At 69.2% G+C, this 56,914-nt stretch carries 49 protein-coding genes and 1 riboswitch (2 of these 50 running past the window's edge); of the genes, 27 read left to right on the top strand and 22 right to left on the bottom strand.

Translation table 11 applies throughout. From position 1 onward, the window contains the following. Positions 1-415 carry the beginning of an ABC-F family ATP-binding cassette domain-containing protein gene (locus AC1DTW_RS08560; protein ID WP_477980612.1) on the bottom strand. The gene continues 1,514 nt to the left of window position 1, outside the view, so 415 of the gene's 1,929 nt are visible here — the first part of the coding sequence; its start codon is at positions 413-415; the stop codon falls past the left edge of the window. On the opposite strand from AC1DTW_RS08560, the gene AC1DTW_RS08565 reads away from it, so the two are divergent. Continuing rightward, on the top strand, positions 414-809 hold the full coding sequence (locus AC1DTW_RS08565) for a hypothetical protein (RefSeq protein WP_477980613.1): 396 nt from the start codon (positions 414-416) through the stop codon (positions 807-809). The genes AC1DTW_RS08560 and AC1DTW_RS08565 overlap by 2 nt on opposite strands. 16 nt (positions 810-825) lie before the next feature. On the opposite strand, the gene gshB is transcribed toward AC1DTW_RS08565, so the two are convergent. The 9 genes from gshB to AC1DTW_RS08610 all read right to left on the bottom strand — a co-directional run bounded on the left by gshB (position 826) and on the right by AC1DTW_RS08610 (position 13,185). Then, positions 826-1,788, bottom strand: a complete 963-nt coding sequence (gene gshB / locus AC1DTW_RS08570) for a glutathione synthase (RefSeq protein WP_477980614.1) — start codon at positions 1,786-1,788, stop codon at positions 826-828. Positions 1,789-1,817: 29 nt separating this feature from the next. Next, complete coding sequence (locus AC1DTW_RS08575; protein WP_477980615.1) at positions 1,818-3,002, bottom strand: benzoate/H(+) symporter BenE family transporter; 1,185 nt, start codon at positions 3,000-3,002, stop codon at positions 1,818-1,820. A gap of 48 nt (positions 3,003-3,050) precedes the next feature. Beyond that, positions 3,051-5,012 carry an alpha/beta hydrolase family protein gene (locus AC1DTW_RS08580; protein ID WP_477980616.1) on the bottom strand — a complete coding sequence of 654 codons (1,962 nt, stop codon included), beginning with the start codon at positions 5,010-5,012 and terminating at the stop codon, positions 3,051-3,053. Positions 5,013-5,033: 21 nt separating this feature from the next. Next, positions 5,034-6,914 carry a potassium transporter Kup gene (locus AC1DTW_RS08585; RefSeq protein ID WP_477980617.1) on the bottom strand — a complete coding sequence of 627 codons (1,881 nt, stop codon included), beginning with the start codon at positions 6,912-6,914 and terminating at the stop codon, positions 5,034-5,036. 55 nt (positions 6,915-6,969) lie between these two features. Then, positions 6,970-8,844 (bottom strand): potassium transporter Kup, encoded by a 1,875-nt coding sequence (locus tag AC1DTW_RS08590; RefSeq protein WP_477980618.1) that lies wholly within the window; start codon positions 8,842-8,844, stop codon positions 6,970-6,972. Between the two features lie 150 nt (positions 8,845-8,994). Continuing rightward, positions 8,995-10,290: a glutamate--cysteine ligase gene (gene gshA / locus AC1DTW_RS08595; RefSeq protein ID WP_477980619.1), complete on the bottom strand. Its 1,296-nt coding sequence runs from the start codon at positions 10,288-10,290 to the stop codon at positions 8,995-8,997. A gap of 186 nt (positions 10,291-10,476) precedes the next feature. Beyond that, on the bottom strand, positions 10,477-12,009 hold the full coding sequence (locus AC1DTW_RS08600) for an ammonium transporter (protein ID WP_477980620.1): 1,533 nt from the start codon (positions 12,007-12,009) through the stop codon (positions 10,477-10,479). Positions 12,010-12,029: 20 nt separating this feature from the next. Beyond that, a complete protein-coding gene (locus tag AC1DTW_RS08605) occupies positions 12,030-12,368 on the bottom strand; it encodes a P-II family nitrogen regulator (RefSeq protein WP_293433183.1) in 339 nt (112 codons plus the stop codon). A 76-nt stretch (positions 12,369-12,444) separates the two neighbouring features. Continuing rightward, positions 12,445-13,185, bottom strand: coding sequence for a TorF family putative porin (locus AC1DTW_RS08610; protein ID WP_477980621.1), 741 nt, complete (start codon positions 13,183-13,185; stop codon positions 12,445-12,447). Positions 13,186-13,455: 270 nt separating this feature from the next. Here AC1DTW_RS08610 and AC1DTW_RS08615 point away from each other — a divergent pair, with 270 nt between their 5' ends. After that, positions 13,456-15,000 carry a YifB family Mg chelatase-like AAA ATPase gene (locus tag AC1DTW_RS08615; protein ID WP_477980622.1) on the top strand — a complete coding sequence of 515 codons (1,545 nt, stop codon included), beginning with the start codon at positions 13,456-13,458 and terminating at the stop codon, positions 14,998-15,000. A 15-nt stretch (positions 15,001-15,015) separates the two neighbouring features. Here the strand turns inward: AC1DTW_RS08615 and AC1DTW_RS08620 are convergent, their stop codons facing one another. From AC1DTW_RS08620 to AC1DTW_RS08650, 7 genes are all read right to left on the bottom strand, one after another. Further along, positions 15,016-16,509, bottom strand: a complete 1,494-nt coding sequence (locus tag AC1DTW_RS08620; protein WP_477980623.1) for a DUF1501 domain-containing protein — start codon at positions 16,507-16,509, stop codon at positions 15,016-15,018. A gap of 13 nt (positions 16,510-16,522) precedes the next feature. Then, the gene (locus tag AC1DTW_RS08625; RefSeq protein WP_477980624.1) at positions 16,523-18,361 is read right to left on the bottom strand and encodes a DUF1800 domain-containing protein; all 1,839 of its coding nucleotides are present in this window, start codon (positions 18,359-18,361) and stop codon (positions 16,523-16,525) included. Between the two features lie 227 nt (positions 18,362-18,588). Beyond that, a complete protein-coding gene (gene metH / locus AC1DTW_RS08630) occupies positions 18,589-21,291 on the bottom strand; it encodes a methionine synthase (protein WP_477980625.1) in 2,703 nt (900 codons plus the stop codon). Positions 21,292-21,373: 82 nt separating this feature from the next. Continuing rightward, a riboswitch (S-adenosyl-L-homocysteine riboswitch) is annotated at positions 21,374-21,476 on the bottom strand. A 13-nt stretch (positions 21,477-21,489) separates the two neighbouring features. Beyond that, positions 21,490-22,548, bottom strand: a complete 1,059-nt coding sequence (locus AC1DTW_RS08635; RefSeq protein WP_477980626.1) for a homocysteine S-methyltransferase family protein — start codon at positions 22,546-22,548, stop codon at positions 21,490-21,492. Between the two features lie 38 nt (positions 22,549-22,586). Beyond that, positions 22,587-24,893 carry an ATP-binding protein gene (locus AC1DTW_RS08640; RefSeq protein WP_477980627.1) on the bottom strand — a complete coding sequence of 769 codons (2,307 nt, stop codon included), beginning with the start codon at positions 24,891-24,893 and terminating at the stop codon, positions 22,587-22,589. A 157-nt stretch (positions 24,894-25,050) separates the two neighbouring features. After that, positions 25,051-25,344, bottom strand: coding sequence for a BTH_I0359 family protein (locus AC1DTW_RS08645; protein ID WP_477980628.1), 294 nt, complete (start codon positions 25,342-25,344; stop codon positions 25,051-25,053). A gap of 113 nt (positions 25,345-25,457) precedes the next feature. After that, on the bottom strand, positions 25,458-26,552 hold the full coding sequence (locus tag AC1DTW_RS08650; RefSeq protein ID WP_477980629.1) for a DUF3108 domain-containing protein: 1,095 nt from the start codon (positions 26,550-26,552) through the stop codon (positions 25,458-25,460). A 44-nt stretch (positions 26,553-26,596) separates the two neighbouring features. Here AC1DTW_RS08650 and AC1DTW_RS08655 point away from each other — a divergent pair, with 44 nt between their 5' ends. The 8 genes from AC1DTW_RS08655 (at position 26,597) to glcF (ending at position 35,099) form a co-directional block, all read left to right on the top strand. Next, a complete protein-coding gene (locus tag AC1DTW_RS08655; RefSeq protein ID WP_477980630.1) occupies positions 26,597-27,580 on the top strand; it encodes a fumarylacetoacetate hydrolase family protein in 984 nt (327 codons plus the stop codon). A 17-nt stretch (positions 27,581-27,597) separates the two neighbouring features. Continuing rightward, on the top strand, positions 27,598-28,089 hold the full coding sequence (locus tag AC1DTW_RS08660; protein WP_477980631.1) for a retropepsin-like aspartic protease family protein: 492 nt from the start codon (positions 27,598-27,600) through the stop codon (positions 28,087-28,089). Positions 28,090-28,122: 33 nt separating this feature from the next. Next, complete coding sequence (locus AC1DTW_RS08665; protein ID WP_477980632.1) at positions 28,123-29,124, top strand: TraB/GumN family protein; 1,002 nt, start codon at positions 28,123-28,125, stop codon at positions 29,122-29,124. Then, positions 29,121-29,762: a PhaM family polyhydroxyalkanoate granule multifunctional regulatory protein gene (locus AC1DTW_RS08670; protein ID WP_477980634.1), complete on the top strand. Its 642-nt coding sequence runs from the start codon at positions 29,121-29,123 to the stop codon at positions 29,760-29,762. The genes AC1DTW_RS08665 and AC1DTW_RS08670 overlap by 4 nt, the downstream gene beginning before the upstream one ends. 74 nt (positions 29,763-29,836) lie before the next feature. Next, positions 29,837-31,126, top strand: coding sequence for an FIST signal transduction protein (locus AC1DTW_RS08675; protein WP_477980635.1), 1,290 nt, complete (start codon positions 29,837-29,839; stop codon positions 31,124-31,126). 64 nt (positions 31,127-31,190) lie between these two features. After that, positions 31,191-32,696 (top strand): FAD-linked oxidase C-terminal domain-containing protein, encoded by a 1,506-nt coding sequence (locus AC1DTW_RS08680; protein ID WP_477980636.1) that lies wholly within the window; start codon positions 31,191-31,193, stop codon positions 32,694-32,696. A 13-nt stretch (positions 32,697-32,709) separates the two neighbouring features. Beyond that, positions 32,710-33,828: a glycolate oxidase subunit GlcE gene (gene glcE / locus AC1DTW_RS08685; protein WP_477980637.1), complete on the top strand. Its 1,119-nt coding sequence runs from the start codon at positions 32,710-32,712 to the stop codon at positions 33,826-33,828. 20 nt (positions 33,829-33,848) lie between these two features. Next, a complete protein-coding gene (glcF, locus tag AC1DTW_RS08690) occupies positions 33,849-35,099 on the top strand; it encodes a glycolate oxidase subunit GlcF (RefSeq protein ID WP_477980638.1) in 1,251 nt (416 codons plus the stop codon). Between the two features lie 14 nt (positions 35,100-35,113). Here glcF and AC1DTW_RS08695 read toward each other — a convergent pair whose 3' ends face one another. Then, positions 35,114-35,821, bottom strand: coding sequence for a hypothetical protein (locus AC1DTW_RS08695; protein WP_477980639.1), 708 nt, complete (start codon positions 35,819-35,821; stop codon positions 35,114-35,116). Positions 35,822-35,874: 53 nt separating this feature from the next. Between AC1DTW_RS08695 and AC1DTW_RS08700 the strand changes: the two genes are divergently transcribed. The 9 genes from AC1DTW_RS08700 (at position 35,875) to AC1DTW_RS08740 (ending at position 44,884) form a co-directional block, all read left to right on the top strand. Continuing rightward, positions 35,875-36,825: an ABC transporter permease gene (locus AC1DTW_RS08700; RefSeq protein WP_477980640.1), complete on the top strand. Its 951-nt coding sequence runs from the start codon at positions 35,875-35,877 to the stop codon at positions 36,823-36,825. Further along, positions 36,822-37,655 (top strand): ABC transporter permease, encoded by an 834-nt coding sequence (locus tag AC1DTW_RS08705; protein WP_477980641.1) that lies wholly within the window; start codon positions 36,822-36,824, stop codon positions 37,653-37,655. The genes AC1DTW_RS08700 and AC1DTW_RS08705 overlap by 4 nt, the downstream gene beginning before the upstream one ends. Positions 37,656-37,660: 5 nt before the next feature. Beyond that, positions 37,661-38,686 (top strand): ABC transporter ATP-binding protein, encoded by a 1,026-nt coding sequence (locus AC1DTW_RS08710; RefSeq protein ID WP_477980642.1) that lies wholly within the window; start codon positions 37,661-37,663, stop codon positions 38,684-38,686. Next, complete coding sequence (locus AC1DTW_RS08715; RefSeq protein WP_477980643.1) at positions 38,683-39,474, top strand: ATP-binding cassette domain-containing protein; 792 nt, start codon at positions 38,683-38,685, stop codon at positions 39,472-39,474. The genes AC1DTW_RS08710 and AC1DTW_RS08715 overlap by 4 nt, the downstream gene beginning before the upstream one ends. Before the next feature lie 49 nt (positions 39,475-39,523). After that, positions 39,524-41,041, top strand: a complete 1,518-nt coding sequence (locus tag AC1DTW_RS08720; protein ID WP_477980644.1) for an ABC transporter substrate-binding protein — start codon at positions 39,524-39,526, stop codon at positions 41,039-41,041. Between the two features lie 22 nt (positions 41,042-41,063). After that, positions 41,064-42,464: an amidase gene (locus AC1DTW_RS08725; protein WP_477980645.1), complete on the top strand. Its 1,401-nt coding sequence runs from the start codon at positions 41,064-41,066 to the stop codon at positions 42,462-42,464. A gap of 2 nt (positions 42,465-42,466) precedes the next feature. Then, positions 42,467-43,807 (top strand): tetratricopeptide repeat protein, encoded by a 1,341-nt coding sequence (locus AC1DTW_RS08730; protein ID WP_477980646.1) that lies wholly within the window; start codon positions 42,467-42,469, stop codon positions 43,805-43,807. 16 nt (positions 43,808-43,823) lie between these two features. After that, positions 43,824-44,156, top strand: coding sequence for a DnaJ family domain-containing protein (locus tag AC1DTW_RS08735; RefSeq protein WP_477980647.1), 333 nt, complete (start codon positions 43,824-43,826; stop codon positions 44,154-44,156). Positions 44,157-44,299: 143 nt separating this feature from the next. Next, the gene (locus tag AC1DTW_RS08740) at positions 44,300-44,884 is read left to right on the top strand and encodes a hypothetical protein (RefSeq protein ID WP_477980648.1); all 585 of its coding nucleotides are present in this window, start codon (positions 44,300-44,302) and stop codon (positions 44,882-44,884) included. A gap of 4 nt (positions 44,885-44,888) precedes the next feature. On the opposite strand, the gene AC1DTW_RS08745 is transcribed toward AC1DTW_RS08740, so the two are convergent. The 4 genes from AC1DTW_RS08745 to AC1DTW_RS08760 all read right to left on the bottom strand — a co-directional run bounded on the left by AC1DTW_RS08745 (position 44,889) and on the right by AC1DTW_RS08760 (position 48,460). Beyond that, positions 44,889-45,602, bottom strand: a complete 714-nt coding sequence (locus AC1DTW_RS08745) for a helix-turn-helix transcriptional regulator (RefSeq protein WP_477980649.1) — start codon at positions 45,600-45,602, stop codon at positions 44,889-44,891. Positions 45,603-45,607: 5 nt separating this feature from the next. Continuing rightward, the gene (locus AC1DTW_RS08750; RefSeq protein ID WP_477980650.1) at positions 45,608-45,985 is read right to left on the bottom strand and encodes a VOC family protein; all 378 of its coding nucleotides are present in this window, start codon (positions 45,983-45,985) and stop codon (positions 45,608-45,610) included. A 73-nt stretch (positions 45,986-46,058) separates the two neighbouring features. After that, on the bottom strand, positions 46,059-47,687 hold the full coding sequence (gene glpK / locus AC1DTW_RS08755) for a glycerol kinase GlpK (RefSeq protein WP_477980651.1): 1,629 nt from the start codon (positions 47,685-47,687) through the stop codon (positions 46,059-46,061). Then, positions 47,684-48,460 carry a DeoR/GlpR family DNA-binding transcription regulator gene (locus tag AC1DTW_RS08760; protein ID WP_477980652.1) on the bottom strand — a complete coding sequence of 259 codons (777 nt, stop codon included), beginning with the start codon at positions 48,458-48,460 and terminating at the stop codon, positions 47,684-47,686. Before AC1DTW_RS08760 ends, glpK begins: the two co-directional genes overlap by 4 nt. Before the next feature lie 185 nt (positions 48,461-48,645). Here AC1DTW_RS08760 and glpD point away from each other — a divergent pair, with 185 nt between their 5' ends. From glpD to AC1DTW_RS08800, 8 genes are all read left to right on the top strand, one after another. Then, a complete protein-coding gene (gene glpD, locus AC1DTW_RS08765; protein WP_477980653.1) occupies positions 48,646-50,277 on the top strand; it encodes a glycerol-3-phosphate dehydrogenase in 1,632 nt (543 codons plus the stop codon). Then, positions 50,268-51,356 (top strand): ABC transporter ATP-binding protein, encoded by a 1,089-nt coding sequence (locus tag AC1DTW_RS08770; protein WP_477980654.1) that lies wholly within the window; start codon positions 50,268-50,270, stop codon positions 51,354-51,356. Before glpD ends, AC1DTW_RS08770 begins: the two co-directional genes overlap by 10 nt. Before the next feature lies 1 nt (position 51,357). Then, positions 51,358-52,440, top strand: a complete 1,083-nt coding sequence (locus AC1DTW_RS08775) for an ABC transporter ATP-binding protein (RefSeq protein WP_477980655.1) — start codon at positions 51,358-51,360, stop codon at positions 52,438-52,440. Further along, positions 52,437-53,321 carry a carbohydrate ABC transporter permease gene (locus tag AC1DTW_RS08780; protein ID WP_477980656.1) on the top strand — a complete coding sequence of 295 codons (885 nt, stop codon included), beginning with the start codon at positions 52,437-52,439 and terminating at the stop codon, positions 53,319-53,321. The genes AC1DTW_RS08775 and AC1DTW_RS08780 overlap by 4 nt, the downstream gene beginning before the upstream one ends. Continuing rightward, positions 53,314-54,126, top strand: coding sequence for a carbohydrate ABC transporter permease (locus tag AC1DTW_RS08785; protein WP_477980657.1), 813 nt, complete (start codon positions 53,314-53,316; stop codon positions 54,124-54,126). The genes AC1DTW_RS08780 and AC1DTW_RS08785 overlap by 8 nt, the downstream gene beginning before the upstream one ends. A 2-nt stretch (positions 54,127-54,128) precedes the next feature. Next, on the top strand, positions 54,129-54,437 hold the full coding sequence (locus AC1DTW_RS08790; protein WP_477980658.1) for a DUF2160 domain-containing protein: 309 nt from the start codon (positions 54,129-54,131) through the stop codon (positions 54,435-54,437). 81 nt (positions 54,438-54,518) lie between these two features. Then, the gene (locus AC1DTW_RS08795; RefSeq protein WP_477980659.1) at positions 54,519-56,252 is read left to right on the top strand and encodes an ABC transporter substrate-binding protein; all 1,734 of its coding nucleotides are present in this window, start codon (positions 54,519-54,521) and stop codon (positions 56,250-56,252) included. 71 nt (positions 56,253-56,323) lie between these two features. Continuing rightward, positions 56,324-56,914 carry the 5' portion of a hypothetical protein gene (locus tag AC1DTW_RS08800; protein ID WP_477980660.1) on the top strand. Its footprint extends 117 nt past the window's final position, so only the first 591 of its 708 coding nucleotides appear in the window; it begins with the start codon at positions 56,324-56,326; its stop codon lies off the right edge, out of view.

Below are 56,914 nucleotides of genomic sequence, written 5' to 3' on the forward strand. Positions count from 1 at the left end.
CCAGGTGCAGCTGGTGCAGCGTGGTCTCGACGCGCTGCTCCCAGTTCCATGCGTCGAGCGCCTCGATGCGCGTCTGCAGCGCGTCCAGGTCGACGCCGGCGGCGTGCTCCTCGTAGGCCTGGCGCACCGCGCGCGCCTCGGCGACGCCCTCGCTGACCGCCTCGAACACACTGTGCCCGGGCTCGAACACCGGCTCCTGCGGCACATAGCAGATGCGCACGCCCTGCGTCATCTGCAGCAGCCCGTCGTCGAGCCTTTCGAGGCCGGCGATGATCTTCAGCAGCGACGACTTGCCGGCGCCGTTGCGCCCGATCAGCCCGAGGCGCTCGCCGGCCTCGAGCGAGAACGCGGCACCATCGAGGAGGGCCACGTGGCCGAAGGCCAGGTGGGCATTGGAGAGGGAGAGGACAGCCATGGCGCAATTGTCGCCGCTGCGCCATGGCCGCAATGCCTCGTGCCCTGTGGCGACACCGCGGTCCGTGGGAGACAATGCGCCGATGGACAAGGTGATTCGCGTCGGCACCCGCAGGGACCTTGCGACGCAAGGCGCTGCGGACCTGCGCTACTGGCTCTCGCGCCCCGTGCATGAGCGACTTGCGGCTGTCGAACAGCTGCGCCAGCAATACATTGCCGAGCATTTCGATGCTGAGCCGAGACTTCAAAGAGTTTATCGAGTCACTCAACGCGCACGCGCAGGCGTCGATCTGCCGATCATTCACGTCGACGACTTCAAGACGAACAAGCGCGCGACGGGCCGATTCAAGGATCTTGCCGACCTCGAGGCGCTCGAAGGCGATCCCGAAGGCTGACCGTCGGCCGGGGCGACTACCTCGACAGCGCCGCCTCCAGCGCATCGACGAACATCTTCGCGACGTCGAAGCCGCTCTGCTGCGCGATCTCCTGGAAGCCGGTCGGGCTCGTCACGTTGATCTCGGTCAGGCAGTCACCGATCACGTCGAGGCCGATCAGCAGCAGGCCGCGCGCCGCGAGCACCGGGCCGATCGCTTCGGCGATCTCGCGATCGCGCGCGCTCAGCGGCTGCGCGACGCCCTTGCCGCCGACCGCGAGGTTGCCGCGGATCTCGCTGCCCTGCGGGATGCGCGCGAGCGCGTGCGGCACCGGCACGCCGTCGATCACGAGGATGCGCTTGTCGCCCTGCGTGATCTCGGTCAGGTAGCGCTGCGCCATCACGGTCTCGGCGCCGTGCTTGTTCAGCGTCTCGACGATGCTGCCCAGGTTCAGCCCGTCGGGTCCGACGCGGAAGATGCCCATGCCGCCCATGCCGTCGAGCGGCTTCAGCACGATGTCGCGGTGCTCGGCGTGAAAGCGCTTGACGTCGGCCTCGCTGCGCGTCACGAGCGTCGGCCCGATGAACTGCGGGAACTCGAGGATCGCGAGCTTCTCGGGGTGGTCACGCAACGCGCGCGGGCTGTTGAACACGCGCGCGCCTTCGCGCTCGGCCTGTTCGAGCAGGTGGGTCGCGTAGAAGTACTCGCTGTCGAACGGCGGGTCCTTGCGCATGATCACCGCGTCGACATCGGCCAGCGCGGTGAGCTGCGGTTCGCCGGCGGGCGCGTACCAGGCTTGCTTCTCGCGCGAGTCAGCGCCGGTCAGCGTGAACGATCGCAGCGGTGCGCCGACGCGGCCGCCGCGTTGCCACATCAGGTCTTCGGGCTCGCAGGCCAGCAACTCGTGGCCGCGCGATGCGGCCTCGCGCATCATCGCGAAGGTCGAATCCTTGTAGGTCTTGAAGCTGTCCAGCGGGTCGGCGACGAAGAGCAGTTTCATGGGCGTCTGGTGGGTAATGATCGATCGCGTCAGGCGAGAGCGCAGGGCCGCCACTGTTGCACAAAAAGCGCCAACGCGCCGACGACGACGCCCCAGAAGGCCGAGCCGATCCCGGCCAGACTCAGCCCGCTCAGCGTGACCAGGAACGTGATCAGCGCGGCCTCGCGGTGCGCGTCTTCCTTGAGCGCGACCGCGAGCCCGCCGCCGATGCTGCCGAGCAGTGCCAGCCCCGCGATCGCGACGACGAGCTCGCGCGGGAACGCCGTCAGCACGCCGGTGACCGCGGCGCCGAACAGGCCGACGACGCAGTAGATCAGCCCGGACGAGACCGCGGCGATGTAGCGCTTGTCGGGGTCGGGATGCGCCTCGCGGCCCATGCAGATCGCCGCGGTGATCGCCGACAGGTTCAGCGCGAACGCGCCGAACGGCGCGAGCAGCAGCGTCGCGACGCCGGTCAGCGTGATGATCTTCGAGATCGGCATGGCGTAGCCGGCGGCGCGGATCGCCGCGACACCGGGCAGGTTCTGCGAGGCCATCGTCACGACGAACAGCGGCAGCGCGAGGCTGACCATCGCGCGCCAGGTGAAGGTCGGGGCCGTGAACACCGGCGTTGTCAGCCCCCATTGCACGCCGCCGAGGTGCAGTTGCCCGGCGAACGCCGCATACGCGACGCCGGCCAGCAGCACGCCTGGCACCGCGTAGCGCGCCCACAGGCGCCGGCCGACGAGGTAGGCGAGCAGCATCAGCAGCACGAGCTCGAATGCGGACTTCAACGCGACGAATGCATCGAGCCCGAAGCGCGTCAGCACGCCGGCGAGCAGCGCGCTGGCGATCGGCATCGGGATGCGGTCGAGCAGCTTCTCGAACCAGCCGGTGACGCCGAACAGCGTGATCAGCGCCGCGCACGCTATGAACGCGCCGGTCGCCTCGGCCATCCCGAAGCCGCCGGCAACGCCCGCGGTCGCGAGCACCGCGGCGCCCGGCGTGCTCCAGGCGACCATCACCGGCTGGCGCAGCCACAGCGACGGCAGCAGCGTGCACAGCCCCATGCCGAGGCCCAGCGCCCACATCCACGAGCTGATCTGCGCCGGCGTCGCGCCGAGCGCGGTCGCGGCCGAGAACACGATCGCGACCGAGCTGGTGAAGCCGACCAGCACCGCGACGAAGCCGGCGGTTGCGGCGGAGAGCGAGAGGTCTTGGACGGGGGAGCGCATCGGGTCGGGGATAGCGGGGCAACAAACGCGATCCGCACGGGCGCCCGGTCAGGGCTGCGGACTCAGGTGCTTGACGAGAAACGTCTCGAGGCGCCGCAGGCGGTCGGCGCGATTGCGTCGATCCCACAAGCCGTGGCCCTCACCAGAATAGAGTACCCATTCGACGCTGCCGCCGGCGGATCGCAACGCATCGCGCATCGATGTGCCCTGTGCGAATGGAATCCGAACGTCCGAGCTCCCGTACAGCAGAAGCACCGACGCCTTGATGCGCGCCGCCTGACGCCGAGGCGAAGCGGCCTCGAGAAGGCTGCGCTCCTGCGGGTCGTCGGGATCACCGATCTGCTCCTTCAACGAGTCCCGCATCTCGCCGTCACGGAAGGTCATGGTGCGGCGGTTGAAGTCAGTCACCGGGGACGTGATCCATTCCAGCAGATCGGTCGGCCCGGCTTCGTCGACCGCGCAGCGAAACAGTTCCGGTTCCCGGATCACACCCATCAGGGCGGCGTACCCGCCGTAGCTGACTCCGCCAATGCACACGCGTCGTTCATCCGCACGCCCTGCGGCAATCAGGGCGCGCACACCGTCGGTGATGTCGTCCTGCATGAGGCGGCCCCACTGCTTGAACCCGGCTCGCTCGAAATGCTCTCCGAGCCCGGTCGAACCACGGTAGGTCGGCTGAAACACCGCGAAGCCTCGGCTGGCGAAGAATTGGACATCCGCGTCAAAGCCCCAACGATCGCGATCGCCCGGCCCGCCGTGCACCCAGACCAGCAGGGGCGCAGGCCCGGGCACGGCGCGCGCCGGCGAGGTGAAGTAGCCGAAGAGCTCCTGACCGTCGCGCGCGCGGTAGCGCACGATCTCGGTCCTCGACATGCGCTGTGGCTGGATCCAGGGTCGAGCGCGTATCCATTCGGTCAAGGTCTTCGCCTGCGGGTCGAAGAAGTAGTAGGTGCCGGGCTCGATATCGCTGTATGAATGCACGAGCACCTTGCCGCTTTGCAGAAAGCGCAGCGCGTTGACTCGCCCCGCGGGCAGGCTGGCATCGATCGCGCGTTGCATCTCGGCTCGGGCGTCGTCGAACCAAAAAGTTTGCGGCCTCTCTGTGTCGATCGCCACGCCGACCGGTGCCATTGAATTCTCGCCGTAGATCAGATCTTGCGGATTGATGTCGAAGCCTGCATGCCCCGCCAGCAGCTCGCCGGGGCGACCGGCCGACCGATCGAAGCGATGCAATGCATAGCGCCCAGTCTCGAGGTTGGACAGCACCAGCAGGTTGCCGTTGTCGTCCACCGCCACCGGGAAGTAACCGCGCTCAATGCGAGGGTCGTAGCTGAAGAGCTTCGCCCAAGGCGCGTCCGCCGTGTCTCGCCACCAGATATCGACCTTGCGGGTGTCGATGTCGTAGCCAGTGGCCGCCCGCGGCGCCAGGCTGTTGTCGAGAACCCAGTCGCGGACCCGTGTCCCCGGGGGATCGCCGGTAAGCCTGCGCCTGACCACGCCGCTCGCCGAATCGACAACCTCCAGACGAAACGTGCCCACCGAATTGACACGACGTATGACGACGTCGGTATCGGACCCGGGGACGCGCCGGCGCACCTGGCCATCAGTCAGGCTCCACCGGTCAGGGTGCGACTTGTCGTCGACGCTGATGTAGCTGCGCTGCACATCGCTCCAATTCAGATCGAACTGTCGAACGCCCAACTTGACGCTGCGCACCTCGATCAGATCATTGGAAAGCCAGCGGAATGCCACCGCGTCGAGACCACTCTCGTGAGCAAACGTGCGCGCCCGTCGGGTCTCGGCGTCCACCACCGCGATGATCATCTGCCCCTGACGCTCGACTGCTGCGGCAAATCGAGAGGCGTCAGGGGAGAACTCGATCAGGCCGAACGTGTCCAATTTGACGAAGTCCTCCAGAGCGGGTGGGGTCACCGGCTCCGCCGCTCTCGCCAGCGGCGACGCGGCCACAAGAATGCACAGCCCCAGGCTGGCCCAGACACCGACGCTCATGTCGCTCCCTTTCGCCTCAAGTCAGATCTCCAGCTTCGAGCCGAGCTCCACGACCCGATTCGTCGGCAGGCTCAGGAAGTCGGCGGCCGCCGCGGCGTTGCGGTGCATGCTTGCGAACAGCTTCTCGCGCCAGTCGGCCATGCCGCCGCCGATCGTCGGCATCACGATGTCGCGCGACAGGAAGTAGGACGTGTCCATCGCGTCGATCACGCAGCCGCGGCGCTCGAGCAGCGCGAGCGCCTCGGGCACGTCGGGCTCGTTCTTGAAGCCGAAGTGCAGCGTCACCTGCCAGCAGTCGTGGCCGAGCGGCTCCATCTCGCAGCGCTTGTCGAAGCCGATCCACGGCACCTCGTGTTGCTTGACCGTGACGAACAGGTTCGTCTCGTGCAGCACCTTGTTGTGCTTCAGGTTGTGCAGCAGCGCGTTCGGCGTGATGCCCTGGTCGGAGACGAGAAACACCGCAGTACCCTGCACGCGCGTCGGCGGGTTCACGAACACCGCCTCGAGAAAACTCTTCAGGTCGATCGCGTCTTCGCGCAGCCGCGCCGACATCAGCCGGCGCCCCTGCTTCCAGGTCATCATCAGCGTGAACATCACCATGCCGATCGCGACCGGGAACCAGCCGCCGTCGAACACCTTGACGACGTTCGCGCTGAAGTAGACGAAGTCGACGACGAAGAAGAATCCGGTCGCCGCGAAGCACAGCGACCATGGGTACTTCCAGCCGTAGCGGATCACGAAGAACGTCATCGTCGTCGTGATCGTCATGTCGATCGTCACCGCGATGCCGTAGGCCGACGCGAGCCTGTCGGTCGAGCCGAACACGACGACCGCGATCACGATGCAGGCGTACAGGCCCCAGTTGACGAACGGCACGTAGATCTGGCCGGTCTCGCGCACGGAGGTGTGCGTGATGCGCAGGCGCGGCAGGTAGCCGAGCTGGATCGCCTGCTTCGTGACCGAGAACGCCGCGGTGATCAGCGCCTGCGAGGCGATCACCGCGGCGCAGGTCGCCAGCGCGATCAGCGGGTACAGCGCCCACTCGGGCGCCATCTCGTAGAACGGGTTGCGCACGCGGCCCGGATGCTCGAGCAGCATCGCGCCCTGGCCGAAATAGTTCAGCACCAGCGCCGGCATCGCGAGGCCGAACCACGCGAGGCGGATCGGCCGCTTGCCGAAGTGGCCGAGGTCGGCGTACAGCGCCTCGGCGCCGGTCACGCACAGCACGACCGAGCCGAGCGCGATGAACGCGACGCCGGGGTTGCCGAGCAGGAACGCCAGCGCGTAGTGCGGGCTCAGCGCCCACAGGATCGCCGGGTTCTCGATGATGTGCTGCAGGCCGAGCACCGCGAGCACGACGAACCACAGCGCCGTCACCGGGCCGAACATCTTGCCGACGCTCGCGGTGCCGTGGCGCTGCACCATGAACAGCAGCGTCAGCACGATCAGCGTGATCGGCACGATGTAGTGCTCGAGCCCGGGCGCGGCGACCTTCAGGCCCTCGATCGCGCCGAGCACCGAGATCGCCGGCGTGATCACGCCGTCGCCGAAGAAGATCGCGGTGCCGAAGATGCCCAGCAGCAGCAGGCGCCGGCGCAGCGTGGGCTTGCCGCGCACCGCCGTCGAGGCGAGCGCGAGCATCGCGATCAGGCCGCCCTCGCCGTTGTTGTCGGCGCGCAGGATCAGCAGCACGTACTTGATCGAGACGACAACGGTCAGGGTCCAGAACACCAGCGACAGCACGCCGTAGATGTTCTGCGCGGTCAGCGTCACGTGGCCGTGCGCGAAGACTTCTTTCAGCGCGTACAGCGGGCTCGTGCCGATATCGCCATACACGACGCCGATGGCGCCCAGCGTGAGCCCGGCAAGCCCGGACCTGGAGGACGAGGAGGAAGTGCTCAAGCCGGCTTTGAATTGCTGATCGCGCGCCATTGTGCCCCGCACAAGACGCCGCGGATCAGATCTGAACTTTCGTGCCGAGCTCGACCACCCGGTTCGGGGGCAGGTTCAGGAAGTCGGCCGCCGAGGCCGCGTTGCGGTGCATGCTCGCGAACAGCTTCTCGCGCCACGGCGCCATGCCGGCGCCCAGCGTGGGCACGACGGTGTTGCGCGACAGGAAGTACGAGGTCGTCATCGGCTCGAGCTCGATGCCGCGGCCCTGCAGCAGTTCGAGCGCGCCGGGCACGTCGAGGTCGTTCTTGAAGCCGAACTGCAGGTCCACCGCCCAGCAGCCCTTGCACAGCAGCTCGGCCCGCGCGCGCTCGTTGAACGGCACCCATGGCACCTCGAGCGTCGTCACGGTGACGAACAGGTTGGTCTCGTGCAGCACGTTGTTGTGCTTCAGGTTGTGCAGCAGCGCAGTCGGCGTCAGGTCGGCCTCGCCGTTCATGAAGACGGCGGTGCCGGGTGCGCGCATCGGCGGGTCGGCGAGCACGCTCTTCAGAAACGGCTTCAGCTCGATCGCATCGGCGCGCAGGCTCAGCGAGAGCAGCTCGCGGCCGCGCGCCCAGGTCATCATCACGGTGAATACGAGGGCCGCGATCAGCAGCGTGAACCAGCCGCCCGAGAACACCTTCAGGATGTTCGACGCGAAGAACACCAGCTCGATCGCGAGGAAGAACCCGGTCGCGCCGATGCAGATCCACAGCGGGTAGCTCCAGCGGTAGCGCAGCACGAAAAAGGTCATCACGGTCGTCAGAACCATCGTCGCGGTCACGGCGATGCCGTAGGCCGTGGCCAGCGCGCTCGACGAACCGAAATGCAGCACCGCGGCGACGATCGCGGCGTACTGCAGCCAGTTGACGCCGGGGATGTAGATCTGCCCGGTGTCGCGCACGGAGGTGTGCAGCACGCGCAGGCGCGGCAGGTAGCCGAGCTGGATCGCCTGCTTCGTGACCGAGAACGTGCCAGAGATCGTCGCCTGCGACGCGATCACGGTGGCGAGCGTCGCCAGCCCGACCATCGGGATCAGGAACCACGACGGCACCATGTTGAAGAACGGGTTGTCGGCCTTGGCCGGCTCGATCAGCATCAGCGCGCCCTGGCCGAAGTAGTTCAGCACCAGCGCCGGGAACACCAGCGCGAACCACGCGAGCTGGATCGGCCGCTTGCCGAAGTGGCCCATGTCGGCGTACAGCGCCTCGGCGCCGGTCACCGCGAGGAACACCGCGCCGAGTACCAGCAGCGTGACATGGCCGTGCGTGAAGCCGAAGCTCAGCGCGTGCCACGGGTTCAGTGCGAAGAGCACCTGCGGCGCGCGCACGATCCAGACGACGCCCCAGAAGCCGATGACCAGGAACCACACGACCGTGAACGGCCCGAACCAGCGCCCCATCGCGCCGGTGCCGTGGCGCTGCACCATGTACAGCAGCGTGATCACGACGAGCGTGAGCGGGACGACGTACGGCTTGAGCGCCGGCGTCGCGACCTCCAGGCCTTCGACCGCCGACAGCACCGAGATCGCCGGCGTGATCACGCCGTCGCCGTAGAACAGCGCCGCGCCGAGAATGCCCATCACGACCAGCGCGATGCGCAGCCGCGGCCGGTCGCGCGTGGCCTGCGTCGACAAGGCCATCAGCGCCATCGTGCCGCCCTCGCCGTTGTTGTTGGCGCGCATGATCAGCGTCACGTACTTCAGCGAGACGATCACCGTCAGCGTCCAGAAGACGAGCGACAGCACGCCGAGGATGTCGGGCTCCGACAGCGTCGCATGCTTGGTCGCGAAGACTTCGCGCAGTGCGTACAGCGGGCTGGTGCCGATGTCGCCGTAGACGACCCCCAGTGCGCCCAGGGTCAGGGCCGCGAGACTGGAGGTGCCGGATTTGCTGCTCACAAGAACTGACCTCGCGGCAAGGCGCGGGGCATCGGTCGACAGGGGAGGAATTCTGCGCCCGATCGCGGCCCAGCCCGCGCGCCCGGATCCGGCCATGTTGCGGCGCAGCAACCGGTCGCGATCCGGAGTTGCCGACCCGACGAAATCGGCCTATTCGTAGACCTCGGCATCCGGGTCGGTCGCTTCGAGCTCGTAGCTCGCCGCCACCATCGCGAGCCGCGCGATCACGCCGTACATGTAGAAGCGGTTCGGTGCGCTCGCGCCCGGTTTCGCGCCCGGCCGGGGCAGCTGGTTGTGCTCGGCAAACGCGAGCGGCACGAAGCTCGCGCCGGGGGCGTTCAGGTTCTCGTCGACGCCGCGCTCGGCGTTGACGCGGTAGAAGCCGCCGACCACGTAGCGGTCGATCATGTAGACGACCGGTTCGGCGACCGCGTCGTTGACGCGCTCGTAGGTCGGCACGCCTTCCTGGAGGATGACCTCGTGGACCTCCTGGCCGTCCTTGATCACGCTCATCTTGTTGCGCGTGCGGCGCGAGAGGTCGGCCAGGTCCTTCGGGTCGCGCACGGTCATGATGCCCATGCCGTAGGTGCCGGCGTCGGCCTTGACGATGATGAACGGCTTCTCCTGGATGCCGTATTCCTTGTATTTCCGGCGGATCTTGCCGAGCAGCGTTTCGGCGTTGCTCATCAGGCATTCGTCGCCGCTGCCGTCCTCGAAGTTGACCTCGCCGCAGCGCGCGTACATCGGGTTGATCAGCCACGGGTCCATGCCGAGCAGCTTCGCGAACTTCTTCGCGACCTCTTCGTAGGCATGGAAGTGGTTCGTCTTGCGCCGCATCGCCCAGCCGGCGTGCAGCGGCGGCAGCAGGTACTGCTCGTGCAGGTTCTCGAGCACCTTCGGGATGCCGGACGAGAGATCGTTGTTCAGCAGGATCGTGCAGGGGTCGAAGTTCTTCAGGCCGAGGCGCCCGCGCGTGCGCAGCAGCGGCTCGAGCGTCAGCGAGCTGCCGTCGGGCAGCGCGAGTTCGGTCGGCTGCGTGATGGTCTCGTCGAGCGTGCCCAGACGCACGTTCAGCCCGGCCATGTGGAAGATCTGCATCAGGCGCTGCATGTTGGCGAGGTAGAACGTGTTGCGCGTGTGCTTCTCGGGGATCAGCAGCAGGTTCTTCGCCTCGGGGCAGATCTTCTCAATCGCCGCCATCGCGGCCTGCACCGCCAGCGGCAGCATCTCGGCGGTCAGATTGTTGAAGCCGCCGGGGAACAGGTTGGTGTCAACCGGCGCGAGCTTGAACCCGGCGTTGCGCACGTCGACCGAGGTGTAGAACGGCGGCGTGTGCTCCATCCATTCGAGGCGGAACCAGCGCTCGATGGCCGGCAGCGACTCGAGAATGCGCTGCTCCAGCTCGTTGATCGGGCCGTTCAGGGCGGTGATGAGGTGGGGAACCATGACGAAGCCTGGGAGGGTCTTGCCGCGTGGATTCGCGGTGCAAGGATTCTAGGCATTTGGGGTTTCCCCGAACATGCGCAAGCCGCCGTGCCCGGGCGCGCGGCAAAAGAAAAGGGCCGCAAGCGCGGCCCTTTCACCCTTGAAGGGGTTGCCATCGGCAACCCCGCCATCGCCTTCAGCGAAGCGCTAGTTGTGGTACGCGGTTTCGCCGTGGGCGCTGATGTCCAGCCCCTCGCGCTCGTCTTCCTCGTTGACGCGCAGGCCGATGACCTTGTCGACGATGAAGTAGGCGACGAGCGAGACGACACCCGACCAGACGATGGTGACACCGACGGCCTTGGCCTGGATCCAGACTTGAGCCAGGATGCCATCCGGATTGGTGGCCATCGCCGCTGTCGTCCAGTCAGGCACCATGCCCGGGCCGCCCAGCGACTGGGCGTGGAACACACCCGTCAGCAAGGCGCCGACGATACCGCCGACACCGTGCACGCCGAACACGTCCAGCGAGTCGTCTGCGCCGAGCAACTTCTTCAGACCGTTCACGCCCCACAGGCAGGCAAAGCCGGCGACGAAGCCGACGACGATCGCGCCCATCAGCCCGACGTTGCCGCAAGCCGGCGTGATCGCCACCAGACCCGCCACAGCACCCGACGCGGCGCCGAGCATCGAGGCTTTGCCCTTCATCAGCGCTTCACCGATGCACCACGCCAGCACGGCCGCCGCGGTCGCTGAGAAGGTGTTCATGAACGCGAGCACCGCGGTGCCGTTGGCTTCAAGCGCCGAGCCGGCGTTGAAGCCGAACCAGCCGACCCACAGCAGCGAGGCACCGACCATCGTCAGCGTCAGCGAATGCGGCGTGAACGCCTCCTTGCCGTAGCCGACGCGCTTGCCGATCATGAATGCGCCGACCAGGCCCGCGACCGCGGCGTTGATGTGCACGACCGTGCCTCCGGCGAAGTCGAGCGCCCCCCATTGCCAGAGCAGACCGGCCTTGCCGTCCATCGCGTCCTTGACGCCCTTCACGCCGGTGTACGAATCCGGGCCCATCCAGAACCAGACCATGTGCGCGATCGGCGCGTAGCTGAACGTGAACCACAGCGCCATGAACGCGAGCACCGCCGAGAACTTCGCGCGTTCCGCGAACGCACCGACGATCAGGCAGCAGGTGATGGCGGCGAAGGTCGCCTGGAATGCCATGTACAGCAACTCGGGGATGTAGACGCCCTTGCTGAACGTGGCCGCCGGCGCGAAGGTACCCGCCACGGGGTCGAACAGACCCTTCATGAAGACGCGATCGAAGCCGCCGACGAACGCATTGCCTTCGGTGAACGCCAGGCTGTAGCCGTAGATGCACCACAGCACGACGATCATCGAGAACGTGACCATCACCTGCATCAGGACCGACAGCATGTTCTTGCTGCGCACCAGGCCACCATAGAACAGCGCCAGGCCCGGGATCGACATCATGATGACGAATGCCGTGGCGACGATCATCCAGGCCGTGTCACCCTTGTTGATCACCGGCGCCGACGCGGCGGCCGCCGGCGCCGAAGCGGCCGAGGCTGCATCGGCGGCGGCGGGTGCCGATGCGGGTGCCGACGCTGTCGCGGCCGCGGCCGACGCTGCCGCAGGCGCGGAGGCCGCGTCCTGCGCGATCGACGCGCCGGCAAAGCCCAGTGCCGCGAGGCCCAGGGCGAGGGAAGCTATTAGTTTTCTCATGGTTGTCTTTTTCCTGTGGGTCAAAGAGCGTCTTTGCCGGTCTCGCCGGTGCGGATGCGCACCACCTGCTCAAGCGGCGAGACGAAGACCTTGCCGTCGCCGATCTTGCCGGTGCGCGCGGCGCTTTCGATTGCCTCGATCACGCGGTCGACGATGGCATCGTCCACCGCCGCCTCGATCTTCACCTTCGGCAGGAAGTCGACGACGTACTCCGCACCGCGATACAGCTCGGTGTGGCCCTTCTGACGACCGAAGCCCTTGACTTCGGTCACCGTGATGCCCTGCACGCCGATGGCGCTGAGGGCTTCGCGGACTTCGTCAAGCTTGAACGGCTTGACGATGGCGGTCACCATCTTCATGGTCGAACCTCTTTCTGGACTTGGAGAGTGATGCAACGGCGACCGAAGGCACGAGGCCCGCCGACCGCCAACCGGGTTACAGGGCCTTCGTCAAGGTCGCGATGAAGCGGGCCTTGTTGATGTCGCCGTAGAACTCTTTCTTGTTCGCGCCGACGACCGCCGCGGAGACCGAAACGCCGGCGCCGGCGACCTTGCTCAGGTCATAGGTGACGCCGAGCTTGTAGTCGTAGTAGTTCGGCACGTTGACGTTGTCGCGCAGGTCGCTGGAGTAGCGGGTGTAACCGACGTGGGTGTTGATCGTCAGCCCCTCGACGACCGGGAAGTTGCCCGACAGGTCGAGGTAGCCAGTGTTGCGGCCGCTGAACGTGCCGCCACCCCAGCCGAAGTAGTCCTTCGAGACGGTGTGCGAGTACTTCAGCGAGGCCGGGCCGTAGCTCAGCGCGCCGTACAGCTCGGTGGTGTTCGCGATCGCCGCGCCGTTGTACTGGTAGCGCAGGATCCCGACGTCGTAGCCCAGGTCCTTGACGATCTCGCCCTTGTAGCCGCCGTAGAAGTCCATCTCGACACTGGAGCCGGAGAGCCAGCCGATGCTCGAGTTCCAGTTGCCGAGGTAGAAGCCGTCCTTGGACCAATCGAAGCCGCCCTGGACCGCCGGACGCAACGTCTTCGACGGCAGCGAGCCCTGATCCTGGCCGCGGTACTTGTAGTTCGTCGTCAGGCTGATGTTCGCGCTGAACGGCGACGCGGGCGGGTCTTCCGCGTGCGCGGCGGCGCCGAGGGTTGAGGCGAGCGCAAGAAAAAGGATCGACTTGTTCATCGTGGGGCTCCGGGGTTCCGAGGGTTTTGGCGGGATTCTGCGAACGGTCACCCCCCGGTTTTGCACGATGTGTGCCAGCGTCCATCTGGTGCCCAACCCGCATGGAAACGCTTACCCGACCGGCGAAGTGGGCAATTCGGCACCAGTTCGAGGCACCCACGCGACGCGCACCGTTTCGGTGCCTAGTCGGCGCATGGCATCGCAACGGGGCGGCGGCACAATCGCTGCGGCCTACCGCGCGCCCTGAGCCGCCTTCATCGGACCCGAACCATGTCGCTCGCCGTCATCCACAGCCGTGCGCTGCACGCCCTCGAAGCGGCCGAGGTCACGGTTGAGGTGCATCTGGCAAACGGCCTGCCGAGCTTCACGCTCGTCGGCCTGGCCGACACCGAGGTCAAGGAGGCGCGCGAGCGCGTTCGGGCCGCGATCCAGAACAGCGGTCTCGCCTTTCCGCACAACAAGCGCATCACCGTCAATCTGGCCCCGGCCGACCTGCCGAAGGAATCGGGCCGCTTCGACCTGCCGATCGCGCTCGGCATCCTGGCCGCGAGCGGGCAGCTCGACGCCGCGCAGGTCGACCGCTTCGAGTTCGCCGGCGAGCTTTCGCTGGGCGGCGAGCTGCGACCGGTGCGCGGCGCGCTCGCGATGGCGCTCGCGTTGAAGCGCCATCATGCCGGCGGCAGCACGCGCGCGCTGGTACTGCCGCATGCGAGCGCGCGCGAGGCCGCGCTGGTCGAGGGGCTGGCGATCCACGGTGCGGCGAACCTGCTCGAGGTCGTGGCCGCGCTGCTGCCGCATGACGCCGCGAGCGCGGATGCGAGCCCGCGCCCCGCGCTGGCGCTGACGACCGCCGATCCGCGCGCCGCGGCGCCGACGCTGCCGGACATGCGCGACGTGAAGGGCCAGGCGGCCGCGAAGCGCGCGCTCGAGGTCGCGGCCGCCGGCGGTCACAGCGTGCTGATGCTCGGCTCGCCGGGCACCGGCAAGTCGATGCTCGCGCAGCGCTTCGCCGGGCTGCTGCCGACGCTGTCGCACGACGACGCGCTCGAATCGGCCGCGGTGCTGAGCCTGACCGGCGCGTTCGCGCACGAGCACTGGGGTCAGCGCGTATTGCGCGCGCCGCACCACACGGCGTCATCGGTCGCGCTGGTCGGCGGCGGCTCGCCGCCGCGGCCCGGCGAAATCTCGCTGGCGCATCATGGCGTGCTGTTTCTCGACGAGTTCCCGGAGTTCCAGCGTGCCGCGCTCGAGGCGCTGCGCGAGCCGCTCGAGACCGGCCGGATCGTGATCTCGCGCGCCGCCCGGCAGGCCGAGTTCCCGGCGCGCTTCCAGCTTGTCGCGGCGATGAACCCCTGCCCCTGCGGGCACCTCGGCAGCCCGCTGCATGCCTGTCGCTGCACGCCGGATGTGGTCGCGCGCTACCAGGGGCGGATCAGCGGCCCGCTGCTCGACCGCATCGATGTGCGGATCGAGGTACCGGCGGTCGGCCCCGAGGCCCTGTCGGCGGCCCCCGACGGCGAGGCCAGCGACGCGATCGCGCGGCGCGTGGCCGGCGCGCGCGAGCGCGCGTTGGCGCGCCAGGGCGGCGTCAATGCGGCGCTGTCGGGCGAAGCGCTCGACCGGCATGCCGCGCTCGACAGCGCCGGCACGAAATTCCTGCAGACCGCCGCGGCGCGCCTGGGCTGGTCGGCGCGCGGCTTTCATCGCGTGCTGCGCGTCGCGCGCAGCATCGCCGACCTGGCGCACAGCGACACGATCGCGGTCGCGCACCTGGCCGAGGCGATCCAGTATCGGCGCGTGCTCGGCCAGCGCTGACCGCGGGCGGGACGCTCAGACGCCCGCGATGAAGCCGAGGTTGCGGCTGAAGTTGTGCAGGTTCGGGAACACGGTGTCGAGCTGCGCGTCGCTCGCGCCGAACCACTTGCCAAGCGTGCTGCCGAGCGTGTCGACCGAGGTCACCGGCAGGTAGGCGTTGTTCGCCGAATCCGCGAGCGCCAGGCCGAACTGCGGGAAGCGGCCGTAGATGTCGCCGCCGTTGACCGCGCCGCCGATCACGAAGTGGTGCGAGCCCCAGCCGTGGTCGGTGCCGTCGCCATTGCTGGTCAGCGTGCGGCCGAAGTCGGACGCGGTGAACAGCGTGACGCTGCTGCGCATGTCGCCGCCGGCCATGCCGGCGAGAGCGCTGTCGAAGTAGCCGAGCGCATGCGAGAGGCGCGCGAGCAGGTCGGCCTGGTTCGCGTTCTGGCCGTCGTGGGTGTCGAAGCCGCCCATCGAGACGAAGAAGACCTGGCGTTTCGCGCCGAGACCGGCGCGCGCGCCGATGATGCGTGCGACCGTCTGCAGCTGCGAGGCCAGGCCGTTGTTCGCGAGGTTGTTGGTCGAAGGCTGCACATACTGCGTCGGCGCGGTCACGGTCGAGGCCACGTACGCGGTCTGGAACGCGGCCTGCGCGTCGACCGAGCGCTTGACGATCGCGCCGTACTCGTTCGCGAACAGGTGCTGGTTGGTCGCGGTGACGATGCCCTTCAGCGTCGCCGCTGCCGTGGCCGAGCCGAACAGCGTGCCCGACAGGCCGCCGATCTGCGTCGCGCCGCCGCTGCCGACCTGGTACTGGAACACTGTCTCGCCGGCCGAGAACACCGCGTTGCCGGAGACCGAGATGCTCGTGAACACCGTGTTCGCATTGCTGCTCGCGACCAGGTCGCCGAGGTGACCGCCCCAGCCGACCTTCACGCCCTCCGGGCCGAGGGCCTGCCAGGTCGACTGCTGGTCGTTGTGCGAGCCGAGCGCCTTCGGCCGTGGCAGCACGTTGGCGACGTACTCGGCGCGCGTCAGCGGCTGCACCAGCGGGCCGGCGTTCGCCAGGATCGCGAGGCGGTTCGCCGCGAACAGGGTCGCGACCTCCGGCATGCTCGGGTGCAGCGCATAGGTGAACGCGCTGTTCTCGGGCGACGCGATGAACTTCGGCGCGATCGCGCGCACGCCGCCGAGACGATCCGGCGATGCCAGCGGCGCGCTCGCGACCGCCGCGGTGCCGGGCGCCTTCAGCGCGATCGATTCGGGCAAGACCGAGCGCAGCCGCGTGTACTCGTTGAACGACAGCGCGTCGGTGCGCAGCACCATGTGCGACGAGTCGTTGCCGCCGTAGAGGAACAGGCAGACGATCGCCTTGTAGTCGGCCGTCTGCGCGGCCGCGCTGTTCAGGCCCGCGAGGTTCAGCGCGAACGGCACCGCAGCGCCGCCGACCGAACCCGAGACGACCGACGCGGTGCGCAGGAAACGTCGACGCGAGGCATCGAGGCGCGAGGTTTTGAGCAAGGTCATGGGAGGGTCCTCGTCACTTCTGGATCAGGTAGTCGGGCGACGCCATCGACATGAACACCGCGAGGTAGACGCGGTCGCGCTTTGCGGTGTCGATCGAGGCCTGATTCGTCGGCGTCGCGGTCGCCGGGTCGGCACCGGTCGCGTAGACCGGCGCGGGAAGCGTGCGGCTCGTCACCGCGGCGACGAGCTGCGTGCGCAGCGCATCGGGCATCGTGCCGGCGAACAGCAGCAGGTTCATGCGATCGACCAGGTCGGCCGGCGTCGCCGCGAGCGCGAGTTCGGCCGTGTAGTTCTGCTGGATGTCGCGGTTCGTATCGACCTGAACCACGCTGCGCATGTAGTTCATGTAGCCGGCGACCGAGACGTCGTGGACGATCTGGAACTCCGGCGCGACCAGCCCCGCGTCGGCGATCGGCTTGCTCGACGGCACATAGCCCGGCCGGTAGAAGTTGAACACCGTCGGCGCGAACAGCACGGTCTGGTTCAGGCGCGTCGCCGGGTCGTCGGTGTTGCCGATGCCCATGAAGCGCCCGCTCGACGATGTCGCGTTGAACGCGCGCATGAAGTTCGCGAGCCGCACGACCGGCTCGCGCACCTTGCCGGCGCTGGTCGAGCTGCCGACGGTACGCGCCTCGGTGTCGAGCAGGATCGCCTTCCAGACCGCCTTCATGTCGCCGCGCTTGCCGCTGCCGTTGTCGTTGAACGCCGCCGCGACCCGGGCGACGTAAGCCGGGCTCGGGTTGCTCGTGACCAGACGCTGGATCAGCTGCTTGGCCGTGAACGGGCCGACGTTCGGGTGGTTGAACAGCGTGTCGAGCGCGATCTTCAGGTCGCCCTTCGTGTCTGCGGTCGCCAGCGTCTGCGCGGGGATCGTGACGCCGAGGAAGTTCTTGACGCCGATCGAGTGGAAGTCGGTATTCGCCGCGTACCGGTTGTAGTCCTGCATCGGGCGCCAGTCGCGCTCGAGGTTCGCGTCGTTGCCGAAGAAGCGGCGGTTCGTGCGATCGGTGTCGACCGAGCCGGCGTACCAGCTCCAGCCGGTGAACACCTGCGACAGGCCTTCGAGGTCGGCCGAGGTGTAGGCGGCGACGGTCTTGCCGTCGGCGCCGGTCAACGCCGTACCGTCGAGGTTCAGCTTGTACTGGCCGACCGTGAACAGCTGCGTGATCTCGCGCGCGAAGTTCAGGTCGGGCACGCGGCCGGTCTCCGGATTTTCCTTCTGGTTCTTCAGGTGCGACAGGTAGACGCCCATCATCGGGTGCAGCGCGACCGTCTCGAGCAGATCGCGGAAGTTGCCGAACGCGTTCTCGCCCAGCATGTCGTAGTACGACGCGACACCGCGCGGCTGGCTGCGCAAGGTCGCGTCGGTGAACGAGACGACGAAGATCTGCGACAGCGCGAACGCGGCGCGCTGACGCAGCTGGTCGTCGCCGGCGATCGCCTGGCTCCAGTACGAGTCGAAGAAGTTGGTCTGGCTGATGCTGCCGCCGGTGGCGGCCAGGTCGGCGGCGGCCTGGTTCATGTAGAGACGGTGGTACGACTGCGGCTTGGCGAACTGCTCGTCGATCCACGTCGCGTAGTTCATCGTCGACAGGCGCGTGATCTCGGCGCTGGTCGGGCCGTAGGTGGCCTGCGTCAGAAAGCGCGCCGCCGCGGCCGGCGCGTTCGACGGGCCCGCGGCCGCCGGGCTGCTGATGCTGGCGTCGGCCTCGGCCGTGCTGCTGCCGCTGCCGCCGCCGCACGCGGCGAGGAACAGCCCCAACGCGACGACGGCCGCAGCGCGCGTGAAGCGCGCCGGTGCCGACCGGGTCGCGACGCCCGCCCCGGTTTCTGACTCTCGGACTTCTTGCACTGGAATCCCCCTGATTGATCGCCCCTCTGTCGGGTGCGAAAGCACGCAGTGCGCGTGCCCGGGGGGAACCGGCTGCGGATCGTCAGTCCGCGATCAACGGCGTGTGAAAGTTGGCATCTCGCTTCGCCGCGCGCGGCGCCGCGCCGACGCTTTGCGCAAACTTTGCGAACGAATGCTTCCGCTCGTAAGCAAACGCTTCAAGAAGCACGGCGCGGCCCGCGCGCGTTTCAGAGCAGGGCCGACAGCGAGCGCCGCACGATGTCGGCATCGAGCGCGCTGCGTTGCGCCCAGTCGGCGAGCTGGTCCTCGCCGATCTTGCCGACGTTGAAGTAGGCCGCGTCTGGGTGCGCGAGGTAGAAGCCGCTGACGCTCGCCGCCGGCGTCATCGCGAGGCTCTCCGTCAGGCCCATGCCGATGTCGGCGCAAGCTAGTACCCGGAACATCTCGGCCTTCACGGTGTGATCGGGACAGGCCGGGTAGCCGGGCGCCGGGCGGATGCCCGAGTACTTCTCGGCAATCAGCTCGGCGTTGCTCAGCTGCTCGTCGGGCGCGTAACCCCAGAACTCGGTGCGCACGCGCTGGTGCAGGCGCTCGGCGAAGGCCTCGGCCAGGCGGTCCGCCAGCGCCTTGAACATGATCGAACTGTAGTCGTCGAGGTCGTCCAGGAACTGCTTGTCCTTCTTCTCGGAGCCGATACCGGAGGTCACCGCGAACAGCCCGATGTGGTCGGCCACGCCGGACGCCTTCGGCGCGATGAAGTCGGCCAGGCAGCGGTTCGGGCGCATCACCCCATCGACCACCGGCCGCACGCTCTGCATGCGCAGGCCGCGCCAGGTCATCAGCACGCGCTCGCGCGACTCGTCGGTGTAGATCTCGATGTCGTCGTCGTTCACCGTGTTCGCCGGGTACAGGCCGATCACGCCGTTCGCGGTCAGCCAGCGGCCCTCGATCGCGCGGCGCAGCAGACGTTGGCCATCGCTGAGCACGCGGCGCGCCGATTCACCGACGATCTCGTCGTTCAGGATCGCCGGGTACGCACCGGCCAGGTCCCAGGTCTGGAAGAACGGGCCCCAGTCGATGCAGGCGGCGATCTCGGCCAGGTCCTGGTTGCGGAACACGCGACGGCCGATGAACTTCGGCTGGACCGGCGCGAACGATGACCAGGCCATCGGCGTCTTGTTCGCGCGCGCCTGCGCCAGGGTCACCAGCGGCGTCGCCTTCTTGTTCGCATGCTGCTCGCGCACGCGCACGTAATCGGCGTTCAGCTCGGTGATGTACGCGGCGGCGCGCTCGTCGCTGAGCAGGTCGCTGCAGACGCTGACCGATCGGCTCGCGTCGGGCACGTAGACGACCGGGCCCTCGTAGTGCGGCGAGATCTTCACCGCGGTGTGCACGCGGCTCGTCGTCGCGCCGCCGATCAGCAGCGGAATCTTCTTGATGCGGAAGTAGTCGTCGCGCTGCATCTCGCCGGCGACGTGCTGCATCTCCTCCAGGCTCGGCGTGATCAGGCCGGAGAGGCCGATGATGTCGGCGCCCTCGACCTTGGCGCGCGCCAGGATGTCCTGGCACGCCACCATCACGCCCATGTTGACGACCTCGAAGTTGTTGCACTGGAGCACGACGGTGACGATGTTCTTGCCGATGTCGTGCACGTCGCCCTTGACGGTCGCGATCACGATCTTGCCCTTCGCCTTGGCTTCGCCGCCGGCCTCGATCATCGCGGCCTTCTCGGCCTCGATGTAGGGCAGCAGGTGCGCGACCGCCTGCTTCATCACGCGTGCGCTCTTGACGACCTGCGGCAGGAACATCTTGCCCTGCCCGAACAGGTCGCCGACGATGTTCATGCCGTCCATCAGCGGGCCCTCGATCACGTGCAGCGGCCGGCCGCCGGTGGCGAGCACGCGCTGGTAGACCTCTTCGGTGTCTTCGGTGATGAAGTCGTTGATGCCGTGCACCAGTGCGTGGCTCAGGCGCTCGTCGACCGGCTTCGCGCGCCACGCGAGGCGCGCGCTGTCGTCCTTCGCCATGCCCTTCGCGCTCTCGGCGATCTCGATCAGGCGCTCGCCGGAATCCTCGCGCCGGTTCAGCACCACGTCTTCGACCCGCTCGCGCAGTTCGGCATCGAGATCGTCGTAGACGCCGACCATGCCGGCGTTGACGATGCCCATGTCCATGCCGGCCTGGATCGCGTGGTACAGGAACACGGTGTGGATCGCCTCGCGCACCGGGTCGTTGCCGCGGAAGCTGAAGCTCACGTTGGAGACACCGCCGCTGACCTTCGCGCCGGGCAGGTTCTGCTTGATCCAGCGCGTCGCATTGATGAAGTCGACCGCGTAGTTGTTGTGCTCCTCGATGCCGGTGGCGATCGCGAAGATGTTCGGGTCGAAGATGATGTCCTCGGGCGGAAAGTCGACCTCGTCGACCAGGATGCGGTACGCGCGCTCGCAGATCTCGATCTTGCGCTGGTAGGTGTCGGCCTGGCCGGTCTCGTCGAACGCCATCACGACGGCCGCGGCGCCGTAGCGCCTGACGAGCTTGGCCTGGTGCCTGAACTGCGCCTCGCCCTCCTTCAGCGAAATCGAGTTGACGATGCCCTTGCCCTGGATGCACTTCAGGCCGGCCTCGATCACCTCCCATTTCGAGCTGTCGACCATGATCGGCACGCGCGCGATCTCGGGCTCGCCGGCGATCAGGTTCAGGAAGCGCACCATCGCGGCCTTGCTGTCGAGCATGGCCTCGTCCATGTTGATGTCGATGACCTGCGCACCGTTCTCGACCTGCTGGCGTGCGACGGAGAGCGCCTGCTCGAATTCGCCGTTCAGGATCATCCGCGCGAAGGCCTTCGAGCCGGTCACGTTGGTGCGCTCGCCGACGTTGACGAACAGCGCGCCTTCGCCGAGCAGTACCGGCTCGAGGCCGGAGAGTTTCATCGGAGGGACGGGGATCTTTGTGGCGTTCATCGCAGCGAAACTCGAATGAGGCCCGCGTTGCTCACCGCGGACCTGTCAGGGGGTCGGGTGAGCGCCGTTGAACCGATGCTTGGAAGGCATCGTGCCCGAGCCTGGCGGCCTGACTGCGGTTCGCAAATCAGGCTGTCGCAACGCTCCTCGGGCGAAACCGAATTGTAGTCAGGCCGCTTCGAGCTCCAGCTCGCCGAACAGCGCGCCGCGGTGCCCGCAGCGCGGCCGGTACTGGCCGACCTTCTGCGCGATCGACGCGATGTGCGCCGGCGTCGTGCCGCAGCAGCCGCCGGCGATGTTCAGGAAACCGGCCTTCGCGAACTCCTCGAGAAGACTGCCGGTGATCTCGGGCGTCTCGTCGAAGCCGGTGTCGCTCATCGGGTTCGGCAGGCCGGCGTTCGGGTAGCAGCTGACGAAGGTGTCGCCGGCGATGCGCGCGAGCTCCTCGATGTAGGGCCGCATCAGGGTCGCGCCGAGCGCGCAGTTCAGCCCGATCGCGAGCGGCCGCGCGTGGCGCACGCTGTGCCAGAACGCGCTGACCGTCTGGCCCGACAGGATGCGGCCCGACGCATCGGTCACGGTGCCGGAGATGATCACCGGCAGGCGTTCCCCCGTCTCTTCCATCAGCTCGTCGAGCGCGAAGATCGCGGCCTTCGCGTTCAGCGTGTCGAAGATCGTCTCGACCAGGAACAGGTCGCAGCCGCCTTCGAGCAGGCCGCTGGCCTGCTCGCGGTACGCGGCCTTCAGTTCGTCGAACGTGACGTTGCGCGCGGCCGGGTCGTTGACGTCGGGGCTGATGCTCGCGGTCTTCGGCGTCGGCCCGAGCGCGCCGGCGACGAAGCGCGGCTTCTCGGCACTCGTGAACCGGTCGCAGGCGGCGCGCGCGAGCTTCGCGGCGGCGACGTTCATCTCGCGGGCATAGGCGCCGAGGCCGTAGTCGTCCTGCGCGACCGTCGTCGCGCCGAAGGTGTTGGTCTCGATGATGTCGGCGCCCGCCTCGAGGTACTGCGCGTGAATCTCGCCGATGACCTCGGGCTTGCTGAGCTGCAACATGTCGTTGTTGCCCTTCAGGTCCTTCGGGTGATCCTTGAACCGCGTGCCGCGGTAGTCGGCCTCGCCCAGCTTGTAGCGCTGGATCATCGTGCCCATCGCACCGTCGAGCACGACGATGCGCTGCTTCAGGATCTCAGGCAGTTGCGCGGCACGGGTGAAGTTCGGCGTGTTCATGCCGACATTGTAGGAAAGCCCCGCGGCCGGCGCGCGGCTCAGTGCAGGAAGCCCATCCCGCGCTGCTGCCGCACCTCCGGCTTGACCCGGTGCTCGGCCTCCAGCTGCGACAGGAACTCGTCGGGCGCGAAGGCCTCGCCGAGCACGTCGACCTGGCGCTTCACCGACGCGAAATCGCCCGGGGCGAGCGCCGTCAGCTGCGCGAGACGGCCGCTCTGCTCGCGCGTCAGCAGCGCCGCATCGCCGCCGAGCGCCTCGACGACGAACATGCGCTCGCGCTGCGGCGCGGTCAGCGGCTTGAACTGCACCTTGAACGTGAAGCGCCGCAGCGCGGCCTCGTCGAGATCCTGGAACAGGTTGGTCGTGCAGATGAACACGCCGGCGAAGCGCTCCATGCCCTGCAGCATCTCGTTGACCTCGCTGACCTCGTAGTTGCGCTCGGCCATGCGGCGGCTGCGCAGAAAGCTGTCGGCCTCGTCGAGCAGCAGCACCGCACTCTCGGCCTGCGCCTCGTCGAACATCTTCGCCATGTTCTGCTCGGTCTCGCCGACATACTTGCTCATGATGTCGCTGGCCTGGCGGATCATCAGGGGCCGCTGCAGCTCGTGCGCGATGTGCTCGGCCAGCGCGGTCTTGCCGGTGCCGGGCGGGCCGTAGAAGCACAGCGTGCCGTAGGTCTTGCGGCGCAGCGCCTCGACGATCTTCGGCACCTCGAAGCGCGACTCGGTGTTGACCAGGCCGAGGTCGTAGCTCGTCACGACGCGGCGCGCGCCGCGCTCGTTCAGCGGATTGCCGAGCGCCTTGTCGGCGTTGACGAGCTGGCGCTCGATCAGCGACTGCAGGTCGTGACCGGCGTCGGGCGCGCAGGCGAGCCGCGCGAAGCGCACCGCGGTGCGGATCTGCGCCGGCGTCAGCCCCTTGCGCTCGGCGAGCTTCGCCGCGAAGCCCGAGTCGACATCGACACCGGCGAGAGCGCGCGACACCAGCAACTCGCGCGCGCCGGGCGGTGGGCTCTTCAGCTCAAGGTGGTACTGGAAGCGGCGCCGGAACGCCGGGTCGATCTGCTCGATGCGGTTCGTGACCCAGATCACCGGCACCGGGTTCGTCTCGAGGATCTGGTTCACCCAGGCCTTGCCGCTGACGCTGCCCGAGAGCGCACCGTCGCCGGTGTCCATGCGCGCCATCAGCTGCGCGGCGTCGGTCGAGATCGGCGGAAACACGTCTTCGACCTCGTCGAACAGCAGCGCGACATTGCTGCTGCCCTTCAGGAACACCTGGCTGATCTGCAACGAGCGGTAGCGGTCGCGGCCGCTGAGCGAGTTGCCGTCGCGATCGGCATACTCGACCTCGTAAAGCTCGAGCCCGGCCGATTGTGCGGCGACCTTCGCGAGCTCGGTCTTGCCGGTGCCCGGCGGACCGTACAGCAGCACGTTGACGCCGGGCTCCTTGCGCGCGACCGCGTTCGCCAGCAGCGCGGTCATCATCTTCTGGTCGACGCCGACGAAGTCGAAGTCGGTCACTGTCAGCTCGCTGCGCCGCGCGGGCCGCGTGAACACTGCCATCAGGTCCGACGGCCCTTCGTACTTGCGCATCAGCACCGGCGGCAGCTGCTCGCTGACCTTCATCAGGTCGGCCAGGTCGGTGATGTTGTGCTCGGAGATCAGGTTCTCGACCATGCCGATGCGCTCGAGCCGCGATCCGGCGCGCAGCGCCTCGGCGACATCGGTCTCGCTGACGCCGGCGACGCTCGCGATCGCGGCGTACGCCTCCTGCGCGTTCGAGACCTTGAACTCGACCAGCAGCCCGCGCAGGTCGCGCTGGTAGCGCGCGAGCGTGCCGTAGAGCAGCAGCGCGCGCTCGGCCGGGTTCAGCTGCAGCAGGCCGGCGAGCGCATCGATGTTCTTCTGAACCAGCGTCGATTCCTTCTTCAGGCTGCGGCCGAGCCAGTCGGCGGTTGCGCCGAGCACCGCGAGCAGGTCTTTCGGGGCGTCCTTGATGTATTCGTCGATGTAGAAGAAGAGCGTGCCCTCTTCGTACGGGCCGCGCCAGCCGCCGTGGCGCACCATGAAGGCGTCATCGGCCAGCGCCTCGTGACCGCGCCAGTGCTCGTTGCCCTTGCAGCGCTTGTTCAGGAACTCGCGCAACCGTGCGAGCACCGAGCCGGGCCACACGAGGTGCTTGCCGGTCAGCGACAGCAGGCTGTTCCAGTCGCGCCGCAGATTGAAGCGCCCGGCGTTGTGCATCGTCAGCGTCAGCACGAACTGCGAGCACATCCGGTCGAGCACCGGCGCGTCCTTCAGCCCGGGGGACAGCAGCAAGCGAGCATCCGCGTGGCTCTTGACCATGACACCCTCCGTGCAGGCAAGTCGGTGGACCATCTTGGCGCAGAGTGCAAGCTGGGGCAAGCCCCGGGGATCGCACTCGACACCGCAGACCTTAACGCAGGTGGCGGATTCGGGTGGGCGGCGCAGAAGCGGCCCGCGCGGGCATGACCGGCGCGTTCTAGTGCAGGATGACGGGCTGCTGCATCAGCGACGTGAAGCGCCCGATGTAGTCGTCGATCTCTTCCTCGGACGGCTGCGTCTCGATCAGCGCCTCGACACCCTCCTTGAAGCTCTGCGCCATCACGCCCTGCAGGAAGATCTCCTTGCGGGCGAACTTGTCGACGATCTCGTAGCCGCCGTGGCTCAGCGGTTCGGGGGCATCGGCCACGACAGGCGCGGCGCCGGGCGCCACTGCGGCGGCGACATCGAAGAGCACCACGGCATAGCTGTCGGAGTTGTAGAGCATCTGCATTGAGAGGGATCCTCCGGTTCGACGACCTGACGCCTAGCTAAGTCTCGCAACGCAAATTTCAAGCCAGTGGCCGACAGGGATAACGCTTCCCCCTTCGGTCCGGGGGGTCGGGATCAGTTCAATGCGAGGATCTCGAGCAGTCGCAACTCGTAACCCTCGTCGTTCGGGCCGGACTTCTGCGTTGCGCGCACCGGCAGATCGTGCTGCGCCGGGTCGAGCCAGACCTGCACGGTCGTGTCGTAGGGTTCGCGCGGCTCGCGCATGAACTTGATCGCGTCGATCGTGCCGCCGCGTGCGGCGACCGCCTCGGGGCCGATGCAGCGGAACGACCAGACGCCGGCATCGCCGCGCGAGCCGGTCACGTACATCACGACCTTCGCGCCCGGCGTCGCCAGTTGCGGCTCGGCGGCGACGATGGCAGCGAGCTGCATCATCCAGCTGAGCCGATCCTGCGCGCCGGCACGCAGCGCGAACTCGTCCGGCGCACCGGAGTAGCTGATCTTGTCGGCCGCACGCTGAAAGTTCGCGGCGGTCGTGCCGCGCCGCAGGCGCTGGTCGGTGAAGCGCAGCGGCGCGATGCCCGCGGCGTCGAAGCCGCCGCTGCTGACCTGCGTCAACACGGCCAGGCCGCTGACCTTCGCCTCGAGTTTCAATTCGTAGCGATCGCCCTGCGGTCGCCAGGACAGGTCGCCGGTGCCGCGCAGCACGCCGCGCTGCATCTCGTAGCGCAGCAGCGCGGCCGGCGGCAGCTGGGTGCGGTAGTGCGGGATCGTGTTTTCATCGGGCGTCGCCACCGCCACGGTCTCCGGCGGACGGGGCGCGACCGCATTCAGTGCCGGTTGCACCGGCGCCGCCACAGGCGCGTCGACCGGCGTTGCCGCGGCGACCTGCGCCCGCGTTTCGGCGCGCGGCGCCGGTGGCTTCGCAGCACGCGTCGCCTCGTGGGGCACCCGCGCCTTGGGCTCGACGGGATCGACCGAAACAGGCACGGCCAGCGGCCGCTCGACGAGCGTCGGCGCGAGCTCGACCGCCGCGGCGTGCATCGGCGCCGGCAGCACCGGCGCCTCGGTCTGCGGCCAGGCCCATTCCAGCCCGCTGAAGGCCGCCGCGTGCAGCAGCAGGGCCGCGACGCTCAGCACGCCGAGCGCCATCCGGCGGTGGTGACGGCCGGCGCGGCGATTCGGCGCATCGGGATCGAGGTCATGCATCGACAATGGCGTTCCCCGAAAACCTTTTCCCGCACCGGACATCCATGAAGCTTGCGACCTACAAAGACGGTTCACGTGACGGGCAACTCGTCGTCGTCTCGCGCGACCTGACACTCGCGCACTATGCCAGTGGCGTTGCCACCCGCTTGCAGCAGGTGCTGGACGACTGGAACTTTCTTTCGCCGCAGCTCGAGGAACTGTCGCAGACGCTGAACCACGGCAAGGCGCGCCACGCGTTCGCGTTCGACCCCGCGAAGTGCATGGCGCCGCTGCCGCGCGCCTGCCAGTGGGCCGACGGCTCGGCCTACATCAACCATGTCGAACTGGTGCGCAAGGCGCGCGGCGCCGAGGTGCCGGAGAGCTTCTACACCGACCCGCTGATGTACCAGGGCGGGAGCGACGACCTGCTCGGGCCTTGCGACGACATCGTCTGCGTCAGCACCGAGCACGGCATCGACTTCGAGGCCGAGATCGCGGTGATCACCGGCGATGTCGCGATCGGCACGACCCCCGATGCCGCGGTCGACGCCGTCCGGCTGCTGCTGCTCGCGAACGACGTGAGCCTGCGCCACCTGATCCCCGCCGAGCTCGCGAAGGGCTTCGGCTTCGTGCAGAGCAAGCCCGCGACCGCCTTCAGCCCGGTCGCGGCCACGCCCGACGAGCTGCTGCACGCCTGGCACGGCGGCCGCGTGCACCTGAACCTGGAAACCGTCTGGAACGGCAAGCGCGTCGGCCTGACCGATGCCGGCCCGGAGATGACCTTCCACTTCGGCCAGCTGATCGCGCACCTCTGCAAGACGCGCAACGTGCGCGCCGGCAGCATCGTCGGCAGCGGCACCGTCAGCAACAAGGATTGGTCGCGCGGCTACGCGTGCATCGCCGAGAAGCGCGCGATCGAGACCATCGAAGGCGGCGCGCCGAAGACCGAGTTCATGCAGTTCGGCGACACGATCCGGATCGACATGAAGGGGCTCGACGGCGCCAGCGTGTTCGGGGCGATCGAGCAGAAGGTCGTGGCGCTGGCCTGACCGGTCCGCTGCGCTCCATGCACGACGATCTCCCGCGCAGCCTGAAGCTGATCACCGTCTGGCTGCTGGTCGGCGCTGCGGTGTTCGTCGGCATACAGTGGTGGCAGCACCGCGCGCAGCAGACGAGCTTTCAGGTCAGCGGGGGCACGCTCGAGATTCGCCGGAGCACCGACGGCCACTACCACTGGCCGGGGCGCATCAACGGCCGCGCGGTCGAGTTCCTGATCGACACCGGCGCGACCGGCACCGCGATCCCCGCCGCGCTCGCCCGCGAGCTGAAGCTCGAGGCGCTCGACACGGTGCGCTCGAACACCGCCGGCGGCGTCGTCACCGGGCAGATCGTGCGCGCCGACATCGAACTGCAGGGCGGCGTGCAGGTGCAGCGGCTGTCGATCGTCGCGCTGCCGCGGCTCGGCGACTACCCGCTGCTCGGGATGGACGTGCTCGGCAGGCTGCACTGGCAGCAGCGCGATTCGGTGCTGCGCATCGAGCTCGGCGACCCGGGCTGAACGGCCCTGGCGCGGCGCACACTCCGGCCCACGATGAAAAGACCCTCCCGCGTCGCTTGGGCCGCACTGTTCGCGGCGCTGCTGTGCGGGGCCGCACGCGCCCAGCCGGCCGCGTGCCCGCCGCCGGCCCCGCCCGCCACACCCGAGCAGATCCAGGCCGCCGCGCGCGATGCACGCGACCACGGCTTCCTGTGGCGCATCGACAAGGGCGGCCGCAGCTCGTGGCTGTACGGCACGGTCCACGTCGGCCGGCTCGGCTGGGTCGCACCGGGCCCGCGCGTCGACGCCGCGCTGCGGGCCAGCGACACGATCGCGCTGGAGATCGACAACCTCGACCCCGAGATGCAGCGCCGCACACTGCAGGGCATGACGGCCATTCCCGCGGGCACGCCGTTCCCCACCGTCGCCGCGCTGCCGTACGCGCTGCGCGAACGCCTGCAACGCGCGGCGGCGGCCGAGTGCATGGCGCCGGAACTGCTCGAGATCCTGCCGCCCTATCTCGCCACCGCATGGCTGACCAGCCTGACGGTGCGCCGCGACGGGCTCGACAGCGCGTACGGCATCGACAACGTGCTTGCCGCGCGCGGCCACGGCGAGAAACTGGCCGTCGTGTCGCTCGAAACGCCCGAGCTCCAGCTGAAGGCGATGCAGGTCCCCGGCAGCGCGGCCGAAACGATCTCGGCCGTCGCCAGCGCGCTCGACGACATCGAAGGCGATCGTGCCCGGCCCTTGCTGCTGCGGGTCGCGCAGCTCTGGGCCGACGGCGACTGGCGCAGCTTCTCGACCTACGAATCCTGGTGCGACTGCCTGAAGACCGCCGCCGACCGTGCCGACATGAAGCGCATGCTCGACGATCGCAACCCCGGCCTCGCCGCGAGCATCGACGCGCTGCACCTGAGCGGCAAGCGCGTGTTCGCCGCGGTCGGCAGCCTGCACATGATCGGGCCGCGCGGGTTGCCGGCGCTGCTGGCCCGGCGCGGGTATCGTGTCGAACCGATCGCCCCCTCCAACCAGCCGCCGGAGCCCACGCCATGACCGACCCATCCGCCTTCGCGAAGCTCGTGCCGGGCTTCGATTTCCTGCAGGGCCTGGTGAAGAACGCCGGCGCGGCGCTGCCCGGCATCGGCCAGTGGGTCGCGCCGACGATCGATCCGGCCGAGCTCGAGAAGCGCATCGAGGAGCTGCGCACGGTGCAGTTCTGGCTCGAGCAGAACGCGCGCATGCTCGGCGCGACGATCCAGGCGCTCGAGGTGCAGCGCATGACGCTGTCGACGCTGAAGACGATGAACGTGCAGATGGACGGGCTGCGCGAATCGCTGCAGATCCGGATGCCGCCCGCGCCCGCCGCCGCGCCCGTGCCGGCGCCGGTGCCGGAACCCGAGCCCGAACCGGAGGCGGCCGCGGCGCCGCCCACCGTGGCCGCACCCGCGCCGGGCGTCGTCGACCCGCTGCAATGGTGGGGCGCGCTGACCAAGCAGTTCACCGAACTCGCGACCACCGCGATGAAGGACACCGGGGCCGATGCGGCGCGCCAGCTCGCCGGCGCCGCGGTGAAGAAGTCGCTGGACCCGGCCGGCGCCGCCCCCGCCGCGAAGAAGAAGCCGCGCGCCGCGGCCAAGCGCAAGCCCGCCGCGAAGAAGGCGGCGCCCACCAACGCAGCGCCGCGCCGGTGACGGCGCGCGCGCATAGGAGTCATTCTTGAGCGCGGTGCGCGAGGCGTCGCGGCGCGTCCGACAATAGCCGCCAGATGAACCGCTTCCTGCACGGCCACGCGACGCACCCCGACTGGCGCATGGCGCTCGCGCTCGCCGCCGCCCAGATCGACGCGCAGCGCCACGCGCCCGGCGCCGCCGCGGCGCCGACGCTCGGCTGGGTCTACCTGACCGACGCCTATGCGCCGCATGCGCAGGCGCTGCTCGTCGAGCTGCAGCGGCGCTGGCCGGGCGTCGAATGGGTCGGCGCGAGCGGCGTCGGCATCGCCGCCGCCGGCGTCGAATACTTCGACGAGCCGGCGCTGGCGCTGATGCTGACCGACCTCGCGACCGAGCACTTCCGCGTGTTTTCGGGCGCGCGCCCGCTCGGCGGATTCGCGGCGCACACCGCAAACGTGCACGCGGATCCGGGCACCGCCGACCTCGCCGAGCTGATCCACGACATGAGCGCGCGCACCGCCACCGGCTACCTGTTCGGCGGGCTCGCGTCGGCGCCGTCGCGGCAGCTGCAGATCGCCGGCGGCGTGCTGGCGGGCGGCCTGTCCGGCGTGGCGTTCGACCGCAGCGTGGCGCTGGTCTCGCGCGTCACGCAGGGCTGCCAGCCGGTCGGGCCGCAGCGCATCGTCAGCGCGGCCGAACGCAACGTGGTCACCGCACTCGACGGCGAGCCGGCGCTCGATTGCCTGCTGCGCGACATCGGCCTCGACGGCGTCGAGCCGCGTGCGGCGCTGCCGAAGCTGCGCCAGGTACTGGTCGGGCTGACCGACGCTGCGGTCGACGCCGGCGTGATCGACACGCACGGCGACAGCGCCGACGAGGACGCCTCGACCCGCAGCGCGTTCGACGCGATCGTGCGCCGCGGCGCGTTCGGCGCCGACACGCGCGTGCGCCATCTGATCGGGCTCGATCCGGGCCGGCGCGGCATCGCGATCGCCGACACCGCCGAGGTCGGCCAGCAGCTCGCGTTCTGCAGCCGCCATGTCGAAGCGGCGCGGCGCGACCTGATGCGCATCTGCGCCGAGCTGCGCGAGGAGGTCGAGCCCGAGAACCTGCCGCTGCCGGCGGCGCTGGCGCTGAAGGAAGCGCATGCGGGCGACCCCGGCGGCGCCGCGGCGTCCGGCATCGCCGGCGCGATCTACGTCAGCTGCTCGGGGCGTGGCGGCGCGCACTTCGGCGCGCCATCGGCCGAACTCGCGATCGTCCGGCATGCGCTCGGCGACGTGCCGCTGGTCGGCTTCTTCGCGGCCGGCGAGATTGCGCGCCGCCACTTGTACGGCTACACCGGCGTGCTGACGGTGTTCCGGCGCAGCGAGGCTGCGCGATGAGCACGGTGTTGCGCGGGGCGCAGCGCGGAAGTTACCCAATGAACACCCACTCCGCTTGCCGCCGATGAACGCCCCCTTGCCCGACACCCTCGCGATCGAGACCAGCGACCGCGCGCAGCGCCAGAACGAGGTCGTCGCCGCGCTGGCCGCGGTGCTGCCGGCCCACGCGCTGCTCTGGCGCCGTGAGGACACGGTCCCCTACGAGTGCGACGGCCTGACGGCCTATCGCGAGCAGCCACTGGTCGTCGCGCTGCCCGAAACCGAGGCGCAGGTCGCCGCGGTGCTGCGCGAGTGCCATCGCCTGAACGTGCCGGTGGTCGCGCGCGGCGCCGGGACCGGCCTGTCGGGTGGCGCCATGCCGCATCGGCTCGGCGTGACCTTGAGCCTGGCCAAGTTCAACCAGATCCTGAAGATCGACGCGGTCGCGCGCACCGCGCTGGTCCAGTGCGGCGTACGCAACCTCGCGATCAGCGAAGCAGCCGCGCCGTTCGGCCTGTACTACGCACCCGACCCGAGCAGCCAGATCGCCTGCACGATCGGCGGCAACGTCGCCGAGAACTCCGGCGGCGTGCACTGCCTGAAGTACGGGCTGACCTTGCACAACGTGCTGCGCGTGCGCGGCTTCATGATCGACGGCTCGGCCGTCGAGTTCGGCTCCGAGGCACTCGACTGCGCCGGGCTCGACCTGATGACGATCCTCGTCGGCAGCGAAGGCATGCTCGCGGTCGCGCTCGAAGTCACCGTCAAGCTGGTGCCGAAGCCGCAGCTCGCGCGCTGCATCATGGCCAGCTTCGACGACATCCGAAAGGCCGGCGACGCGGTCGCCGCGGTGATCGCCGCCGGCATCATCCCGGCCGGCCTCGAGATGATGGACAAGCCGATGACCGCCGCGGTCGAGGATTACGTGCACGCCGGCTACGACCTCGATGCCGCCGCGATCCTGCTCTGCGAGAGCGACGGCACGCCCGAAGAAGTGAGCGAGGAGATCAGCCGCATGGAAGCGGTGCTCGACAGCAGCGGCGCGACCCGCATCGAGGTCAGCGCCGACGAGGCACAGCGCCTGAAGTTCTGGAGCGGCCGCAAGAACGCGTTTCCGGCCACCGGCCGGCTGAGCCCCGACTACATGTGCATGGATTCGACGATCCCGCGCAAGCGCCTGGCCGACATCCTGCTCGCGATCGAGGGCATGGAGAAGAAGTACGGGCTGCGCTGTGCGAACGTGTTCCATGCCGGCGACGGCAACCTGCACCCGCTGATCATGTTCGATGCGAACGATGCCGACCAGCTGCACCGCTGCGAGCTGTTCGGCGCCGACATCCTCGAATCGAGCGTCGCGATGGGCGGCACGGTCTCGGGCGAGCACGGCGTGGGCATCGAGAAGCTCTCGGCGATGTGCGTGCAGTTCGCGCCCGAGGAGCGCGAGCAGATGCTGGCGCTGAAGCGCGCGTTCGATCCGAAGGAACTGCTGAACCCCGGCAAGGCGATCCCGTCGCTCGCGCGCTGCGCCGAGTACGGCAAGATGCACGTGCGGCGCGGGCTGCTGCCGTTCGCCGACATCCCGCGTTTCTGACCGGCGTCCCCGAATGAGCCCCAACGACCCGGCACTGCAACTCCTGATCGACCGAGTGCAATCCGCCCGCGCGGCCGGCGCGCAGCTGTGCATCCGCGGCGGCGGCACCAAGGACTTCTACGGCGAGCCGCCGCAAGGCGAGCTGCTCGACACCCGGGTGCTCGAAGGCACCTCGAGCTACGAGCCGACCGAGCTCGTTGTCACGACGCGCTGCGGCACCTCGCTGGCCGAGCTCGAGGCGCTGCTCGCGACCCGCGGCCAGTGCCTGCCGTTCGAGCCGCCGCACTTCGGCGCTGCGGCGCTCAGCGCGCGCCACCGCGGCGCGACGGTCGGCGGCATGGTTGCGGCCGGCCTGTCGGGCCCGTCGCGCGCGGCCGTCGGCTCGGTGCGCGACTACGTGCTCGGCGCGACGATGCTGAACGGCCGCGGCGAGGTGCTGAGCTTCGGCGGCCAGGTGATGAAGAACGTCGCCGGCTACGACGTCTCGCGGCTGCTGGCCGGCTCGCTCGGCACGCTCGGTCTGATCCTCGAGGTCTCGCTGAAGGTGATGCCGGTCGCGCCGGCGACCGTGACCCTGCGCATGGAGATGGACCAGGCCGAGGCGCTCTCGAAGCTGAACGACTGGGGCGGACAGCCGATCCCGCTGAACGCCAGTGCCTGGTGGGACGGCAACCTGATCCTGCGCCTGCGCGGCGCGCTTGCCGCGGTGCAGGCGGCGCGCGTGCGGCTCGGCGGCGATGTCGTCCAGCCCGAGTTCGCCGGCCCGTTCTGGGAGGGCCTGCGCGATCACACCGACGAATTCTTCAGCGCCGCGCACGCCGCGGTCGCGAACGGCGCCGCGCTGTGGCGCCTGTCGGTGCCGCAGGTCGCACCGCCGCTCGCCCTGACGGGCGAATTGATGATCGAGTGGGGCGGCGCGCAGCGTTGGTTGTGCAGCGCGCTGCCGGCGTCCGCGGTGCGCGACGCGGCGGCGCAGGTCGGCGGCCACGCCACCCTTTTCGCGGCGCGCGACAAGTCGGCCGGCGCCTTCGCGCCGCTGCGCTCGCCGCTCGATCGCATCCACCGCGAACTGAAGAAATCGTTCGACCCGGCGGGCCTCTTCAACCCCGGTCGCCTGTACCCCGACCTGTGATCCTGACCGCGCCGACCTCGATGCAAACCAAACTCGCACCCCCGTTCAAGGACACGCCCGAAGGCAGCGCGGCCGAGGCGATCCTGCGCAAGTGCGTGCACTGCGGCTTCTGCACCGCGACCTGCCCGACCTACCAGCTGCTCGGCGACGAGCTCGACGGCCCGCGCGGCCGCATCTATCTGATGAAGCAGGTGCTCGAAGGCGCGGAGGTCACGCGCAGCACGCAGCTGCACCTCGACCGCTGCCTGACCTGTCGCAACTGCGAGAGCACCTGCCCGTCGGGCGTGCAGTACGGCGCGCTGATCGAGATCGTGCGGCCGATCGTCGACGACCGGGTCGAACGACCGGCGCGCGAGAAGGCGACGCGCTGGCTCTTGAAGGAAGGCCTGACCTCGCCCGCGTTCGCGCCGGCGATGAAGCTCGGCCAGGCGCTGCGACCCCTGGTGCCTGCGGCGCTTCGGTCGAAGGTGCCGGCGCGCTCCGGCGCGCGCGCGCACCAATGGCCGACGCGCGAGCACCCGCGCAAGGTGCTGATGCTGATGGGCTGCGTGCAGCCATCGATGCTGCCGAACATCAACAGCGCGACCGCGCGCGTGCTCGACGCGGCCGGCATCCAGACCATCGTCGCCGACGAGGCCGGCTGCTGTGGCGCGATCCGCACGCACCTGAACGACACCGAGGGCGGGCGCGACGACATGCGCCGCAATGTCGACGCGTGGTGGCCGCTGATCTCCGGCGGGCCAGGGTCGATCGCCGGCATCGAGGCGATCGTGATGAACGCGTCGGGCTGCGGCGTGACCGTGAAGGACTACGGCCACGCACTCGCGCACGATCCGGCCTATGCCGAGAAGGCGCAGCGCATCAGCGCGCTGACGCGCGACCTGAGCGAGCTGCTGCCCGACCTGGTGCCGCGGCTGAAGAACAAGGTCCGGCTGCGCAACACCGCCAGCCAGCTCGCGTTCCACCCGCCGTGCACCTTGCAGCACGGCCAGCAGCTGCGCGGCGGCGTCGAGACCCACCTGCGCGCGCTCGGTTTCGACGTGCGGCTCGCGCCGAACGAGAGCCACCTGTGCTGCGGCTCGGCCGGCACCTACTCGGTGCTGCAGCCGGAGCTCGCGTACGCGCTGCGCGACCGCAAGCTCGCGAACCTCGCGCCGCTCGAGGCGCAGGCGATCGTCTCGGCGAACATCGGCTGCATCCAGCACCTGCAGACCGGCACGACGACGCCGGTGAAGCACTGGATCGAGGCACTCGACGAGGCGCTGAGCTGAGCGCGTGACAGGCGCTACGGCGCCGGAGGAACCGCCCAGCGCTCCTCGTGCGAACCGGGTGGGCCGGGCCAGAAGCAGCACTTTGTCCAGGCCAGGCTCAGCAGCTCGCCGAGCGTCGTCTTCGCGCCGGCGCTGCTCGTCCACCAGCGCTGCGCGTCGTACTCGTGCGGCCGCGCCGCGAGCACGCCGACCTCGACCCGCTCGCCGAACGCCATCCGGTACACCAGCCAAGAGCGGCGCGCGTGCGCGCCGGCCGAATACAGGTCGACGGCGTCGAGCGCGAGGCCCTCGCCCTTCGCCCACTCGCGCACCATCACCGCGCTGAGGTAGCTGCGGTCCTGTGCCGACGCGGGTGCCGGCACCGCGATGATCGGCACCTCGGTCAGGCCGGCCGCGCGCAGGCGGTCGGCGCTGCGCAGCGCGTAGTTCTTCCAGCCGCCCGCGTCGAGGAGCGGGTCGATCGGCCCGCCGGCCGTCAGCACGCGCTCGTAGCGGCCGCGCCGCGCCGCGGCGACCGCCTGCTGCAGCTCGCTGCCGTCGAGCCAGCCTTCGACGATCAGCGTGCGCGCGCCGCGGCCGTCCGGCCCGCGGGCCGGCGATTCGGGTGCGAGCAGCGCATACGCCGAGCGGCCGAGCGCGAGCCCCGCTACCGCAGCGACCACGAGCAGCAGCAGCGCACCCCACAGCGTCGGCAGCCAGACCTCGCGGCGACGGAACAGCATCGGTCCTCCCCGGCGCAAAGAGCGCCTGCCCGGTTATCGGCCATGATATTGGCATGAGCATCTTTCTCCTGAAGCGCTGCGCGACCTTCGTCGCGACGCTGCTGGCCGCGTCGATCGTGATCTTCGCGGTCCAGGGCGTGCTGCCGGGCAATGCCGCGCAGGTGATGCTCGGCGAGTCGGCCTCGCCGGAGGCTGTGCAGGCGCTGTCGGTGAAGCTCGGCCTGGACCAGCCCGCCGCCGTGCGCTATGCGCGCTGGATCGCCGGCCTGCTGACCGGCGAGCTCGGCACCAGCGTCGCCTACGAAGCGCCGGTCACGCAGCTGATCGGCGAGCGCCTCGCGGTGACCGCGCCGCTGGCGCTGATGGCGATGACGCTGACGACGCTGATCGCGCTGACGCTGGGCATCTATGCCGCGTCGCGCCACAACCGGCTCGGCGATGTCGGCGTGATGGGCCTCAGCCAGCTCGGCATCGCGATCCCGAACTTCTGGTTCGCGATCCTGCTGATCCTGGTGTTCGCGGTGAAGCTGCAGTGGTTCTCGGCCGGCGGCTTCCCGGGCTGGGCCGACGACCCGTGGCAGGCGTTCAAGGCGCTGATCCTGCCGGCCGTCGCGCTGGCGGTCGTGCAGGCCGCGATCCTGACGCGCATCACGCGCTCGGCGGTGCTCGACGTGCTCGGCGAAGACTTCGTCCGCACCGCGCGCGCGAAAGGCCTGAACCGGCGCCAGGTGCTGTGGCGCCACGTGCTGCGCAACGCCTTCGTGCCGGTGCTGACGGTGATGGGGCTGCAGTTCGCGAGCCTGCTGACCGGCACGATCGTGGTCGAGAACGTGTTCTCGCTGCCGGGCCTGGGGCGGCTGATCTTCCAGGCGATCTCGAACCGCGACCTGCTCGTCGTGCAGAACGTCGTGATGCTGCTGGCCGCCGCGGTGATCGTGATCAACTTCATCGTCGACGTGCTGTACGCGGTGATCGATCCGCGGCTGAAGGTGCACGCGTCGTGAGCTTCTGGCAGCGCGCCGTGCGCCACAGGAGCTTTCTTCTCGGCGGCGTGCTGGTCGCGCTGCTGGTCGCGACCGCGCTGCTGTCGTTCGTCTGGACGCCCTACTCGTTCGCCGACCTCGACATCCCGAACAAGCTGCGGCCGCCGTCGGCCGCGCACTGGCTCGGCACCGACAGCCTGGGCCGCGACATCGTCTCGCTGCTGATCGTCGGCAGCCGCAACTCGATCGCGGTCGGGCTGATCGCGGTCGGCATCGGCATCGTGTTCGGTGTCGCGCTCGGGCTGCTCGCGGCGGCGCGGCGCGGCTGGGTCGAGGAGCTGGTGATGCGCTTCTCCGACTTTGCGTTCGCGTTCCCGGCGCTGCTCTCGGCGATCATGCTGACCGCCGTCTACGGTCCGGGGCTGACGACCGCGATCGTCGCGATCGGCATCTTCAACGTGCCGGTGTTCGCGCGCATCACGCGCGCCGCGGCGAACAGCGTCTGGTCGCGCGAGTTCGTGCTCGCGGCGCGCGCCTGCGGCAAGGGCGCGTGGAGCATCACCTGGCGCCACGTGCTGCCGAACATCGCCGCGGCGCTGATCGTGCAGGCGACGATCCAGTTCGCCGTCGCGATCCTGGCCGAGGCGGCGCTGAGCTACCTGGGCCTGGGCACGCAGCCGCCGATGCCGAGCTGGGGCCGCATGCTCAACGAAGGGCAGAACCTGATGTACCAGTCGTGGCTGCTCGCGGTCTGGCCGGGGCTGGCGATCGTGCTGTCGGTGCTCGGGCTGAACCTGATGGGCGACGGGCTGCGCGACCTGCTCGATCCGCGGCTCGCGCGGCAGCGCTGACGACGATGGCAGCACGGCACAATGAAGCGGTGCTGACCCCCGCGCCGCTCCTGGACGTCACCGATCTTCGGGTCACGCTGAACACCGCGCGCGGCCCGGCCGACGCGCTGCGCGGCATCGACCTGCGGCTCGACCGCGGCGCAACGCTCGGGCTGATCGGCGAAAGCGGCTGCGGCAAGTCGATGACGGCGATGGCGATCATGGGCCTGCTGCCGGCCGGCGCGCAGGTCAGCGGCAGCATCCGGCTCGGCGGCCGGGAGCTCGTCGGCCTCGACGACGACGCGATGTGCGCGCTGCGCGGCGACCGCATCGGGATGGTCTTCCAGGAGCCGATGACCGCGCTGAACCCGCTGCACACGATCGGCGAGCAGATCGCCGAGCCGCTGACGCTGCACCGCGGCATGGCCCGCGGCGCCGCGCGCGCCGAGGCGCTGCGACTGCTGGAGCGCGTGCGCCTGCCGCAGGCCGCGCAGCGCCTGGACGCCTACCCGCACCAGCTCTCGGGCGGGCAGCGCCAGCGCGTGACGATCGCAATGGCGCTGGCCTGCGGGCCGGATCTGCTGATCGCCGACGAGCCGACGACCGCGCTGGACGTGACGATCCAGCGCGAGATCCTCGAGCTGATCCGCACGCTCGTCGACGAGAGCGGCATGGCGCTGCTGATGATCAGCCACGACCTGGGCGTGATGGCTCGCACCGTCGCGCGGCTGCAGGTGATGTACGGCGGCACCGTGGTCGAATCGGGGCCGACCCGCGAGGTCTTCGCGCACCTCGCGCATCCGTACACGCGCGGCCTGTTCGCGGCGCGGCCGCGGATGGGCGCCGCCAAGGTCGACGGCCGGCGGCCGCGCCTCGCGACGATTCCGGGGCGCGTGCCTGAGCTTGTCGACATGCCGGCCGGCTGCCCGTTCGCCGACCGCTGCGCGTGGGTCATCGACGCCTGCCGTGCAGCCCCGCCGCCCGCTATCGTCGTCGGCCCGGCGCATGCCGCAAGCTGCATCCGCGTCGACGACCCGGAGTTGCGCCAATGAGCGACGCATTGTTGGAGGTGCGCGATGTCGTCAAGCGCTACCGCCTGCCGCGCGAGCGCCTGTTCGAGCCGGCGCCGGTCGTCGAGGCGTTGCGCGGCGTCAGCTTCGCGATGCAGGCCGGCCGCAGCCTCGGGATCGTCGGCGAGTCGGGCTCGGGCAAGTCGACGCTGGCGCGCCTGGTGATGGCGCTCGAAGCGCCGAGCGCGGGCAGCGTGCGGCTGCTCGGGCGCGACCTGCATGCGCTGTCGCACGCCGAGCTGCGCGACGCGCGGCGCGATTTCCAGATGGTGTTCCAGGATCCGTACGGCTCGCTCGACCCGCGCCAGCGCGTTGGGCGCATCGTCGCCGAGCCGCTGATCGGTGTCGATGCGGCGGGCACGCGCGCGCGCGTCGCCGCCTCGCTCGACGCGGTCGGACTGCGCGCGACGGATGCCGACAAGTTCCCGCACGAGTTCTCCGGCGGCCAGCGCCAGCGCATCGCGATCGCGCGCGCGCTGATCACGCGGCCGAAGCTGATCGTCGCCGACGAGCCGGTCAGCGCGCTCGACGTCTCGGTGCAGGCCCAGGTGCTGAACCTGCTGGCCGACCTGCAGCAGCAGTTCGGCGTGACCTACCTGTTCATCAGCCACGACCTCGCGGTCGTCGACCACGTCTGCGACGACATCGCGGTGATGCATGCGGGGCTGATCGTCGAGTACGGCCCGACCGAGCAGGTGCTGCAGCGGCCGGCGCACGCGTACACCCGGACCCTGCTCGCGGCCGTCCCCGACACGGCCGCGTTCCGCTAGAGTCGATTCCGCCCGAAGACGAACGAATCCCCGCCCCAGGAGTGTGCTGATGACGAAGTCGACCCCCCGCCCCGCCACGACCGCGCTGCTGGCGCTGCTGTCAGTCGCCGCCGCGGCCGCATTCACGGCGCCCGCCGCTCACGCGCAGACGGCCAAGGACAGCGCGGTGCTCGGCATGATCCTCGAGCCGGCGCCAGGCCTCGACCCGACGATGGCCTCGGCCGCGGCGATCGGCGAGGTCGTGCACTACAACGTGCTCGAGGGCCTGACGAAGGTCAACATGGACGGCAGCATCGCGCCGCTGCTCGCCGAGAGCTGGAGCGTCGATCCCGACGGCCGGAGCTACACCTTCAAGCTGCGCCGTGGCGTGAAGTTCAGCGACGGCGAGGCCTTCGATGCCAGCGACGTGAAGTTCAGCTTCGAGCGCGCGAAGGCGCCGGGCTCGACCAACAAGGCCAAGAAGGCGGTGTTCGACAACATCAGCCGCGTCGACACGCCCGATCCGTTCACGGTGATCGTGGTGCTGAACCAGCCGGACGGCAATTTCCTGTTCCGCATGGGCGAGAACACGGCCGTGATCCTCGACCCGAAGAGCGCGTCCACCACCGCGACCAGGCCGATCGGCACCGGGCCGTTCAAGTTCGACAACTGGGCCAAGGGCGCCGCGATCACGCTGGTGAAGAACGAGGGCTACCGCAGCCCGGCGACGATCAGGCTGAAGAAGGTCACGTTCCGCTTCATCAACGACCCGGCCGCGCAGGTCGCGGCGCTGCTCGCCGGCGACGTCGACGCGATGCCGCGCTTCGGCGCACTGCAGAGCCTGAAGCAGTTCCAGGGCGACGCGCGCTTCGCGGTCACGCCCGGCGGCACCGAGTGCAAGACCATCGTCAGCATCAACAACAAGAAGAAGCCCTTCGACGACCTGCGCGTGCGCCGCGCGCTGGCCGCGGCGATCGATCGCAAGGCCGTCATCGACGGCTCGCAGGAGGGCCTCGCGAAGCCGATCGGCAGCCACATGGTGCCGACCGACGCCGGCTACGTCGACCTGACCGCGCTGAACCCGTACGACCCCGAGAAGGCCAAGGCGCTGCTGAAGGAGGCGGGGGTCGCGACGCCGCTGAACGTGACCTTGACCTTGCCGCCGCCGCCGTACGCGCGCCAGGGCGGCGAGATCGTCGCGGCGCAGCTCGCGAAGGTCGGCGTGATCGCGAAGATCGAGAACGTCGAGTGGGCGCAGTGGCTGTCGGGTCCGTTCAAGGGCAATTTCGACCTGACGATGATCTGCCACGCCGAACCGCTCGATTTCGACCGCTATGCCGACCCGGCCTACTACTGGGGCTACAACTCGAAGGCCTTCAACGAGCTGTTCGCGAAGTACAACGGCACGACCGACCCGAAGGGCCGGCTGAAGCTGATCGGCGACATCCAGCGCCAGCTCGCGACCGATTCGGTCAACGTCTACCTGTACCAGCTGCCGCAGTTCGCGGTCGGCAAGAAGCAGCTGAAGGGCCTGTGGAGCAGCTCGCCGATCTTCGCGAACGATCTGGCGGCGCTGTCGTGGCAGTGACCGGCAGGGCGGTGACCTCGCCATGAGCTCGCTGCAGGATCTCGGCGCCGTCGAGCTGCTCGCCGGCTACCGCGACCGAACCCTGTCGCCGGTCGAGGTCGTGCGCGACGTGCTCGCGCACATCCACGCCTGGGAGCCGCACCTGCACGCGACCTACGCGCTCGAGGGCGACGCGGCGCTGGCGCAGGCCGAGGCGTCGCAGGCGCGCTGGGCACGGGGCGCCCCGCTCGGCGCGCTCGACGGCGTACCGGTCACGATCAAGGAGAACATCGCGACCCGCGGCGTGCCGGTGCCGCTCGGCACCGCCGCGACCGAGCTCGTGCCGGCCGCGGCCGATGCGCCGCCGGCCGCGCGGCTGCGTGAGGCCGGCGCGGTGATCCTCGGCAAGACGACGATGCCGGACTACGGGATGCTGTCGTCCGGCCTGTCGAGCTTTCATGCGCTGACCCGCAACCCCTGGGACCTGAACCTGAACCCGGGCGGCAGCAGCGCCGGTGCTGCCGCTGCCGCCGCGGCCGGCTACGGCCCGCTGCACATCGGCACCGACATCGGCGGTTCGGTGCGGCTGCCGGCCGGCTGGTGCGGCATCTTCGCGCTGAAGCCTAGCCTCGGGCGCATTCCGATCTTCCCGCCGTATGCCGGCCGTGTCGCCGGGCCGATGACGCGCACGGTCGCCGACTCGGCGCTGCTGATGGCGACCTTGAGCCTGCCCGACGCGCGCGACACGATGAGCCTGCCGTACCAGGCGATCGAGTGGCAGCGGCTCGACCGCGACCTCAAGGGCCTGCGCATCGCGCTGCTGCTCGACGCCGGCTGGGGCCTTCCCGCGCAGGCCGAGGTGCGCGCCGCGATCGAAGCGGCGGCGCGCACGTTCGAGGCCGCCGGTGCGATCGTGACAAAGATCGCGCCGTTCATGACGCGCGCGATGATCGACGGCATCGACGACTTCTGGCGCACCCGCTCCTGGCTCGACATCAGCGCGCTGCCCGAGGCGCGCCGCGCCAAGGTGCTGCCCTACATCACCGAATGGGCGCGCGGCGGCGCGGGGCTGTCGGGCGAGCGCGTCTTCCGCGGCTACAGCATGATGGGCGCGATGCGCGAGGCGGCGGTCGCCGCCTGCCGGCCGTTCGACATGCTGCTGTCGCCGACCGCGCCGATGCCGGCGTTCCCGGCCGCGCATGCCGGCCCGACCAACGACCCGGCGGCGCCGTTCGAGCACATCGCGTTCACGCTGCCGTTCAACATGAGCGAGCAGCCGGCCGCGAGCATCAACTGCGGCTACACGGCCGGCGGCCTGCCGATCGGGTTGCAGATCGTCGGCCAGCGTTTCGACGACCTCGGCGTGCTGCAGGTCGCCCGCGCGTACGAGCAGCTGCGCCCGCCGCAGCGCGCGTGGCCGACGCCACCCCCGCGCCCCAGCTGACCATGCCGCCCCTGCTCGACCCGCGAGGCAACGCCGTCAGCACGCGCTCGGCCGAGGCGCTGGCGGCGACCGAGCGCGCGCTGTGGCAGATGATGTCGTTCTACGGCACGCCGATCGACGAGCTCAACGCGGCCCATGCCGCCGACCCCGACTGGCCGCTGCCGCTGCTGATGCATGCCGGCTTCCTGCTGAGCCTGACCGAACCGTCGCTGACCCCCGGCGCGCGCGCGCTGCTCGAGCGCGCCGAGCCGATGATCCCGCGCGCGAACCACCGCGAGCGCGATCACCTGGTCGCGCTGCACACGCTGCTCGCCGGCGACTGGCACGGTGCCTGTCGCGAGTGGGAGGCGCTGCTGCTGCAGCAACCGCGCGATGCGCTCGCGCTGCAATGGGCACACCTGTTCGATTTCTACCGCGGCGATGCCGCCAACCTGCGCCAGCGCGTCGCGCGCGTGCTGCCCGAATGGGACGAGCGTGACGCGCTGTATCCCTACGTGCTGGGCCAGTACGCGTTCGGCCTCGAGGAGTGCCGCCTCTATGCGCAGGCCGAAGAGACCGGCCGGCGTGCACTCGCCGGCGCGGCGAAGGTCCCGTGGGCGATCCACGCGGTCGCGCACGTGATGGAGATGCAGGGCCGATACCCCGAGGGCGCCGCGTGGATGATGCAGTGGCATGGCGACTGGGCCGCGGGCAACGGCTTCGGCGCGCACCTCGGCTGGCACCAGGCGCTGTTCGCGCTCGAAGCAATGGATTGCGCCGAGGCGCTGCGCCTGTTCGACGCGCACCTGCGCAGCGACGAATCACAGATCACGCTGCAACACCTCGACGCCTCGGCGCTGCTGTGGCGGCTGCACCTGCTCGGCACCGACGTCGGGCCGCGCTGGGGCGCACTCGCAGCGCGCTGGGACACGTCCGATCACGCCGCCGGCCTCTACCCGTTCAACGACCTGCACGCGCTGATCGCGCTGATCGGCGCCGGCGAGCTCGGACGCGCGCAGACCTGGGTGCGCCAGGTCGCGATGCACGCCGAGCGCAGCGGCGGCAGCAACCGCGCTATCGCGCGCGATGTCGGCGGCCCGCTGATGCGCGGGATGCTGGCCTTCGCGAACGCCCGCTACGACGACGCAATCGAGACCCTGTACCCCGTGCGCGCGCTCGCGAGCCGCTTCGGCGGCAGCCAGGCGCAGCGCGACCTGATCGACCAGACGCTGTTGGCCGCCGCCGCGCGCGCGACGGACAAGTCGGTCGGCCGTGCGCTGCTCAACGAGCGCCGCCTGGCCAAGCCGAGCACGCCGCTGACCGAGCATTGGGCCGGTCGCCTCGGGCTGCGCCGCACAGGCTGAACGAAGGAGGAGCGAGATGGCCACGATCGACGAGCAGATTGCGCAGAGCTTGCGCGACGCACAGCGCAGCGGCGAGTTGCAAGCGGCACCGAGCTGGGGCAAGCCGCTCGACCTCGCCGACGGCTACGCGCAGACCCCGGAAGAACTGCGCATGGCCTTCAAGGCGCTGAAGGACGCCGGCTTCGTGCCACCCGAGGTCGAGACGATGCAGCAGATCGCCGCGCTGCGCGCACAACTCGCCGCCGCACCCGATGCCGCCGACGCCGAGGCCCTGCGCATCCGCCTGAGCGAACTGCAGCAGCACCTCGCGCTGCGGCTCGAGAAGCTGCGCAGCAGCGGCAGCCTCTGAAGCGCCTGGTCCAGATGCGACAAGCATCACGCCGCGCGGCCCAGCACGCGCGCGGCGAGACATATGCACTCCCGTGGATCGAGGTGGTCCGCTACGGTCGCAGCTGGAAGAATTCGCAGCCACGAACTCTGCTGCACGACCACATGCTCAACGACCTCAAAACGCAACTCGGCAGCTCGATGCAGACGATGCGCGCGTTCCTGCAGCGCCCGATCGGCGTCCGGCGCGGTGGCCTCGGCACGCCGGCCCGCAGCGCGCGCTCGCAGGCCCGCGAAGCGCAACGCCAGCGAGTGCGCCAGATGCGGCGCGACCTGTACCAGCTGATGCAGCAGCACCCCGACTCGCGCCAGCTGATGCGCCACCTCGATCTGGTCGAGCGCACGCTGCGCAACCAGGGCTACGCCGCGGTCGAGGCGCTGCCGGTGCGCGTGATCGCGAAGGCCCTGACGCAGCTCGAGCGGCTGGTCTGGGACTGGACGCCCGCGGGCCTGGCCGAGCTGCGCTCGCGCATGGCGGTGACGATCAAGACCCGCAAGTCCGAAGCTGCGCAGGAAACCCCCGGCAGCACCACCGCGCCCGACTTCGCCGCGAACCCGCAGCAGCACCATCACAGCGCCGACAGCCCCGACGTGACCGAGCTCGACCACGCGGCGTTCGAAGAGATGGAGCGCAGCTGGGCCGGGCGCATGCCCGACGCCGCGTCGGTGCCGGCCCACGTGCAGCGCTGATCGTTCAGGCGCTGCCGTCGCGCTCGGCGCGCTCGGCGCGCTCGGCCTCGACGGCGCGGAACAGATCCGCCAGCGTCTTGCCCGGCTCGTCGCGAAAGCGCGTGTCGAGCACCGTCAGGCTGGTGATGCGGTCGACGCGAAAGCTGCGAAACCCCTCGCGTGCCTGGCACCAGGCCGCCAAGGTCCAGACCGAACTCCAGTAGAAGCAGCCGAGCGGCCGCACGACGCGCTCGCTGCGCTGTTCCTTCAGATCCCGATAGGCCAGCTGCACCGCGTGGCGCGTCTCGGCCGCGACGCGCAGCGTCTCGAGGCGCTGGCGCGTCGCGACATCGGGGCCGAACGGCGGCGCGTAGACCGCCAGGTTCTCGGCCGCCGCGCGCGCCGCCGGCGGCAGCACCGCGAGGATCTTCGACAGCGCGCCCTCGGCGTGCCGCCCGAGGCCGACATCGAGCCGCGACTGCGCGAGCCGCACCGAGGCGACCAGCGCCTGCGCCTCGTCTTTCGTGAACATCAGCGGTGGCAGGTCGAAACCCGTGTTCATCCGGTAGCCGACGCCGGCCTCGCCCTCGATCGGCACGCCCTGCGCCATCAGATCGGCCACGTCGCGGTAGACGGTGCGCTCCGACACCTCGAGACGCTGCGCCAGGAACGCGGCCGTGCTCAGGCGCCGGCCGCGAATCAGCTGGACGAGTTCGAACAGGCGCTCGGCACGGCGCATGCCGGTCAGCGCAGCGCGTGCAAGCCGACCCGGTTGCCTTCGGTGTCGATGATGTGCGCGAAGCAGCCCATCTCGCCGGGCAGCTCGACCTTGTGCTTCGCGAGCAGGCCGCCGGCCGCCTCGAGGCGGTCGAGCACCGCGTCGAGCGACGCACCGGCGTTCAGGTAGACCATCGTGCCGCGGTCGGCCGGGCGCGGTGCCGTCGCGCCGGCGATCAGGCAGCCGCCGACGCCCGCCTCGTCGTAGCCGAACACGCCGAGCTCGTTCTCGCCCATCGCCTCGCGGCGGATCGAGGTCGCGAGCAGCTTCTCGTAGAAGGCCTGGGCGCGAGCCATGTCGGTGACGGGGATCTCGAACCAGTTCAATGCGCTGCGCTTTTCCATGGATGACTCCTGCTGGGTTGTTGGGAGCCGCGATGCTGCGCGACCCCTCCTGACAACGTTGTGTCAGCAGCCGTCAGGCGGCGACGGTCTGGCGCACCGCATGCTCCCAGTTCGCCATCAGCTCGCCGGCGCGCTCGCGCGACAGGGTCGGGTGAAACGTGCGCTCGACCTTCCACTGCGCCGCGAGCTCGTCGAGCCCGCGGTACAGGCCGCAGGACAAGCCGGCGAGGTAGGCTGCGCCGAGCGCGGTGGTCTCGATCACCTGCGGCCGCACGACCGGGATGCCGAGCAGATCGGCCTGGAACTGCATCAGCAGGTTGTTGACGCAAGCGCCGCCGTCGACGCGCAGTTCGGTGATGCCGCTGGGCGCGGTTCCGGTGACGCCCCCGGCTGCCATCGCGTCGCGGCTCATGGCCTTCAGGAGCGCGGCGCTCTGGAACGCGATGCTCTCGAGCGCCGCGCGGGCGATGTGCGCGACCGTGCTGCCGCGCGTCAGGCCGACGATCGCGCCGCGCGCGTCGGCGTTCCAGTACGGCGCGCCGAGGCCGGTGAAGGCCGGCACGAACATCACGCCGCCGCTGTCGGGCACGCTCTCGGCCAGCGACTGGACCTCGCCGCTGCCCTGGATCGCGCGCAGGCCGTCGCGCAGCCACTGCACGACCGCGCCGGCGATGAACACGCTGCCTTCGAGGGCGAACTCGGGGATCCACGCCGGCGCCGGGCCGCCCCAAGGCGGCGTGACGCCCCCCTGGGGGGCCGGCGCATCGCGCCGTGGGGGCTTCAGGTTCAGCTGCGCGGCACTGGTCGTGATCAGGCCGTTCGTCGAGGTCTGGAACTGTGCGCCGGTGTGCATCAGCATGAAGCAGCCGGTGCCATAGGTGTTCTTCGCCAGGCCCGCCTTGAAGCAGGCCTGCCCGAACAGCGCGCTTTGCTGATCGCCGGCGACGCCGCCGATCGGCACGCTCGCGCCGAACAGTTCGGCGCGCGTGCTGCCGAACTCGTGGCTCGACGGATGCACCGACGGCAAGACCTCGCGCGGCACGTCGAGCAGCGCCAGCAGTTCGTCGTCCCATGCGTTGTCGTGCACGTTCAGCAGCATCGTGCGCGATGCGTTGGTGACATCGGTCGCGTGCAGAGAGCCCGTGCGCGTGGCGTCGCTGCCGCCACCGGTCAACATCCACATCAGCCACGAATCGACGGTACCGAACGCGAGCTCGCCGCGCTGCGCAGCGGCGCGTGCGCCGGGCGCATGGTCGAGCAACCACTTCAGTTTCGTGCCGGAGAAGTACGCGTCGACGATCAGCCCGGTCTTCGCGCGAAACGTCGGCTCGAGCCCGCGCTCGCGCAGCGCCGCGCAGGTCGGCTCGGCACGCCGGTCCTGCCAGACGATCGCGTTGTACACGGGCTCACCGGTCTTGCGATTCCACAGCAGCGTCGTCTCGCGCTGGTTCGTGATGCCGATCGACGCGATCTGCGCGGCGGTCAGGCCGGCCTTCGCGAGCGCCTCGCGCGCGGTCGCGAGCTGCGTGGTCCAGATCTCCTTCGGGTCGTGCTCGACCCAGCCCGGCCGCGGGTAGATCTGGCGGAATTCGCGCTGCGCCATCGCGACGATGCGCCCGTGCGCATCGAACACGATGCTGCGCGAGCTCGAGGTGCCTTGGTCGAGCGCCAGCAAGTGGGTTCGTGGGCTTCGATTCGTCATGGACTGTCCTCGGTGCAGGTCACACAGTTCACGCCCGCCTGCGCGAGCAGCGCCGGAAACGGCGCTGGCGGCGACGCGTCGGTGAACAGCATATCGATCTGGTCGAAGCGTGCCAGTTCGACCATCGCCGGCCGGTTGAACTTGCTGTGATCGGCCGCGACCCAGACCTCGCGCGAGTGCTCGATGATCGCCCGCGCGACCTTCACCTCGCGGTAGTCGAAGTCGCGCAAGGTGCCGTCGGCCTCGATCCCCGAGATGCCGATCAGCCCGATGTCGACCTTGAACTGCTGGACGAAATCGACCGTCAGCTCGCCGACGATACCGCGGTCGCGCGAGCGCACGATGCCGCCGGCGACGATGACCTCGCACTCCGGGTTGCCCGACAGGATCGCCGCGACATTCAGGTTGTTCGTGATCACGCGCAGCCCGCGGTGGTGCAGCAGCTCGCGTGCGATCGCCTCGGTCGTCGTGCCGATGTTGATGATCAGCGAGCAGCCCGCCGGAACCGCCGCTGCGACCGCGCGCGCGATGCGCTGCTTCGCGTGCTCGTTCAGCAGCTGGCGCTGCAGGTACTCGATGTTCTCGGTCGTCGAGCTCGGCACGCGCACGCCGCCGTGGAAGCGCGCGAGGAGTCCCGCGTCGGCGAGCAGCTTGACGTCGCGGCGCACCGTCTGCAGCGTGACCGCGAGCCGCTCGGCGAGCGCCTCGACCGACATCGAGCCGCGTGCCCGCACCTCGTCGAGCAACAGCGATTGGCGTGGATTCGGGGTCATGGGCAGGGGCGTGAACGGACCGGAGAGCAGCGTAGCGGGCCGTCGGCGTTGCACCATCGCGGTTATCTCGCTTGCGCTTCGTGAACTGTTTTGATAAAAAGAGAAACCAGACAGACATAAAACGAACCCAAACGAACCAAAGCAGCGTGCTTGATGTTTCGTTTGGCACCCGTCGAGGAGACCCGTTGAATCCATCCCGCCCGATCGGCGAGCCGCCAGGCTCGCCCGACGCCGCGCCTCGCCCGCCCACCGAGGCGTGCGACGTGCTGGTCGTCGGCGGCGGCATCAACGGTGTCGGGATCGCGCGCGACCTGGCCGGGCGCGGCCACAGCGTGCTGTTGTGCGAGGCCGACGACCTGGCGCAGCACACCTCGTCGTCGTCGACGAAGATGATCCACGGCGGCATCCGCTACCTCGAGTACTACGAGTTCTCGCTGGTGCGCAAGGCGCTGGCCGAGCGCGAGGTGCTGCTGAAGAGCGCGCCGCACATCATCCGGCCGCTGCGGCTCGTGATGCCGCACGATCCGAGCATGCGGCCGGTCTGGATGATGCGGGTCGGGCTGTTCCTCTACGACCATCTCGCCCGGCGCGAGGTGCTGCCCGCCTCGACGACGATCGATCTGCGCCGCGGCCCGATCGGCGAGCCGCTGAAGCCCAAATACAGCAAGGGCTTCGTCTACTCCGACGGCTGGGTCGACGACGCCCGGCTGGTCGTTCTGAACGCCGTCGACGCCGCGGCGCACGGCGCCGAGGTGCTGACGCGCTGGCGCTGCATCGAGGCCTTGCGCACGGCCGGCGGCTGGCGCGCGACGCTGCAGGCGCGCGACGGCGAGCGCCGCGACGTGACGGCCCGCGCGCTGGTCAACGCGGCCGGACCCTGGGCCGCGCAATTCCTGCGCGAGCACGCGCACCTGGCCGATCCGAAATCGCTGCGCCTGGTCAAGGGCAGCCACATCGTCGTGAAGAAGCTGTTCGAGCACGATCACGCGTACGTCCTGCAGAACCCCGATCGCCGCATCATCTTCGTGATCCCGTACGAAGGCGACTTCACGCTGATCGGCACCACCGACGTCGAACACCACGGCCCGCTCGGCGAGGCACGGATCGACGCCGCCGAAACCGCCTACCTGTGCGAGCAGGCGAGCCGCTACATGAAGCAGACGATCACGCCGGCCGACGTGGTCTGGAGCTACTCCGGCGTGCGCCCGCTGCTCGAGGACGAAGCCAGCGACGCCGCCGCGGTGACGCGCGACTACCAGCTCGAGCTCGACACCGCATCGCAATCGGCGGCGCCCTTGCTGACCGTCTGGGGCGGCAAGATGACGACCTTCCGCAAGCTGGCCGAGGAAGCCGCCGACATGCTCGCCGCGACGCTCGGCGCGAGTCGCGGCGCGTGGACGCGCGGCGCGATGCTGCCCGGCGGCGACCTGAGCGGCTGGATCGGCGCGGCACAGCGGCCCGACACCGACATCGCGCGCTTCACGCAGGCGCTTGCGCAACGTCACCCCGAGTTGTCGGCCGCGCTGGCCGCGCGCCTCGCTCGCGCCTACGGCTCGCGTGTCGAGCTGCTGCTGCGCGACGGCCTGGGCGCCGAAGTCGCGCCCGGTTTGTTCGAGGCCGAGCTGCACTACCTGCACGAACACGAGTGGGCGCGCGGCGCCGACGACGTGCTGTGGCGCCGCAGCAAGCTCGGCCTGCACCTGACGCCGGCCCAGCGCGCCACGGTCGCCGGATGGTGCGCATCGCACTGGCCCGACGCGATCGCGCCGGCCATGGCCCCAACGCGATCGACGACGGAGACCCCCGCATGGAACTGAAGCTCGAACGCATCGAGCAGCGTGTGGGCGCCGCCGTCCACCTGTACCCGCTCGACCTGACGCTGGTGCCGCTCGCGGTGACGGTGCTGCTCGGCGCGACGCAGTCCGGCAAGACCACGCTGATGCGCGTGATGGCCGGGCTCGACAAGCCGAGCCAGGGCCGGGTGCTCGCCGACACGGTCGACGTGACCGGCCAGCCGGTGCGCGACCGCAATGTCGCGATGGTCTACCAGCAGTTCATCAACTACCCGTCGATGACGGTCGCCGACAACATCGCATCGCCGCTGAAGCTGCGCAAGGACGCACCGAGCCGCTCGGCGATCCGTGCGCGGGTCGCCGAGCTCGCCGCGAAGCTGCACATCGAGCCGTTCCTGAAGCGGCTGCCGGCCGAGCTTTCGGGCGGGCAGCAGCAGCGCGTCGCGCTGGCGCGTGCGCTGGCGAAGAACGCGCCGCTGATGCTGCTCGACGAGCCGCTCGTGAACCTCGACTACAAGCTGCGCGAGGAGTTGCGCGACGAGCTCTCGCAGCTGTTCGCGAGCGGTCAATCGACCGTCGTCTATGCGACCACCGAGCCGACCGAGGCGCTGCTGCTCGGCGGCTACACCGCGGTGCTCGATGCTGGCGAACTGCTGCAGTACGGGCCGACCGCCGAGGTCTTTCGCCGGCCGCGCTCGCTGCGCGTCGCGCGTGCGTTCAGCGATCCGCCGATGAACCTGATCCAGGGTCGGGCGCACGAGGAGGGCGTCGACCTGCCGGGCGGCGTGCGCCTCGCGCTGGCACTGCCGGCCGGGCCCGCCGGCGCGCGCGACGCCGCGCTGACGGTCGGCGTGCGCGCCGGTGCGTTGCGCGTCGTGCCGCGCGGCGGCGACCTGGCGCTGCCGGGGCTCGTCGAGCTGGCCGAGATTGCCGGCTCCGACACGTTCGTGCACGTCGCAACGCCGATCGGCGAACTCGTCGCGCAGCTCACCGGCGTGCACGTGTTCACGCTCGGCGCGGCGCTCACGCTGCACCTCGATCCGGCGCAGGCCTACGTCTTCGACGCCGCCGGCGACCTGCTCGTCGCCCCTGAGAGCAACTGACATGGCCCGCATCGACCTCGACCTCGCGCACGCCTACAAGCGCAACCCGCAGCGCGACGAAGACTATGCGCTGCTGCCGCTGAAGATGAGCTTTGACGACGGCGGCGCCTACGCGCTGCTCGGGCCCTCGGGCTGCGGCAAGACGACCTTGCTGAACATCGTCTCGGGCCTCGTGAAGCCGTCGCACGGCAACGTCAGGTACGACGGCGTCGACGTCAGCGCCCAGACACCGCAGCAGCGCAACATCGCGCAGGTGTTCCAGTTCCCGGTCATCTACGACACGATGACGGTGGCCGAAAATCTGGCCTTCCCGTTGCGCAACCGTGGGGTTGCATCCGAGAAGATCAAGGCGCGCGTCGGCAGGATCGGCGAGATGCTCGAGATGAGCCACCAGCTCGACATGCGCGCCGCCGGCCTCGCCGCCGACGCGAAGCAGAAGATCTCGCTCGGCCGCGGCCTGGTGCGCGAGGACGTCAGCGCGGTGCTGTTCGACGAGCCGCTGACCGTCATCGATCCGCACCTGAAGTGGCAGCTGCGGCGCAAGCTCAAGCAGATCCACCACGAGCTGAAGCTGACGCTGATCTACGTCACGCACGATCAGGTCGAGGCGCTGACCTTCGCCGACCAGGTCGTCGTGATGACACGCGGCCGCGCGGTGCAGATCGGCAGCGCGTCGGCCTTGTTCGAGCGGCCGGCGCACACCTTCGTCGGCCACTTCATCGGCTCGCCGGGAATGAACTTCCTCCCGCTGCAGCGCGATGCCGCCGGCGTGTCGGTCGCGGGCGTCGCGCTGCGCGCACCCGACGGCGCCGCGACGCTGGGGGTGCGCCCCGAATACGTGACGCTCGCCGCCGCCAACGCCGACGGCGCGCTGTCGGCCGTCGTGACGCAAGCCCAGGACATCGGCACGTACTGGCTGCTGAGTGCGCGCGTCGGCGTCGACGGGCCGGTCGTGCGCGCGCGACTGAGCGCCGAGCAACGCGCGCCGAAGGTCGGCGACGCGATCGGGCTGGTCGTCAGCGGCCCGCACACCTGTTTCTACCGCGACGACCAGACGCTGATCCCGATGGAGGGGAACGCATGAAACCCGTGAACCAGAAGGCCTGGCTGCTGATCCTGCCGGTCGTGCTGTGCGTCGCGTTCTCGGCGATCCTGCCGCTGATGACGGTCGTCAACTACTCGGTGCAGGACATCATCTCGCCCGAGCGCCGCGTCTTCGTCGGCACCGAGTGGTTCAAGTCGGTGATGCGCGACGATGACCTGCAGGGCGCGCTGGCACGCCAGATCGCGTTCTCGTTCGCGGTGCTGGTGGTGGAGATTCCGCTCGGCATCGTGCTCGCGCTGTCGATGCCGGCGAAGGGCTGGCGCTCGTCCGCGGTGCTGGTGCTGGTCGCGATCTCGCTGCTGATCCCGTGGAACGTGGTCGGCACGATCTGGCAGATCTACGGCCGCACCGACATCGGCCTGTTCGGCGCCGCACTCGCGCAGCTCGGCATCTCGTACAGCTACACCGGCAACGCGCGCGACGCCTGGCTCACCGTGCTGCTGATGGATGTCTGGCACTGGACGCCGCTGGTCGCGCTGCTGTGCTTCGCCGGCCTGCGCGCGATTCCCGACGCCTATTACCAGGCCGCGAGCATCGACGGCGCCTCGAAGTTCGCGGTGTTCCGCTTCATCCAGCTGCCCAAACTGCGTGGCGTGCTGATGATCGCCGTGCTGCTGCGCTTCATGGACAGCTTCATGATCTACACCGAACCGTTCGTGCTGACCGGCGGCGGGCCCGGCAACGCGACGACCTTCCTGTCGCAATACCTGACGCAGAAGGCGGTGGGCCAGTTCGACCTCGGCCCGGCCGCGGCGTTCTCGCTGATCTACTTCCTGATCATCCTGCTGCTGTGCTTCATCCTCTACAACTGGATGCAGCGCGTCGGCACCGCTGACAAATCGGGAGCCGAGCATGGATGAGCGGCGCTACAAGAAACGCGGCGTGTTCCTGGTCCTGTACCTGGTGTTCGCGATCCTGCCGGTGTACTGGATGATCAACATGTCGTTCAAGACGAACGAGGAGATCCTGTCCACGTTCAGCCTGTGGCCGCAGCATTTCACGACCGACCACTACCGCACGATCTTCACCGACGTGTCGTGGTACTCGGGCTACATCAACTCGATGATCTACGTGGCCATCAACACGGCGATCTCGCTGCTCGTCGCGCTGCCCGCCGCCTACGCGTTCTCGCGCTACAGCTTCCTCGGCGACAAGCACGTCTTCTTCTGGCTTCTGACCAACAGGATGACGCCGCCGGCCGTCTTCCTGCTGCCGTTCTTCCAGCTCTACACGACGCTCGGGCTGATGGACACGCACATCGCGGTCGCACTTGCGCACCTGCTGTTCAACGTGCCGCTCGCGGTGTGGATTCTCGAAGGCTTCATGAGCGGCATCCCGCGCGAGATCGACGAGACCGCGTACATCGACGGCTACTCGTTCCCGCGCTTCTTCCTGACGATCTTCATCCCGCTGATCAAGGCCGGCGTCGGCGTCGCGGCGTTCTTCTGCTTCATGTTCAGCTGGGTCGAGCTCCTGATGGCGCGCACGCTGACGAGCGTCAACGCGAAGCCGATCGTTGCGGTGATGACGCGCACCGTCAGCGCCTCGGGGATGGACTGGGGCGTGCTCGCCGCAGCGGGGGTTCTCACGATCGTGCCGGGCGCGATCGTGATCTGGTTCGTGCGGCACTACATCGCCAAGGGCTTCGCGATGGGGAGGGTCTGATCATGTTCGACTGGATGGCCTGGACCCTGCCGGTGGCGGTGTTCTTCTGCAGCATCGTGCTGATGCTCGTCGGCATGACGGTCTGGGAGCTCAAGGCGCCGACCGTCGAGCGCAAGGGCTTCCTGCCGATCCGCACGACGCGCGGCGATCGCCTGTTCATCGGGCTGCTCGTCGCGGCCTACATCAACCTCGCGTTCGTCGCGGTCAGCGAAAAGATGATCACGTGGTTCGGGCTCGAATCGGAGCCGTCGATCTGGATCAGCTTCGGGCTCTCGATGCTCGTGCTCGCGCTGATCATGCGCAAGGGATAGTTTTCATGGCAAAGGTGCGCAGCCGTTCCTTCCCAGCCGCGCGCCACCTCATCAACGGGAAGAGACCTTCAGGAGACTTCAATGAAATTGCGCTTGAATGCTGTGGCCCTGGCCGCCGCCGCTCTGGTCATCGGCCAGGGCGCGTGGGCCGACGAAGCCGCCGCGAAGAAGTGGATCGACGCCGAGTTCCAGCCGTCGACCTTGAGCAAGGATCAGCAGACGGCCGAGATGAAGTGGTTCATCGATGCCGCGAAGAAGCTCCAGGCCAAGGGCGTCAAGGAAATCTCGGTTGTCTCCGAGACGATCACGACGCACGAGTACGAATCGAAGACGCTCGCGAAGGCCTTCGAAGAAATCACCGGCATCAAGGTCAAGCACGACATCATCCAGGAGGGTGACGTGGTCGAGAAGCTGCAGACCTCGATGCAATCGGGCAAGTCGATCTACGACGGCTGGATCAGCGACTCGGACCTGATCGGCACGCATTACCGCTACGGCAAGATCATGGCGCTGTCGGACTACATGGCCGGCACCGGCAAGGAGTGGACGAACCCGGGCCTGGACGTCAAGGACTTCATCGGCACGAGCTTCACGACCGCGCCCGACAAGAAGCTCTACCAGCTGCCCGACCAGCAGTTCGCGAACCTGTACTGGTTCCGCGCCGACCTGTTCGCGCGCCAGGACCTGAAGGACAAGTTCAAGGCCAAGTACGGCTACGACCTGGGTGTGCCGCTGAACTGGAGCGCCTACGAAGACATCGCCGCGTTCTTCAGCGAAGACGTCAAGACGATCGACGGCAAGCCGATCTACGGCCACATGGACTACGGCAAGAAGGACCCGTCGCTCGGCTGGCGCTTCACCGACGCGTGGCTGTCGATGGCCGGCACCGCCGACATCGGCATCCCGAACGGCCTGCCGGTCGACGAGTGGGGCATCCGCGTCGCCGACGACAAGTGCACGCCGGTCGGCGCCTCGGTCTCGCGCGGTGGCGCGACGAACTCGCCGGCGGCCGTCTATGCGCTGACGAAGTACGTCGACTGGATGAAGAAGTACGCGCCGAAGGAGGCCACCGGCATGACCTTCGGCGAAGCCGGCCCGGTGCCCGCGCAGGGTCAGATCGCGCAGCAGATCTTCTGGTACACCGCGTTCACCGCCGACATGGTGAAGCCGGGCCTGCCGGTCGTGAACGCCGACGGCACGCCGAAGTGGCGCATGGCACCGGGGCCGAACGGCCCGTACTGGAAGCAGGGCATGCAGAACGGCTACCAGGACGTCGGCTCGTGGACCTTCTTCAAGGACCACGACGCGAACCGCACCGCTGCGGCCTGGCTCTACGCGCAGTTCGTGACGAGCAAGACGGTCTCGGCGAAGAAGTCGGCCGTTGGCCTGACCTTCATCCGCGAGAGCGACATCCAGCATGAGTACTTCACGAAGAACGCCAACAAGTTCGGCGGCCTGATCGAGTTCTATCGCAGCCCGGCGCGCGTCGCGTGGACGCCGACCGGCACCAACGTGCCCGACTACCCGAAGCTGGCGCAGCTGTGGTGGAAGAACGTGGCCGTCGCGGTGACGGGCGAGAAGACACCGCAGGCCGCGATGGACAACCTCGCCGAAGAGATGGACCAGGTGATGGGCCGCCTCGAACGCGCCGGCATGGCGCACTGCGCGCCGAAGCTGAACCCGAAGGGCGCGCCCGAGAAGTGGCTCACCGACAAGGGCGCGCCGTGGAAGAAGCTCGCGAACGAGAAGCCGAAGGGCGAGACGATCGCCTACGACACGCTGCTGAACGCGTGGAAGGCGGGCAAGGTCCGCTGAGCTCCGGCACGCGCTGAGCGTGCCTCGCCCTGCCGATCCCGCTCGATCGGCAGGGCGTCATTCCTTGTTGCATGAACATCCACTTCCGCTGCGACCCGGCGCTGATCGATATGCTGCCGCGGCCGGTTCCGGCGCGGGCAGCGCTGCCCGACTGGCTGCGCCGGATGGCACCGCGCGTGCCCTCCGAGGTCCACCAGCGCAGCATCCGCACCGTCAAGCAATGCCCGCCGTTCGTCGACGCGATGTCGCACGGATTCATGATCCTGCTGCCCTGCGATGTGACGGTCGATGCGGGCCGGTTCAGCTGGGACTGGCCACTGCCGGCGCTGACCGTCGCTGGCCACCCGCGCGCGCCGCTGAGTTTTCACGTGCCCGAGCAGGTTGCGGGATCGCCGCTGGCGCGCGGCACACAAGCGGCCGTCAAGTTCAACAGCTTCTGGACGATCGCGCTCGAACCCGGTTGGTCGCTGATGGCCGGGCATCCGATCAACCGCGACGACCTGCCGTTTCGGACCGTCACCGGCCTGGTCGATGCAGACCGCTTCAACGAGGTCGGCATCAACTTCCCTGCGATCTGGACCGAGCCGGCGTTTCGCGGCGTGCTGCCGCGCGGCACGCCGGTCGCGCAGTGCTTCCCGGTGCCGCGCGAGCCGCTCGCGCTG

The sequence above is a fragment of the Rhizobacter sp. P5_A1 genome (genome assembly GCF_056400745.1).

Bases quoted from the DNA above. Each gene is read 5' to 3' on its own strand.
- AC1DTW_RS08565 (WP_477980613.1), top strand. From the start codon at position 414: ATGGCGCAATTGTCGCCGCTGCGCCATGGCCGCAATGCCTCGTGCCCT.
- gshB (WP_477980614.1), bottom strand. From the start codon at position 1,788: ATGAAACTGCTCTTCGTCGCCGACCCGCTGGACAGCTTCAAGACCTAC.
- AC1DTW_RS08575 (WP_477980615.1), bottom strand. From the start codon at position 3,002: ATGCGCTCCCCCGTCCAAGACCTCTCGCTCTCCGCCGCAACCGCCGGC.
- AC1DTW_RS08580 (WP_477980616.1), bottom strand. From the start codon at position 5,012: ATGAGCGTCGGTGTCTGGGCCAGCCTGGGGCTGTGCATTCTTGTGGCC.
- gshA (WP_477980619.1), bottom strand. From the start codon at position 10,290: ATGGTTCCCCACCTCATCACCGCCCTGAACGGCCCGATCAACGAGCTG.
- AC1DTW_RS08600 (WP_477980620.1), bottom strand. From the start codon at position 12,009: ATGAGAAAACTAATAGCTTCCCTCGCCCTGGGCCTCGCGGCACTGGGC.
- AC1DTW_RS08605 (WP_293433183.1), bottom strand. From the start codon at position 12,368: ATGAAGATGGTGACCGCCATCGTCAAGCCGTTCAAGCTTGACGAAGTC.
- AC1DTW_RS08610 (WP_477980621.1), bottom strand. From the start codon at position 13,185: ATGAACAAGTCGATCCTTTTTCTTGCGCTCGCCTCAACCCTCGGCGCC.
- AC1DTW_RS08615 (WP_477980622.1), top strand. From the start codon at position 13,456: ATGTCGCTCGCCGTCATCCACAGCCGTGCGCTGCACGCCCTCGAAGCG.
- AC1DTW_RS08620 (WP_477980623.1), bottom strand. From the start codon at position 16,509: ATGACCTTGCTCAAAACCTCGCGCCTCGATGCCTCGCGTCGACGTTTC.
- metH (WP_477980625.1), bottom strand. From the start codon at position 21,291: ATGAAACTCTCCGGCCTCGAGCCGGTACTGCTCGGCGAAGGCGCGCTG.
- AC1DTW_RS08635 (WP_477980626.1), bottom strand. From the start codon at position 22,548: ATGAACACGCCGAACTTCACCCGTGCCGCGCAACTGCCTGAGATCCTG.
- AC1DTW_RS08640 (WP_477980627.1), bottom strand. From the start codon at position 24,893: ATGGTCAAGAGCCACGCGGATGCTCGCTTGCTGCTGTCCCCCGGGCTG.
- AC1DTW_RS08645 (WP_477980628.1), bottom strand. From the start codon at position 25,344: ATGCAGATGCTCTACAACTCCGACAGCTATGCCGTGGTGCTCTTCGAT.
- AC1DTW_RS08650 (WP_477980629.1), bottom strand. From the start codon at position 26,552: ATGCATGACCTCGATCCCGATGCGCCGAATCGCCGCGCCGGCCGTCAC.
- AC1DTW_RS08655 (WP_477980630.1), top strand. From the start codon at position 26,597: ATGAAGCTTGCGACCTACAAAGACGGTTCACGTGACGGGCAACTCGTC.
- AC1DTW_RS08660 (WP_477980631.1), top strand. From the start codon at position 27,598: ATGCACGACGATCTCCCGCGCAGCCTGAAGCTGATCACCGTCTGGCTG.
- AC1DTW_RS08665 (WP_477980632.1), top strand. From the start codon at position 28,123: ATGAAAAGACCCTCCCGCGTCGCTTGGGCCGCACTGTTCGCGGCGCTG.
- AC1DTW_RS08670 (WP_477980634.1), top strand. From the start codon at position 29,121: ATGACCGACCCATCCGCCTTCGCGAAGCTCGTGCCGGGCTTCGATTTC.
- AC1DTW_RS08675 (WP_477980635.1), top strand. From the start codon at position 29,837: ATGAACCGCTTCCTGCACGGCCACGCGACGCACCCCGACTGGCGCATG.
- AC1DTW_RS08680 (WP_477980636.1), top strand. From the start codon at position 31,191: ATGAACGCCCCCTTGCCCGACACCCTCGCGATCGAGACCAGCGACCGC.
- glcE (WP_477980637.1), top strand. From the start codon at position 32,710: ATGAGCCCCAACGACCCGGCACTGCAACTCCTGATCGACCGAGTGCAA.
- glcF (WP_477980638.1), top strand. From the start codon at position 33,849: ATGCAAACCAAACTCGCACCCCCGTTCAAGGACACGCCCGAAGGCAGC.
- AC1DTW_RS08695 (WP_477980639.1), bottom strand. From the start codon at position 35,821: ATGCTGTTCCGTCGCCGCGAGGTCTGGCTGCCGACGCTGTGGGGTGCG.
- AC1DTW_RS08700 (WP_477980640.1), top strand. From the start codon at position 35,875: ATGAGCATCTTTCTCCTGAAGCGCTGCGCGACCTTCGTCGCGACGCTG.
- AC1DTW_RS08710 (WP_477980642.1), top strand. From the start codon at position 37,661: ATGGCAGCACGGCACAATGAAGCGGTGCTGACCCCCGCGCCGCTCCTG.
- AC1DTW_RS08715 (WP_477980643.1), top strand. From the start codon at position 38,683: ATGAGCGACGCATTGTTGGAGGTGCGCGATGTCGTCAAGCGCTACCGC.
- AC1DTW_RS08720 (WP_477980644.1), top strand. From the start codon at position 39,524: ATGACGAAGTCGACCCCCCGCCCCGCCACGACCGCGCTGCTGGCGCTG.
- AC1DTW_RS08725 (WP_477980645.1), top strand. From the start codon at position 41,064: ATGAGCTCGCTGCAGGATCTCGGCGCCGTCGAGCTGCTCGCCGGCTAC.
- AC1DTW_RS08730 (WP_477980646.1), top strand. From the start codon at position 42,467: ATGCCGCCCCTGCTCGACCCGCGAGGCAACGCCGTCAGCACGCGCTCG.
- AC1DTW_RS08735 (WP_477980647.1), top strand. From the start codon at position 43,824: ATGGCCACGATCGACGAGCAGATTGCGCAGAGCTTGCGCGACGCACAG.
- AC1DTW_RS08740 (WP_477980648.1), top strand. From the start codon at position 44,300: ATGCTCAACGACCTCAAAACGCAACTCGGCAGCTCGATGCAGACGATG.
- AC1DTW_RS08745 (WP_477980649.1), bottom strand. From the start codon at position 45,602: ATGCGCCGTGCCGAGCGCCTGTTCGAACTCGTCCAGCTGATTCGCGGC.
- AC1DTW_RS08750 (WP_477980650.1), bottom strand. From the start codon at position 45,985: ATGGAAAAGCGCAGCGCATTGAACTGGTTCGAGATCCCCGTCACCGAC.
- glpK (WP_477980651.1), bottom strand. From the start codon at position 47,687: ATGACGAATCGAAGCCCACGAACCCACTTGCTGGCGCTCGACCAAGGC.
- AC1DTW_RS08760 (WP_477980652.1), bottom strand. From the start codon at position 48,460: ATGACCCCGAATCCACGCCAATCGCTGTTGCTCGACGAGGTGCGGGCA.
- AC1DTW_RS08770 (WP_477980654.1), top strand. From the start codon at position 50,268: ATGGAACTGAAGCTCGAACGCATCGAGCAGCGTGTGGGCGCCGCCGTC.
- AC1DTW_RS08775 (WP_477980655.1), top strand. From the start codon at position 51,358: ATGGCCCGCATCGACCTCGACCTCGCGCACGCCTACAAGCGCAACCCG.
- AC1DTW_RS08780 (WP_477980656.1), top strand. From the start codon at position 52,437: ATGAAACCCGTGAACCAGAAGGCCTGGCTGCTGATCCTGCCGGTCGTG.
- AC1DTW_RS08785 (WP_477980657.1), top strand. From the start codon at position 53,314: ATGGATGAGCGGCGCTACAAGAAACGCGGCGTGTTCCTGGTCCTGTAC.
- AC1DTW_RS08790 (WP_477980658.1), top strand. From the start codon at position 54,129: ATGTTCGACTGGATGGCCTGGACCCTGCCGGTGGCGGTGTTCTTCTGC.
- AC1DTW_RS08795 (WP_477980659.1), top strand. From the start codon at position 54,519: ATGAAATTGCGCTTGAATGCTGTGGCCCTGGCCGCCGCCGCTCTGGTC.